We start from the raw sequence: 55,207 nt of genomic DNA on the forward strand, positions 1-55,207 counted from the left end.
ATGTTCGAGCTCAACCCCAACACACCCTCCCCTAACCCCTCCCGCAGGCGGGAGGGGAACTGTGCAAGGTAGCCCCCATGAAAGCCGCCATCCTCGAAGCCGCCGGCCAGCCGCTCGTCATCGACCAGCTCACCGTATCGAAGCCCGGCCCGCATGAAGTGCTGATCCGCACCGCCGCTTGCGGCCTGTGCCATTCGGACTTGCACTTCATCGAAGGCACCTATCCGCACCCGATGCCCTGCGTCGGCGGACACGAGGCGGCCGGCATCGTTGAGGAAGTCGGCAGCGAAGTGCGCACGGTGAAGAAGGGCGATGCCGTCGTCACCTGCCTCTCCGCCTTCTGCGGCCACTGCGAGTTCTGCGTCACCGGCCGCATGGCGCTCTGCCTCGGCGGGGATACGCGCCGCCGCCCAGGCGAGGCCCCGCGCCTTACCCGCTCAAGCGACGGCAGCGTGGTGAACCAGATGCTCAATCTCTCGGCCTTCGCCGAAATGATGCTGATCCACGAGCATGCCTGCGTCGCCATCAATCCCGAGATGCCGCTGGACCGCGCCGCCGTCATCGGCTGCGCCGTCACCACAGGCGCGGGCACGATCTTCAACGCCTGCAAGGTCACGCCGGGTGAAACCGTCGCAGTGATCGGCTGCGGCGGCGTCGGCCTCGCGACGATCAACGCGGCCAAGATCGCCGGCGCCGGCCGGATCATCGCCGCCGATCCGATGCCGGAGAAGCGCGAACTCGCGATCAAGCTCGGCGCCACCGACGTGGTAGATGCGCTCGATCCCGATGCCGCCAAGCAGATCGTCGAGTTGACCAAGGGCGGCGTCGATCACGCGGTCGAAGCCGTCGGCCGCCCCGCCTCGGGCGATCTCGCGGTCGCCTCGCTCCGCCGCGGCGGTACCGCCACGATCCTCGGCATGATGCCGCTCCAGCACAAGGTCGGCCTCTCCGCCTTCGATCTGCTCTCGGGCAAGAAGCTGCAGGGCGCGATCATGGGCATGAACCACTTCCCGGTTGATCTCCCCCGCCTCGTCGATTTCTACATGCGCGGCCTGCTCGATCTCGACACCATCATCGCCGAGCGCATCCCGCTCGAAGGCATCAACGAAGGCTTCGAGAAGATGAAGGCCGGCCACTCTGCCCGCTCGGTGATCGTGTTCGACTAGTCCAATCAACAGGAAACCCCGGGACACAACCGGGGTAAAGGGGAGCAGGCTGCGGCAGGACGCGGCCTCACCAACGGGAAAGACCAATGACCGAAGCTATCGACGCCCAGGCCGCCTTCACCGGCACCGTAACCCCCGAAGGCGCGGACAAGCTCGACGAAGCGAAGCTCACCGCTTGGTTCGAAGCCAATGTCGCGGGCTTCACAGGCCCGCTCACCGTTTCCAAGTTCAAGGGCGGCCAGTCGAATCCCACATACCGGATCGATGCGCCGTCTGGCCCCTATGTCCTGCGCCGCAAGCCCTTCGGCAAGCTGCTCCCCAGCGCGCACGCGGTGGACCGCGAATACAAGGTGCAGGCCGCGCTCGCCCCCACCGGCTTCCCCGTCGCCCCGCAATATGGCCTCTGCACCGATGACGATGTCGTCGGCAGCTGGTTTTACGTGATGGGCTGCGTCGATGGCCGCACGATCTGGGACGGCGCCATGCCAGGCGCTTCGCCCGAAGAGCGCCGCGCGACCTATTTCGCGATGGTCGACACCCTCGCCGCGCTCCACAGCGTGGACGTCGATGCCGTCGGCCTTTCCGATTTCGGCAAGCCCGGCAACTACTTCGGTCGCCAGGTCGATCGCTGGACCAAGCAGTACCGCCTCTCCGAAACCGAACGCATGGAGCCGATGGAGCGCCTGATCGAGTGGCTCCCGCGCACTCTGCCCGAACAGACCCGCACCAGCGTCGTCCACGGCGACTACCGCATCGACAACATGATCTTCGCCCATGGCGAGCCCAAGCCGCTCGCCGTGCTCGACTGGGAACTCTCGACCCTGGGGGATCCCCTCGCCGATTTCACCTATTTCTGCATGGCCTGGTCCACCGACAACGGCGGCCGCTCGGGCGTCGCCGACCTCGACCGCGCCGCGCTCGGCATTCCGGAGCTCGACGAAGTCGTCGCGCGCTACTGCGAGAAGACGGGGCGCGACGGTCTCCCGGGCATGGACTGGTACCTAGCCTACAACTACTTCCGCCTCGCCGGCATCATCCAGGGCATCAAGAAGCGCTACCTCGACGGCACCGCCAGCAGCGCCCACGCCAAGGCCATGTCCGACCGCGTCGGCCCGCTGGCGGATACAGCGTGGGAGTATGCGCTGAAGGCAGGGGCCTGAAGGTCAACCCCATTTTCGCAAAGTGCAAATGGGGAGGTGGCAGCCCGAATGGGTTGACGGAAGGGTAATGGCGGAAGGGATCAGACCCATGAAGGGAAGCGGATGAACGAACCAGCAGCGCAAGCATCAAGATCCCAATCGCTGCACCTCGTCCTCGCGGTCCTGCTCGTCGTCTACATCTTCAACTTCCTCGATCGCCAGATCGTCAACATACTCGCCGAACCGATCCGCCGCGATCTCGGTCTGTCCGATACCCAGATCGGCCTGATGACGGGGATCGCGTTCGCGGCGTTCTACACTTTCCTTGGCATTCCTATCGCTCGCTTCGCCGACAAGCCTTCAACCAACCGCGTAGGGCTGATTGCCGGCGCGCTCGTCATCTGGTCAGCCATGACGGCGCTGTGCGGCCAGGCGCAGAGCTTCCTGCAATTGCTCCTCGCCCGCATCGGCGTCGGCGTGGGCGAAGCCGGCTGCTCGCCCGCTGCCCATTCGCTGATCGCCGATCTCGCCCCACCCGAAAAGCGCGCCTCGGCTATGGCGAACTATGCGCTGGGCATCCCGGTCGGCACCCTGCTCGGGATGCTGATCGGCGGACTGCTCGCCGATTCTTGGGGCTGGCGCATGGCTTTCGTCGTGGTGGGCCTTCCCGGCATCCTGCTTGCAGCTGTAGTCCTGCTGCTGCTGCGCGATCCGCGCTGCGCCAAGGCCTTGCGCAGTGCGCCGAGCCCGCATCTGCCCCGCACCCTGTCCAACCGCGAAGCGCTGGCCGAAATCCTCGGTTCGCGGGCCTATGTGCTCGTTGTCGCGGCAGGTTCCGCAGCCGCTTTCCTCAGCTATGGCAAAGCGACCTGGACGACGATCTTCTTCCAGCGCACCCACGGCCTCAGCGCGGGCGAAACCGGCTTCTGGTTCGGCATCTGGGGCGGGATTGCGGCCATCGTCGGTACTTTTTCCGGCGGCTGGCTGGCCGACCGTTTCGGCAAGGTCAATCGGCAGCACGTCCTCACCGCCCCCGCCATCGGATTTGCCGTCGCTGTCCCGCTCGCCATCGCTTCCTATGTCATGACTGACTGGCGCTGGGCGCTCGCGCTGCTGATGATCCCCACCCTGCTCAATTCGCTCTACTACGGCCCCTGCTTTTCGAGCGCACAAGGCCTCGTGAAACCCGAAGCCCGCGCCATGGCCAGCGCGGTCCTGCTTTTCAGCCAGAACCTCATCGGGCTCGGCCTCGGTCCGCTCTTCTTCGGCATGCTGTCGGACTGGATCAAGCCGGTTGCCGGTGACGAAAGCGTGCGCTGGGTGCTATATGGCGCAGCGGTGATCGGCTTCGTCCCCGCCTTCTTCTTCTGGCGCGCCTCGCTGCGACTCAACGAGGAACTGGACCGCAAGGGCCCCTAGGCATGCCCCCTTTGCCCGGCGCGGCTCATCGGTTACCGCGCCGCAATGCCTGCCCCGCTCACCGTCGCCGCCCTCTACCGCTTCGCTCGCTTCGAGGACCCGGCTGCCCTGCGCGCGCCGCTCCTCGAACTTGCCGAAGCGCAAGGCATCAGGGGCACGCTGATTCTCGCCCGCGAAGGCATCAACGGCACCATCGCCGGCACCACCGAGGGGATCGCGGCCATCATCGCCCACATCCGCGCCCTGCCCGGCTGCGCGGGCCTTGACGTGAAGTATTCCGCCGCCAGCGAAATGCCCTTCGGCCGCCTCAAGGTCCGCCTGAAGCGGGAGATCGTCACGATGGGGCAGCCCGACATCGACCCGCTGGCGAGCGTCGGCACCTACGTCGCCCCGCACGACTGGAACGCGCTTATCAGCGATCCCGAGACCATCGTGATCGATACGCGCAACGACTACGAAGTCGCCGTCGGCACCTTTGCGGGCGCGATCAATCCCGAGACCCGCTCCTTCCGCGAGTTCCCCGCCTGGTTCCGCGCCGAACGCGAACGACTCCTAGGCAAGGGCAAGCAGCCCAAAGTGGCAATGTTCTGCACCGGCGGCATCCGCTGCGAAAAATCCACCGCCTTCCTCAAGGCCGAGGGGGTCGAGCAGGTCTACCACCTCAAGGGCGGCATCCTGCGCTACCTCGAAGAAGTGCCCGCCGAAGAGAGCCTCTGGCAGGGCGAATGCTTCGTGTTCGACGAACGCGTCGCCCTCGGCCATGGGCTGGCCGAGGGCGAGCATGTGCTATGCAAAAGCTGCGGCCGGGCTGTGCCGGCGGGCGAGAGCTGCGCCTGCACCGCAAGCTGACCTGCCCCTCCCCCGCTCGGGGGAGGCCGGGTGGGGGTAACAAGCGCTCGAACCGCAAGCGCCGTACCCCCTCCCCCAACCCCTCCCCACCGGGGAGGGGGCATCCCGGCTCAGGCGACCGAAAACGTCAGCGCCCCATCCCCCTCGTCGATCCGCACCGTGCTTCCATCGGGGACCTCGCCCCCCAGCAGCCGCTCGGCCAGCGGGTCCTGCACATAGCGCTGCACCGCGCGCTTCAGCGGCCTTGCGCCATAGACCGGATCGTAGCCCACCCGGCCCAGCCAGCGCTTCGCCGCTTCGGTGAGGTCGATCACGATCTTGCGATCCTTCAGCAGCGCCTGCACCCGCGCCACCTGCAGGTCGACGATCGGCGCCATGTGCTCGTGGCCCAGCCGGTGGAACAGGATGATCTCGTCCAGCCGGTTGAGGAACTCCGGCCGGAAGTGCGCCCGCACCACATCCATCACCTGCGGCTCGACGCTCGAGACATCCTGCCCTTCCTCGAGGTTCGCCAGATACTGGCTACCCAGATTCGAGGTCAGCACGATCAGCGTGTTGGTGAAGTCCACCACGCGGCCCTGCCCGTCGGTCAGGCGGCCGTCGTCGAGCACCTGCAGCAGCACGTTGAACACGTCCTGATGCGCCTTCTCCACCTCGTCGAACAGCACGACCTGATAGGGCCGCCGCCGCACCGCCTCGGTCAGCACACCGCCTTCGTCATACCCGACATAGCCCGGAGGCGCGCCGATCAGCCGGCTCACGGAGTGCTTCTCCATGAACTCGGACATATCGATGCGCACCATGGCGTTGTCGTCATCGAACAGGAATCCAGCGAGCGCCTTGGTCAGCTCGGTCTTGCCAACGCCCGTGGGGCCGAGGAACAGGAACGAGCCCAGCGGCCGGTTCGGGTCCTGCAGCCCCGCCCGCGCGCGCCGCACGGCCTTGGAAACCGCCACCACCGCATCGCGCTGGCCGATCACCCGCTTGCCGATGATCTCTTCCATCTTGAGCAGCTTCTCGCGCTCGCCCTGCAGCATCCGCTCGACCGGCACCCCGGTCCAGCGGCTGACCACCCCGGCGATGTCGTCCGCGGTCACTTCCTCGCGCAGCAAGGCGTTCTCGGCCATGCCCTGCGCTTCGGCGAGCTGCTTCTCCAGCTCGGGAATCCGGCCATAGGCGAGCTCGCCCGCCTTGCCGAGATCGCCCTGCCGCTGCGCCTGCTCCAGCTCGATCCGCGCCGCATCGAGCGCTTCCTTGATCTTGCCTTCCGCCGCGATCTTGTCGCGCTCGTTCTGCCAGCGCGTCGTCAGTTCCGCCGACTGCTGCTCCAGGTTCGCAAGCTCCTCGCGCAGCGCCGCCAGCCGGTCCTTCGAGGCACTGTCGCTTTCCTTGGCGAGCGCCATTTCCTCGATCTTCAGCTGGATGATCCGCCGGTCGAGGTTCTCGATCTCCTCGGGCTTGCTCTCCACTTCCATGCGCAACCGGCTGGCGGCCTCGTCCATGAGGTCGATCGCCTTGTCCGGCAGGAAGCGGTCCGCGATGTAGCGGTTGGACAGCGTCGCCGCCGCGACAATCGCGCCGTCGGTGATCCGCACGCCGTGGTGCAGCTCGTACTTTTCCTTGAGGCCGCGCAGGATCGAGATGGTGTCCTCCACCGTCGGCTCGCCCACGAACACCGGCTGGAACCGCCGCTGCAGCGCGGGGTCCTTCTCGACGTACTTCTGGTACTCGTCGAGCGTCGTCGCGCCGATGCAGTGCAGCTCGCCGCGCGCCAGCGCCGGCTTCAGCAGGTTGCCCGCATCCATTGCGCCTTCCGATTTGCCCGCGCCGATCAGCGTGTGCATCTCGTCGATAAACAGGATGATCTCGCCTTCCGCGCCTTTCACCTCGTCGAGCACGGCCTTGAGGCGCTCCTCGAACTCGCCGCGATACTTCGCGCCCGCGATCAGGCTGCCCATGTCGAGCGCCATCAGGCGGCGGTGCTTGAGGCTGTCGGGCACGTCGCCATTGGCGATGCGCAGCGCGAGGCCTTCCGCAATCGCGGTCTTGCCCACGCCGGGTTCGCCGATCAGCGCCGGGTTGTTCTTGGTCCGCCGCGCGAGGATCTGGATCGTCCGGCGGATTTCCTCGTCGCGCCCGATGACGGGGTCGAGCTTGCCCTCGCGCGCCGCTTCGGTGAGGTCGCGGGCATACTTCTTCATCGCCTCATAGGCGTTCTCCGCCCCCGCGCTGTCCGCCGTGCGCCCACCGCGCAGCGCAGTGATCGCCGCTTCGAGCGCCTGCGCCGTCACATTCGCGGCCTTCAAGGCCTGCCCGGCCGCAGTGGTAGTCGCCAAGGTCAGCGCCACGAGCATGCGCTCCACGGTGACATAGGCATCGCCGCTCTTGGCCGCGATCTGCTCCGCCGCGTCGAGCACGCGCACGGCATCGTTGTCGAGGCCGGGCGTCTGCTGCGCCCCGCCGCCCGATACCGCCGGGATCTTGGCCAGCGCCTTGTCCACTTCGGCCAGCGCGACGGATGCCGTACCGCCGGCACGCTGGATCAGCCCCGATGCCATGCCCTCGCTGTCCTCCAGCAAGGCCTTCAGCAAGTGCTCGGGGCCAATCCGCTGGTGGCTGTTGCGGATGGCAACGGTCTGCGCCGCCTGCAGAAAGCCCTTGGCGCGGTCGGTGAATTTCTCGAGGTTCATGGTGCGAACGTCCTCCTATGGCATCAGAGGTAGTGTGTCATTTCGGCCACACAAGGAGCTGGATCAAAATTCCATGGTCGTTCGTCGAAGGTTTCATGCATCCATCCTGCATTTTGGGAAAGCGTATCGCTGCCCAAGATCTGGACCGCATTGGCTCCCCGTCGGTACCGGACCGACGTTCGTCGGGCGCTCACTGTCCTACAGCCGGCGAACTCGCTATGGTTCTCACGATGACCTTTGGCCGCGACACCCTGCCAAACCTGATGATCGCCTCAGTCGATCAAAACGCCCGCACTAATCGAACCGAGTTATTCCTCAGGACTGTGTCAACCGTGTCAACCCCCACCCCGAGTAGGCCAAGCGTCTCTCGAATCGATTTTGCTTCTGTTCAGCCGCGCCATGCTCTGGAACAGAGCACGCATCCCTTCCCGCGCGACCGCCAACCGGTGGTCCGCCCCAGCTGCAGGATCACCATGCCCCGTTCGTTGATGGCCTCCCTCCTCGCGCTTCCAGTCCTCCTTGCCGCCGTCCCTGCGCTGGCTGCCGATCCGGCTGCTCCCGCAATCAAGGCAGCGCCGGTCGCCGATCTCGTCAAGGCGGTCGACATCCCCTACGAGCGCTTCACTCTGCCCAACGGCCTCACCGTCCTCGTCCACACCGATCGCAAGGCGCCGGTCGTCGGGGTTTCCGTCTGGTACAAGGTCGGCTCGAAGAACGAACCGCGCGGCAAGACCGGGTTCGCCCACCTCTTCGAGCACCTGATGTTCAACGGTTCGGAAAACGCGCCGGAAGACTTCTTCACCCCGCTCAAGGAAGTGGGCGCGACCGACGCAAACGGGACGACCTGGTTCGACCGCACCAACTATTACGAGACAGTACCGACCGCCGCGCTCGACCGTGCGCTGATGCTCGAGAGCGACCGCATGGGCCACCTGCTCGGCGCGGTCACGCAGGAGAAGCTCGATAACCAGCGCGGCGTCGTCCAGAACGAGAAGCGGCAGGGTGACAACGCGCCCTTCGGCCTGATCGAGTACGAAGAGTACGAGACGCTCTACCCCGCCGGGAATCCCTATCACCACACCACGATCGGCTCGATGGCGGACCTCGACAGCGCCAGCCTTGCCGACGTGAAGGGCTGGTTCCGCGATCACTACGGCCCTAACAACGCGATCCTCGTGCTGGCTGGCGATATCGATGCCGCCACCGCCAAGGCCAAGGTCACCAAGTGGTTCGGCGCGATCCCCGCCGGCCCCGCCGTCCAGCCGGTCAGCGTACCGGTGCCGACGCTCCCCGCCCCCATCGCCCGCACCGTGCAGGACCGCGTCGCCACCACCCGCGTCTACCGCATGTGGGCGATCCCCGGTCTCGACAACCCCGACTACCTGCCGCTGCAGGTCGGCGGCCTGATCCTCGGCGGCCTCGCCAGCTCGCGGCTCGACGATGCGCTGGTGCGCGGCGCGCAGACCGCCGTGTCCGCCTCCGCCCACGCAGATGTCTTCGCGCAGGGCGGCCAATTCATCATGGAAGCCGATGTGAAGCCAGGCGCGGCCCCCGCCAAGGTCGGCGCAGCGCTCGATGCCGAGCTCACCCGCCTGATGACCGAAGGTCCAACGGCAGACGAGCTCGCCCGCGCCGCCACGTCGTTCGCCGCCAGCGAGATCCGCTCGCTCGAATCGGTCGGTGGCGGCGGCGGCAAGGCCGCTACCCTGGCCGAGGGACTGCTCTATTCGGGCGATCCGGCCAACTACCGCAAGGAACTCGAAGCCGCGGCCAAGCTCACCCCAGCTGCGGTGCGCGATGCGCTGGCCAAGTGGCTCAAGCGCCCGGTCTTCGCGCTGACGGTCGTGCCGGGCAATCGCACCGGCGGCGGCGAAGCGCGCGGCGGTGATGCGGCGCTGCCTCCGGCCGCCCCGGCGTCGGCCGTGACCGCAGCAGCGGTGACCACCGCGGATGCCGACCGCAGCAAGATCCCGTCCGGCGGCGAAGTCCCCACGCTCGATTTCCCCGCCATCGAGCGCACCAGCCTCAAGAACGGTATCAAGGTCGTCTTCGCCCGCCGCAGCGCGGTGCCGGTCGTCTCGGTGCGCGTCTCGTTCGATGCGGGCTACGCCGCCGATCCCAAGGACGCGCGCGGGACCACATCGCTGCTGCTGCGGCTGATGAACGAGGGCACCACCAGCCTCGATTCCTCCGCCCTCGCCCGCGCCAAGGAAACGCTGGGCGCCTCGATCAACGGCGTCGGCCTGCCCGATTCGACCGCATTCGAACTCAACGCGCTGGTGCCCAACCTCGCGCCCTCGCTTGATCTCCTCGCCGATTACGTGCGCCACCCCGCTCTCGATCCGGCGGAGCTTGAACGCGTGCGCGCCCAGCAGCTGAGCACGATCCAGTCCGAGCGCACCGACCCTTATTCGCTCGCCAGCCGCACGCTCTACCCGGCGATCTACGGCCCGGCCCATCCCTATGGTTATGCTCCGACGGGCACAGGCGAAGCGGATGTGGTGAAGAAGCTGACCCGCGCCGATCTCGCCGCCTTCCACGCCCGCTGGCTGCGTCCCGACCGCGCGACGATCTATGTCGTGGGCGATACCAGGCTCGCCGATGTGGTTCCACTACTCGAAAAGAGCTTCGGTGATTGGCCGTCGAACCGCATGGCCCCGCCGGTCAAGGACTTCTCCTCGCCGATCCCCACACCTGCCCCGCGCATCGTGCTCATCGACCGGCCCGGCTCGCCGCAGTCGATGATCGTCGGCGGCGAAGTCATCGCGGTCAAGGGCACCGACGACACGGTCACCCTGCGCACCGCCAACGACGTGCTCGGCGGCGATTTCCTCAGCCGCATGAACACCAACCTGCGCGAGACCAAGGGCTGGTCCTACGGTGTCGACAGCGCGATCAGCGACCGTGCGGACCGGTTGATCTTCCGGATCATCGCCCCCGTCCAGACCGATCAGACCGGCCCCTCGATCCGCGAACTGCAGGGCGAAATGACGCGCTATCTCGGTGCCAAGGGCACCACACCGGAAGAGACCGCGCTCGCCACCCAGGGCAGCGCGCGCGAACTGCCCGGCGCGTTCGAAACCTCGGGCGCGGTCCTCGAAGGCGTGGCCAAGATCGAGACCTACAAGCGTCCGGACAACTACTACGCCACGCTTCCGGCCCGCTACCGCGCAATGACGCCCGCCGACCTCGACGCGGCGGCGCGCAAGATCATCGATCCCAGCCGCATTGTCTGGGTCGTCGTCGGCGACGCGGCCAAGGTCAGACCGCAGCTCGACGGGCTGGGCCTGCCAGTGGAAGTGCTGAAAGCGGAGTAAGGCGCGCTGGGCGAAGCCGGCCTCAGGCCAGCTTCGCCTTCAGCACTTCGTTGACGAGCTGCGGATTGCCCTTGCCCTGCATGGCCTTCATCGTCTGACCGACGAAGAAGCCGAACAGGGCTTCCTTGCCGCCCTTGTACTGCGCGACCTTGTCACCATTCGCAGCCAGCACGGCATCGACCGCCGCCTCGATCGCGCCGGTGTCGGAAGTCTGCGTCAGGCCCTCGCGCTCGACGATCACGCCCGGGGCGTCACCCGTCTCGAGCATCTTCTCGAGCACCTGCTTGGCCGCGCTGCCCGAGATCGTGCCCTTGCCGACGAGCGCCAGCAGTTCGCCGCCCGCTTCCGGGCTGACCGGGCTTTCGGCAAGGCCCTTGCCCAGCTTGTTGAGCGCGCCGAACAGTTCGGACGTCAGCCAGTTGGCCGCCTGCTTGGCGACCTCGCCTTCCGGCTTGCCGTGCTTTGCCGCGCTTGCCGCGAGCAGCGCCTCGAACCAGCGCGAGGTCTCGACCTCGGCGGTCAGCACGCCCGCGTTGTAGGCGGAGAGCCCCAGCGCGGTTTCATAGCGGTGGCGCTTGGCATCCGGCAGTTCGGGCAGGCTGGCGCGGCATTCCTCGACGAAGGCATCGTCGAGTTCCACCGGCAGCAGGTCCGGATCGGGGAAGTAGCGGTAGTCGTGCGCGTCTTCCTTGCTGCGCATGGAGCGGGTCTCGTTGCGGTCCGGATCGTAGAGACGGGTTTCCTGCACGACCTTGCCGCCGTCCTCCAGCAGCGCGACCTGGCGTTTGGCTTCCTGCTCGACCACGGCCATCACGAAGCGCACCGAGTTGACGTTCTTCGTCTCGGTCCGCGTGCCGAAGGGCTCGCCCGGGCGGCGCACCGAGACGTTGACGTCCGCGCGCATCGAGCCCTGATCCATATTGCCGTCGCACGAGCCGACATAGCGCAGGATCGTGCGCAGCTTGGAGAGGTAGGCCCCCGCTTCCGCCGGCGAGCGCATGTCCGGCCGGCTGACGATTTCCATCAGCGCCACGCCAGAACGGTTGAGGTCGACGTAGGACATCGTCGGGTGCTGATCGTGCATCAGCTTGCCCGCGTCCTGCTCGACATGGATGCGCTCGATCCCGATGGTCTTGGTGCTCTCGGGGTTCTTGTCGTCGAGCTGCACCTCGATCGCGCCTTCGCCCACGATGGGGTGGTAGAGCTGGCTGATCTGGTAGCCCTGCGGCAGATCCGCGTAGAAGTAGTTCTTGCGGTCGAAACGCGACCACTTGTTGATCTGCGCATTGATCGCGAGGCCGGTGCGCACGGCCTGGCGGATGCATTCCATGTTGGGCACGGGCAGCATGCCCGGCATCGCCGCATCGACGAGGCTGACCTGCGTGTTGGGCTCCGCACCGAACGCGGTCGCCGCGCCCGAGAAGAGCTTCGCCTGCGTGCTGATCTGCGCATGGACTTCAAGGCCGATCACGACCTCCCATTCACCCGTTGCGCCCTGGATACGATAGTCGCTCATGCTTACCACCACTTCGCCGGACGGGCGGTGAACCCCGCGCGGCTTTCGATTGCCAGACCCGCATCGAGCACGCCCTGTTCATCGAACGGGCGGCCGATCAGCTGGAGCCCCAGCGGCAGACCCAGCCGGTCGAGACCCGCAGGCACCGACATGGCGGGAAGGCCTGCCAGCGAGGCGGGCACGGCGAACACGTCGTTGAGGTACATCGCCAGCGGATCGCTCACCATCTCGCCAAGGCCGAAGGCGGCGGTCGGCGCCGTGGGGGCGAGGATCACGTTGACGGTCTGGAACGCGTTCATGAAGTCGCGGCTGATCAGCGTGCGGACCTTCTGCGCCTGCGTGTAATAGGCATCGTAGAAGCCCGCAGAGAGCACGTAGGTGCCGATCAGGATGCGGCGCTTAACTTCAGCCCCGAACCCGGCGGCGCGGGTAGCCGCGTACATGTCCTGCAGGCCCGCACCCTGCGGCAGATCGCGCAGGCCATAGCGCACGCCGTCGTACCGAGCGAGGTTCGAGGAGGCTTCAGCGGGGGCGATGATGTAGTATGCGGGCAGCGCATACTTGGTATGCGCGAGGTTGATGTCGACGATCTCGGCGCCCGCATCCTTGAGCCACGCGATGCCTTCGTCCCACACGCGGGCGACGTCGGCGTCCATGCCGTCCATGCGGTATTCGCGCGGGATGCCGACCTTCTTGCCGCGCAAGTCGGCGTTCAGATTGGCTTCCCACTCCGGCACGGGCAGATCGAGGCTGGTCGAATCCTTGGGATCGAAACCGGCCATCGCTTCCAGCATGATCGCGCAATCGCGCACGTCGCGCGCCATCGGGCCTGCCTGATCGAGGCTGGACGCAAAGGCGACGATGCCCCAGCGCGAGCAGCGTCCGTAGGTCGGCTTGATCCCCGAAATGCCGGTGAAGGCGGCGGGCTGCCGGATCGAGCCGCCGGTGTCGGTGCCGGTCGCGGCAGGCGCAATGCGAGCCGAAACCGCCGCTGAGGAGCCGCCCGAGGAGCCACCGGGCGCGAGCTGCGCATCGCTGCCTTCACGCCGCCACGGCGAGATCACGTTGCCAAACGCGCTCGTCTCGTTCGAGGAGCCCATCGCGAACTGGTCGAGGTTGAGCTTGCCGAGCATGCCCGCGCCCGCATCCCACAGCTTCTGCGAAACGGTAGATTCGTATGGCGGGACAAAGTTGCCGAGGATGTTCGAGGCGGCGGTGGTCTTGGTGCCCGTCGTCGCGAACAAGTCCTTCATGCCGATCGGCACACCGGCCATCTTGCCGAGCGGCTTGCCCGCCGCGCGGTCTGCATCGACGGCAGCAGCGGCTTCAAGCGCCTTCTCGGGTGTCAGCGTGATGAAGGCGTTGAGCGCGTCCTGCGCTTCGGCGACGGCAGCGTTGAACGCGCCAGCCACTTCGACTGCAGTAAAGTCGCCCTTCGCCACGCCCTCGCGGATCGCGGCGACGCCAAGGTCTGTAAGCTCCGTCATGCCAATTCTATCCCGACGACCGCGCCAACATGCTTCGACAAGCTCAGCATGAGCGGGAACTGGACTGAAACAAGAATACCGCTCGTGCTGAGCTTGTCGAAGCACATGGGCGCAACGCTTGCATCAACCATCATTCGATCACCTTGGGCACGCCGAAGAAGCCATGTTCACCGGCGGGCGCGTTGGAGAGCACCTTGTCCCGCACATCGCCGCCGGTCAGCGGATCGGCATTGACGACATCGTCGCGCAGGCGCTGCTTGTTGGGGATCACCGCCGTCATCGGCGCGATCCCTTCCACATTCACTTCACCGAGCTGCTCGACCCACGCGAGGATGCCGTTGAGTTCGGGCACCATCGCCGCGATCTCGTCATCGGCCACCTTGATGCGGGCCAGCGAGGCGATCCTGGCCACCGTGGCGGTGTCTACGGACATGGCTGTCTTTCGCTAGAACTGGGGCCGGCGGATCATTCCACCGGCCGGGAATTGGATCAGGGCTGCGGCGCCGATTCAGCGCCGCCCTTCGGCGCGCTGCCCATCTGCTGCTGCAGCTGTTGCAGCATCTGGCGGCGCTGCTCGATCTCGGCCGCGCTCTTGAAATCGAGCAGTTCGACGTCGAACGTCAGGTCGCTGTTGGCGGGGATCACCACTTCACCCGTCGAGGGGTTCTTCTGATCCTGCGCGCCATAGGCCATCGCAGCCGGGATCACGAGCTTGTACTTGCCGCCGCGCTGCATCTTCTGCAGACCCTTGCTGAAGCCGGGGATCACGCCCTCGACCGGCATGGCGACCTTCTCGCCCTTGTCGAATTCCTTGCCGTTGGCGAGGTGGCCGGCATAGTTCACCAGCACGACATCGCCGAGCGTCGGCGATGGGCCCGAGCCCGCCTTGAGCGTTTCGACGACGAGACCCTGATAGCGCGTCGACCAGGCAGCCGTCGCGCCGATCAGCAGCGCGAGAATCACGCCGATCCAGATGCGGGTGAGCGATCCCTTGCCGACCGGCTGGAGCGGAACGCGGGTGATTTCCGACATGTCTTCCCCTTTTGCGGAGCCTGCGGGCGGCTCCAATCTGAGGCCCGAACGCGAGACGGCGAGAAGCCGGACAAGCGAAAGGGCGCCGCGAATACGGCGCCCTCTTGGCCCAGCCGGACCCTTATCGCAAGAGGCTTAGGGGCAGAACGCGCTGCCCCGACAGCAGCTTACTTGCCGCCGTCGCGCTCAAGCCGCTTGCGCTCCATCTTGCGGGCGCGGCGCACAGCGGCGGCCTTTTCGCGGGCGCGCTTTTCCGAGGGCTTCTCAAAGTGACGGCGCAGCTTCATCTCGCGGTACACGCCTTCACGCTGCAGCTTCTTCTTGAGCGCGCGGAGGGCCTGGTCGACATTGTTGTCGCGAACGAGAATCTGCATAAATCGCTACACCTCAATGCTGATGGCGAGAGCCCGCCCACGCGGGAGTCACCTTGAATTTATGAAATAGATAACGGGCCGAATCCGACGGGATCGGCTCCAACGGGGCGCCCGCTACCAAAAGAGGCCCGCCAAGGCAAGCAATCTCGTGCATTTGGCGCCTGCCTGCGTTAGGGGCATGGCGAATGACGCCTACCACACCTTTGCTTTCCAGTGTCCCACCCGGCCTTGCGGTCGCTGCCGGCGGCGCGCTCGGCGCGTGGCTGCGCTACCAGACTGGTCGCCTTTATCTTGCCGCCATCGGGCCAGTCGCCGCGAGCGCTTTCCCCTGGGCAACGCTCACCGTCAACGTATTGGGCAGCGCCGCGATGGGGCTTCTTGCAGGCTGGCTTGCTCGGCATGGCAGCGGAGGCGAGCAGTGGCGGCTGCTGCTCGGCGTCGGCGTGCTGGGCGGCTACACCACGTTTTCCTCCTTCGCGCTGGAGTTCGCGCTATTTGTTGAACGCGGGCAGCTGGGGCTGGCGGCGGCCTATGTGGCTGCATCGCTGGTGGCAGGTTTTGCCGCGCTGTTTGCCGGGCTCTGGCTGATGCGGGTGGCGGCATGAGCGGCCCCGACGCATCGGACGACGTCCGCCAGTTCACCGTCACCAAAGATGACGACGGCGTGCGGCTCGACCGCTGGTTCAAACGCAATTTGCCTGCGGTCGGCTTCGCCACAGTCTCGCGCTGGGCGCGCACCGGACAGCTGCGCGTCGATGGCAAACGCGCCGATGTCGATACGCGGCTGGAGAAGGGCCAGGTCCTGCGCGTTCCGCCGGGTGGCTCCGCGCCTGCCGGGATCAAGGGCACGCGGCCGAAGAAACCGTTGACAGAGGAGCAGCTTGCGCTGGCCGAGAGCATGGTGCTGACCAAGGACCGCGCCGCGATCGTGCTGAACAAACCGCCCGGCCTCGCCACGCAAGGCGGCAGCGGCACGCATGAGCATGTCGACGGCCTGCTCGATGCCTATGCCGAGGAGAAGGGTCCGCGCCCGCGTCTCGTCCACCGGCTCGACAAGGACACCTCGGGCGTCCTCCTCATCGCCCGCACCCCGGGCAGCGCTGCGTTCTTTTCGAAGCGCTTTTCCGGTCGCAGCGCACGCAAGATCTACTGGGCACTGGTAACCGGCGTGCCGGATGTGAAGGACGGCCTGATCGAACTGCCGCTCGCCAAGCAGCCGGGCACCGGCGGCGAGAAGATGATGGTCGATGAGACCGAGCACGGCCAATCCGCCCGCACCCGCTACCGCGTGATCGGCCGCGCGGGAAATGCCGCGTGCTGGGTGGAACTTCAGCCGCTGACGGGGCGCACACACCAGCTGCGCGTCCATATGGCGGCGATCGGGCATCCCATCGTCGGCGACGGCAAGTATGGCGGGCAGGCCGCGTTTCTGACCGGTTCGATCAGCCGCAAGATGCACCTCCATGCGCGCCGCCTCAGGATCGAGCATCCCGAAGGCGACCTTCTCGATGTGACCGCGCCGCTGCCCGAGCACTTTGCTGCGAGCATGGCGCAACTGGGCTTCGAGGAAGCAGATGGCGACCTGCCGCTCGAACCGGTCAAGCTGGTGCCGGACAAGGTGATCGAGAAACGCGCCGCCAAGGCCCACGCCAAGGAATACCGCAAGGAACGCCGGGGCGAGCGCCGCAAGCGCGCCGATGCGCCGCCGTCCGGTCGCAGCGCGCCGAAGCCGCGCGGGGGTGTCAAGAAGGGCGTTGGCAGCAAGCCGACCGCGCCCAAGGCAGCGCCGAAGCGCGGTGCACCGCCGCGCCGGGGGCCCAAGGCCTGATGCATCCCAATCCCGCCTTCCGCAGCGATGACCGCGCGCTTTACGCCGCGCTGATCGAGGAGACCGGCTTCGGCATGGTCTTCCTGACCACACCGGACGGCCCACGCGTGGCGCACGTGCCGCTGCTGCTGACGGATGCGGGAACGCTGCGGTTCCACCTCGCGCTCGGCAATGCGCTGACACGCCATCTCGATGGAGCGCGGGCGCTGGCGGTGGTCAACGGGCCGGACGGCTATATTTCGGCACGCTGGTACAGCGATCCCGATCAGGTGCCGACGTGGAACTACCTCGCGCTCGAAATGGAAGGCCCGGTCCGGCGCATGGACCGCGATGGGCTGCATGCATTGCTGGAAGACGTTTCGGTGCATCACGAGGCGCGGGTGAGCGAAGGCACGCCGTGGACCATGGACAAGATGGCCCGGATCAAGCGCGACCGCATGATGGACATGATCGTCGGCTTCGAGTTGACGGTCGAGGCTTGGCGGCCCACCCTGAAGCTTTCGCAGAACAAGCCGGCCGAGGAGCGCAATCGCGTGATCGAAGGTCTCAAGGGCGAAGGCAAGCTCGCGCTCGCAGCGCTGATGGAGCAGTTCGGGAAATGAGCTTGCGGCTGGCCATCTTCGATTGCGACGGCACCCTGGTCGATAGCCAGGCCGATATCTGCGCGGCGATGGATGCGGCGTTCGAGGCCGCTGGGCTCGTCCCGCCGGACCGCAATGCCACGCGCCGCGTGGTCGGCCTTTCGCTGCCCGAGGCAATGCGCCGCCTGCGGCCCGATGGAACGGCGGACGACCATTCGATGCTTGCGCAGCTCTACCGCGACGCGTTCCGTGAGCGGCGCATGGCGGGGCAAGTGGCCGAACCGCTCTACGAAGGCATTGCCGCCCTGATCGAGGAACTGGCAGGCGCGGGCTGGCTGCTCGGCGTCGCCACCGGCAAGAGCGACCGAGGCCTTGCCCACTGCCTCGAAACGCATGGTCTGGCCGGGCACTTCATCACCTTGCAGACGGCGGACCGGCACCCCTCCAAGCCGCACCCCAGCATGATCGAGGCTTGCCTTGCAGAAAGCGGTGCGAGCCCGAGCGAGACCGCGATGATCGGCGATACCGCATTCGACATGTCCATGGCGGTCAACGCCGGGGTCCGCGCCATCGGCGTCGACTGGGGCTATCACCACCCGCGCGAATTGGTGGAAGCGGGGGCAGAGGCGGTGGCCGGGTCGATCGCCGAACTGCGCCTGCTCCTGAAGGGCATGGAATGAACACCTCTCCGGAGCGCGATCCCGCCGCGGCGCGCTTTGCCGTCCTTCAGATGGTGCGTCTGTCCGGCGCGCTGCTGGCGCTTGGCGGGGTGCTGATCATCACCGGCAAAGTCGCGTGGCTGCCAAGGCTGCCCGAAGCGGCAGGTTATGTGCTGATCGCGGCAGGACTAGTCGACTTTTTCGTCGTCCCGCTCTTGCTCGCGAGGCGCTGGAAAAGTCGTCCATGAAGCGTTTCTACAAGGCTGTTACCGTTGCTGTCGAAGGCAGCGGCTTCAGGGTCATGCTCGATGGCCGGGGCCTGCGTACGGTCGGCGGTGCGCCGCAGATCGTGCCGACGGCGCCGCTGGCCGAAGCGATGGCGGCAGAGTGGTCCGGACAAGGCGAGGAGATCGATCCCGCCCGCTTCGTGTTCCGCGACTTGGCGGATTACGCCATCGACGTGGTGACGCCCGGCAAGGCGGCGGTGGTGGACGAACTGATCCCCTACGCCGAGACCGACACCCTGTGCTACCGCGCCGAACCGGACGAAGCGCTCGGCATCCGCCAGCGCGCGGTGTGGGATCCGCTGCTGACCGCCGCGGAGGCGCGATGGGATATACGCTTCGTGCGCGTGGCCGGGATCATGCACCGCCCGCAGCCCGAGGAAACGGTGGCCCGCCTGCGCGAAGACCTCGCCACGCGCGACGGCTTCACGCTGGCGGCAGTGAAGAACACCGCATCGCTCGCTGCCTCGCTGGTGCTCGGGCTGATGGCGGTGGAACCCGGGGCCGATGTAGACGCGCTATGGGATGCGGCCAATCTTGAGGAAGACTGGCAGGTCGAGCTCTGGGGCAAGGACGCCGAAGCGCAGGACCGCCGCGCGCGCCGGCATGCAGCCTTTGCCGCGGCGGCGAAGTTTGCAGTGCTGGCGCGGGTTTAGCCCACCCAGTCTGCGATCTCGCCCGCCACTTTGTTGGCCGCTTTGTTGAGAGCCGGGCCAATCTCGTTCGGCGAGGGATCGACACCGCGCACGGTGCTTTCAAAGCGCCGCGTCTCGATCTTGCCGCCTGCCAGCCACTTCATCGCATCGAAGCGCACAACGGCTGAACGCGTCTGCGCATCGAACCCCATCGCCAGCAGTTGCCCGCCGATGCGCGTGCCGGTGGTGGCGCGGTCGGTCTCGACCACCAGCCCCTTGCCGCGTGCACGCAGCGTGTCGGCGAGCAGGTGCTGGAAGGCGCGGCTGGGGCGCTCCACCCACTGCGTGCCGCGGATATAGGCGACGTTGGAAGCATCGATCTGCACCGGAATACGCAGCACCGAGATCGATGCCGCGGCCGAAGGTTCGAGCACCACCGTCGCTTCGCTCAAGGTGCCGCTGCTGGTCGCGCCTGCAGTCGGCGCCGCGTCCGGCGTCAGCGTGAGGAAAGTGCCGGGCGGCTTCGCCCCGATCCGCACACAACCGGAGAGCGCCGCCAGCAGCGCGAGCGACAGGGCAAAAGTTCGGGTCATGCGGGCGCTCATGGCTTGTAGTCCGGCAGTTTGGGGCTTCCCACGACGCTGCCGATGCCGCGATCGTTGATCGTGTCGGTCATCTGGCGGATCGAGCGCGAAGTGGCCTCGATATCGCGCAGCGCCGCTTCGAAGGCGGGCAGTGTGCGGTCGTTGAACTGCTTCGCGGCGGGCTTGGTCTCGTTCATCGTCGCCTGCAGCGAATCCGCCGCCGCCTGCGCCGACTTGAGCGTGGCGCGCAACTGCTTCGTCAGCCCGTTCGAGGGATCATTGATCGAGGAATCGGTCGAGGCCGCCAGCTTGTCGACGGTCGCGAGCGTGGTGGTCGCCTGCTTCAAGGTCAGTTGCAGCTCGGTCAGCGACTTCTTCACCTCGGGCGAGGCATTGGCGAGGTTGCCGGTCAGCTGGTCGGTATGCGCTAGGATATTGGCGAAGGCCTTCTGGTTCTGGTCTGAGAGCACCAGCGTCAGCCGCTCGGTCAGGGTGGCGAGGCGTTCGAGCAGGAGCGGGGTGGTCGAGAGGATCTCGCCCAGACCGCTGCGCTTGGTCGGGATCACCGGCGCACCTGCAGGACCGGGCTCGTCGATCTCGGGCGCATCCTTGATCGCGCCGGTCAGCTGGATGGTCGACACGCCGGTGAAGCTGCCCTGCAGGCTGGCGGTGGTGCCCTGCAGCAGCTTCACCTTGCGATCGACCTTGATCCGCACGCGCACGAAGCTGGGGTCTTTCTCCCACAGCGCGATGTCCTTCACCTGCCCCACCGGCACGCCGGAATAGGAGACTTCCGAGCCCTTCGCGACGCCGTCGACCGACTGCTTGAAGAAGATGTCATAGTCCTTCTGCTCGTGCTGGCTCAGCCGCGCGATCCAGATCAGCAGCGCCGCGAGTCCCGCCAGCAGCAGCAGGGTGACGATCCCCACCCAGATATGATTGGCGCGCGTTTCCATCGGCTATCCCTATGCCTCCTGCCCAGCGGTGCCAAGGGCAGCGTTGCGCTCGTTTGCCGCCATGGCGGCGCGGCCGCGCGGGCCGTTGAAGTACGAAGTGATCCACGGGTGATCGGTGGCGATCAGTTCGGGGATCGTGCCCACCGCGATCACGCGCTTGTCCGCGATCACCGCCACCCGGTCGCAGATCTCGTAGAGCGTATCGAGATCGTGGGTAATCAGGAACACGGTGAGGCCAAGCGTCTGCTGCAGGCTGCGGATCAGCTGGTCGAACCCCGCCGCCCCGATGGGATCGAGGCCGGCGGTCGGCTCGTCGAGGAACAGCAGTTCCGGATCGAGCGCGAGGGCGCGGGCGAGACCGGCGCGCTTTTTCATGCCGCCCGAAAGCTCGCTGGGATACTTGCTGGTCGCTTCCGCCGGGAGGCCCGACAGGAGCACCTTGTAACGCGCGATTTCGTGGCGCAGGTCGTCGGTGATCTCCGGGTAGAACTCGCGCAGCGGCACCTCGACGTTCTCCGCCACGGTCAGCGTCGAGAACAATGCACCGCCCTGGAACAGGATGCCCCAGCGGCAGCGGATATCGATATCGTCGTCATCGCGCGCATCGGTGATCGGGCTGCCGAGCACTTCGATCGTGCCTTCCTCGGGGATCTGCAGCCCGATGATCGAGCGCATCAGCACCGACTTGCCTGTGCCCGAGCCGCCGACCACGCCAAGGATCTCGCCGCGCCGCACGTCGAGATCGAGGTTCTCGTGGATCACATGCTCGCCGAACGCGTTCTTGAGGCCGCGCACGCGGATCGGGAACAGGTCGGCTTCGCTCCCCGGCGGAGGCGGCACGGCGCAGGCGGTGAGCAATCCTTCGTCGCTCATCCCCAACCGACCTCCGAGAAGAACACCGCGAAGAACGCATCGAGCACGATCACCATGAAGATCGCCATGACCACCGCCGCTGTCGTGCGCGTGCCGACTTCCTCGGCGTCGCTCTTCACCTGCAGGCCCTGATAGCAGCCCGATGTGGCGACAATCAGGCCGAACACCGGGCCCTTGATGAGGCCGACCCAGACGTCGTGCAGCGGCACGACTTCCTGAATGCGCGCGAGGAAAGTGAAGAAGGGAATGCCGAGCGTGAGCGCAGACAGCGCCGCGCCGCCGACGATGCCGATGGCCGCAGAATAGATGCCCAGCAGCGGCATCATCAGCATGGTAGCGAGCAGGCGCGGGATCACCAGCGCTTCGATGGGCGAAACGCCGATGGTGCGCATCGCATCGATTTCCTCGGTCAGCTTCATCGTGCCGAGCTGCGCGGCGAAGGCCGAGCCCGAGCGGCCTGCGACCATGATCGCCGTCATCAGGATGCCAAGTTCGCGCAAGCTCAGGCGGCCGACGAGGTTCACCGTGTAGATCTCGGCCCCGAACTGGCGGAGCTGCACCGCGCCCTGCTGCGCGATGACGATGCCGACAAGGAAGCTCATCAGGCCGATGATGGCGAGCGCGTTGACGCCCATCAGCTCCATCTGATGCACCAGCGCGCGCAAGCGGAACTTGCCCGGATGGCGGATGAGAACGCCGCTCGCCAGCACGATCTGGCCGAGGAAGCCGAGCACCAGCAGCATGCCGTGGCCGAGTCCGATCATCACACCGCCCACTTGCTGGGGCACGTGCAAATAGAGAGGCAGGCGCGGTGCCTCGACCGGAGCGGTGTTGTCATCGACCGCGCTGATCGCCCCGATCAGCCGCTCCGCTTCAGGCGAGGCGCCGGTGACCGGCGCGCCAAAGCGCTGCGAAAGGCTCCATGCCGTCCACGCGCCAACGGTATCGATGCGGCTGGCGCGGCTGATGTCGATGGCTTTGAACGGACCTTCCAGCGCACGCAGCCGCGAATCCAACGATCCCATTGCCGAAACGGTCAGCGGGCCGGTAAGAACCAGCGCAGCGCCCCCATCGGCATCCGTTTCGGTGACAAAATCGGCCCTTGCCCGCATGATAGGCGTTACATGCGGGAAATCGCCCATGGCCGCAAGCGCAGTCCGGCCCGTTGACGCACTTGCAGCGGTGGGCGCGGGATGGCAAGGCCCGCAGCATCATGACCGAAGCGACGATTGCAGAGCAGGAGGGGGCGGCCGCCCTCGCCAAGACGTTCGAGCCTGCCGGGCTCGAGTCCAAGTGGTATGCCCACTGGGAAGCGAACGGCCTGTTCCGGCCCGAGCGGCCGGATGCCGCGCCCTTCACCATCGTGAACCCGCCGCCGAACGTGACCGGCTCGCTCCATATCGGCCACGCGCTCGACAACACGCTGCAGGACGTGGTGATCCGCTACGAACGCCTGCGCGGCAAGGATGCGCTGTGGGTGGTCGGCACCGACCACGCCGGCATCGCCACACAGATGGTGGTCGAGCGACAGCTGGAAGCACGGCAGGACAAGCGCACCAATTATACGCGCGAGCAGTTCGTGGACAAGGTGTGGGAGTGGAAGGCGGAAAGCGGCGGCACGATCACCAGCCAGTTGCGCCGCCTCGGCTGCTCGATGGACTGGAGCCGCGAGCAGTTCACGATGGACCCGCACTTTACCAAAGCGGTCGTGAAGGTCTTCGTCGATCTCTACAACCGCGGCCTGATCTACCGCGACAAGCGGCTGGTGAACTGGGACCCCAAGCTCAAGACCGCGATTTCGGACCTTGAAGTCGAGTCGCGCGAGGTGAAGGGCCATATGTGGCACTTCAAGTACCCGCTCGCGGGCGGCGAGACCTATACCTACGTCGAGCGTGATGCCGAGGGGAACGTCGTGCTCGAGGAAGAGCGCGACTATATCGCCATTGCAACGACCAGGCCCGAGACCATGCTCGGCGACGGCGCGGTTGCGGTCCATCCCGACGACGCGCGTTATGCCCCCATCGTCGGCAAGCTCTGTGAGATCCCGGTCGGGCCCAAGGAACACCGCCGCCTGATCCCGATCATCACCGACGAATATCCCGATCCGACATTCGGTTCGGGCGCGGTGAAGATCACCGGCGCGCATGACGAGAACGACTTCGGCGTCGCCCAGCGCAACGGCATCCCGATGTACCGCCTGATGGACGAGACCGCGACGATGCGCACCGACGGCGCGCCTTATGCAGAAGCGGCCGCGCGCGCGAAGGCGATTGCGGGCGGTGAGAAGGCGAGCGCCAGCGAGATCGACGCGCTCAACCTCGTCCCCGAGGCCTATCGCGGACTGGACCGCTACGAAGCGCGCAAGAAGGTCGTGGCGGACATCGACGCCGACGGACTGATGATCAAGGTCGAGGACAAGATCATCATGCAGCCCTTCGGCGACCGCGGCGGCGTGGTGATCGAGCCGATGCTGACCGATCAGTGGTATGTGAATGCGGCGGAATTGGCCAAGGCGCCAATCGCAGCGGTGCGTTCGGGCGCGATCGAGATCGTGCCGAAGACCTGGGAGAAGACCTTCTTCAACTGGATGGAGAACATCCAGCCTTGGTGCGTTTCCCGCCAGCTGTGGTGGGGACACCGCATTCCGGCGTGGTATGGCTCGGACGGCAAATGCTACGTGGCCGAGAGCGAGGCAGAAGCGCAGGCCAAGGCCGGTGCGGACGTCACACTGAGCCGCGACGAGGATGTGCTCGATACGTGGTTCTCGTCCGCACTCTGGCCCTTCGCCACGCTCGGCTGGCCGGAGGCAGATGCGCCGCTGGTCGCGAAGCATTACCCCAACGACCTGCTCATTTCGGGCTTCGACATCCTGTTCTTCTGGGATGCGCGGATGATGATGATGGGTCAGGCGATGACAGGGCAGAACCCGTGGAAGCGGCTCTATCTGCACGGGCTGGTGCGCGCGGCGGACGGGCAGAAGATGTCCAAGTCCAAGGGTAACGTGGTCGATCCGCTGGGCCTGATCGACAAGTATGGCGCTGATGCGCTGCGCTTCTTCATGTGCGCCATGGAAAGCCAGGGCCGCGACGTGAAGATGGATGAGCGCCGCGTCGAGGGCTACCGGAACTTCGCCACCAAGCTTTGGAACGCCGCGCGTTTCTGCATGGCGAACGGCATCACCGGAAGCACGTCGGTCAGCGCGCCCGCCGCCAACAGCGCCGTCAACCGCTGGATCATCGGCGAAGTGGTCGAAACCGTCGCCGCACTCGATCAGGCGATGGCGGACCTGCGCTTCGACGCCGCCGCCAACGCGATCTATCACTTCGTGTGGGACCAGTTCTGCGATTGGTATATCGAGCTGATCAAGGGTTCGTTCGACGACGAGACGCGCGCTGTCGCGGGCTGGGTGCTCGACCAGATCCTCGTCATGCTCCACCCCTTCATGCCCTTCGTGACCGAGGAACTGTGGCATGCGCTGGGCGCGCGTTCAGCGGAGCTGATCGTTGCGGAATGGCCTGCCCCGCAGGCGGGCGTTGACGCGGCGGCCAAGGCGGAGGTGGAATGGCTGATCGCTCTGGTTTCCAACTTGCGCGGAGCCAAGAACGAACTCGGCATCGCCCCGGGTGCGCGGCTTGAAGCCTATCTGCCCGAACCGAGCGCTGCGACGCGCGCGATCATCGAGGCCAATCCCGCCGCGATCGAGCGGCTTGCCCGCCTCAGCGCGATTCACTTCGCACCGGCCCCAGCGGGCGCCGCCATGCAGATCGGTGCGGGCGATGCGAGCCTGATCGTCCCGCTCGAAGGCGTGATCGACATCGCCGCCGAAAAGGCCCGCCTCGAAAAGGCGCTCGCCGCTTCCGAGAAGGAAGCCAAGTCGCTCGAAGGCCGCCTGTCCAACCCGGCATTCGCCGAGAAGGCCAAGCCCGAAGCGGTCGAGAAGGCCCGCGCCGACCATGCCCACCACCGCGCCGAGGCAACCCGCCTTGCCGCCGCGCTGGCGCGTCTGGGATGAGCCTCACGCTCGCCACGACCACGCCCGGCGAGCCGGAGATCTTCCCCTCGCTGCAAGGGGAAGGCCCCTCGATCGGTCGGCCGTGCGTGTTCGTGCGCCTCTCGCGCTGCAACCTCGCCTGCAAATGGTGCGACACGGCCTATACTTGGCGCTTTACCGGCGATATCCGCCCGCACCGCGACGATGTGACCTTCGAGCGCATGGAGAACCAGATCACGCTCGAAGTGCGCGAAGTCGCCATGCGCATTCTGGCACTGCGGCCCACACGGCTGGTGATCACCGGGGGCGAGCCGCTGCTGCAGGCGCCCTCGCTGGCAAAGCTGATCCCGATGCTGAAGGAAGCGGTCCCCGCGCTCGAAGTCGAGATCGAGACCAATGGCAGCGTCCCGCCGCCGCATGCGATCACGCAGCTGGTCGATCAGTTCAACGTCAGCCCCAAGCTCTCGCATTCGGGCAATGCCGAAGACCTGGCGCTCGTCCCCGAGCTGCTGCGCGATTGGGCAGCGAACCCCAAGGCGTGGTTCAAGTTCGTCGTGGCCGACATCGACGACCTCAATGAAGTCGCCGAACTGCAGGCGCTCTACCGCATCCCGGCGGAGCGCCTGTTCGTGATGCCGGAGGGGACCGCAAGCGAAACCCTGCGCGAGCGGTCAAAGTGGCTGGCAGGCGCCGCGCTCACGCATGGCTGGCGTTTCACGGACCGGCTGCACATCCACCTCTACGGCGATACGCGCGGGACCTGATCACCCTGCGCCCGCTCATGCTGAGCTTGGCGAAGCATCCCGCGCGACGGGGGTGTCAGCACCCTTCGACAAGCTCAGGGTGAGCGGGGTTGTGATGTGACCGGATCAAGCAGTTGGGTTCCAGCTCAGAACGGGATATCGTCGTCGAGATCGTCGCCGAAGCCGCCGGCGGGCGAGCCGCCACCGCCCTGATTCCAGCCGCCAATTGACGAGCCGCCGCCCGAACGGCCGCCGCCGCTGGAGCCGCCCCCGGAGCCACCTTCATTCCAGCCGCCGCCCGAGCGCTGGCCGCCGCCACCGCCCATGCCGCCGCCGCCTTGTGCGCCGTCGAGCATGGTGAGGTTGCCGTTCGGGCCGACCGAGATTTCGGTGGTGTAGCGATCGTTGCCGGACTGGTCCTGCCACTTGCGGGTGCGCAGCTGGCCTTCGATGTAGACCTTGCTGCCCTTCTTCAGATAGCGCTCAGCCACGCCGACAAGACCGTCCGACTGGAGAACGACGCTGTGCCACTCGGTGCGCTCCTTGCGCTCGCCGGTCGCGCGGTCCTTCCAGCTTTCCGACGTGGCGATGCGCAAGTTGGCAATGCGCCCGCCGTTCTGGAAGCTCTTCACCTCGGGATCCTGCCCCAGATTGCCGACCAGAATGACCTTGTTGACGCTGCCTGCCATTGATTCGCGCTTTCTGTACCGTTTGAGGCCCTGACCTAGACCTTGGTGCAGATCAGAGCGAGTCTGACCGCATCCGTTTCCACAGCATCAGCCCAAGACTCAGCCGAGCCCGAAGGCGACCGCGGTCCAGTAGGTCACCCCCGCCGCCACGTAGGCAAGGCCGAACAGGTAGGCGAGCATGAAGGCGGGCCAGGTCCAGCCATTGGTCTCGCGCCGGGTCACCGCAATGGTCGACATGCACTGCGGTGCGAAGACAAACCACGCGAGGAAAGCGAGGGCAGTAGCGAGGCTCCAGTGCGTCTTGACCTGCTCGCCCAATGCCTGCCCCTGCGCGGCATCGTCGCTCTGGCCCACGGCATAGGTCGTTGCCAACGCGCTGACGGCCACTTCGCGCGCTGCCATCGCCGGGATCAGCGCCAGCGCGATATCGCGGTTGAAGCCGATCGGCTCGATCACCACGGCAAGGCCATTGGCGATGTGCCCCGCGATCGAGGCGTTGACCTGATCCTGCGGGTTTTCCGCGCGCGGCAGGTTTAGCAGCAGCCAGAGCACCACCGTCACGCTCAGGATCATTGTGCCGGCGCGGCGCAGGAACACATAAGCGCGCTGCCACAAGCCGAGCGCGAGGTCCTTCACCGTGGGCAACTGGTACTTGGGCATTTCCATGATGAAGCCCGATGCGGCGCCTTTGGTGACGGTCCGCCGCAGCAGCAACGCCGCGCCCATCGCCCCGAGCACGCCGAAGACATAGAGCCCGAACAGCACGAGGCCCTGCTGCCCGACACCAGGGAAGACCCGTGTGTCAGGCACGAAAGCCGCAATGATCACGGTGTAGACCGGCAGGCGCGCCGAGCAGGTCATCAGCGGGGCGATCAGGATCGTCGTCAGCCGGTCCTTGGGATCGGTGATGCTGCGCGTCGCCATGATCCCCGGCACCGCGCAGGCGAAGCTGGATAGCAGCGGGATGAAGCTGCGACCGGAGAGGCCGACACCCGCCATAGCGCGGTCCATCAGGAAGGCCGCGCGGGCCATGTAGCCGGTCGCTTCCATCGTCAGGATGAAGAAGAACAGGATCAGGATCTGCGGCAGGAACACCACCACGGCGCCGACGCCCGCGATCACACCGTCGGTGAGGAAGTCGCGCAGCAGCGAGGCCGGGAGGGAGCCCCGCACGCCGTCGCCCAGCAGGTCAATGCCCGCCTGAAGCACATCCTTGACCGGTTCAGCCCAGCTGAACACCGCCTGGAACACCACGAAGAGCAGCGCGAGCAGCACCGGCGGGCCGAGCCAAGGGTGGAGGAACACACGGTCAAGCTGCGCATGGATGCGGTGCTGCGCGGTTTCGGAAAGGATGGCGCCATGCGCCATTTGCCGGGCCAGCATCCGCCGCTCGGGCGCGGTGACATGTGGGCGATGCGCGGGGGTTTCATTCGCCGGTGCATCGCGCAGCGCAGCAACGGCGGCAGTCAGTTCGGCAAGGCCGCGCCGCCGCACCGCGACGGTGGGGAAAACCGGGACACCCAGCGCCGAAGACAGCGCGGTCGGATCGATCACCAGCCCGTCGCGTTCGGCCAGATCGACCATGTTGAGCGCGACGACCACGGGCCGGCCAAGCTCGATGATCTCCTGCGCAAAGACAAGGTGCTGCTCGAGGTTCGAAGCATCGAGCACGATCACCAGCACATCGGGCTGCGCCTGCCCTGCCATGCGGCCGAGGATCACGTCGCGGGTGACTTCCTCGTCCGGGCTTGAGGGATTGAGGCTGTAGGAGCCGGGCAGATCGACCAGTTCGACCGGCTCGCCGCTAGGCAGCAGCATGCGGCCCGATTTGCGCTCGACCGTAACGCCGGGATAGTTCGCGATCTTCTGCCGCGCTCCGGTCAGCGCATTGAACAGCGCGCTCTTGCCCGCATTGGGATTGCCGACCAGCGCGGCGATCATTGTCTGGCGGGTCATGCTGCGGCGACTGCCAGCGGTTCGACCTGCATCGCGCGGGCGTGGACGCGGCGCAGCGCGACAGTCATGCGCCCGATTTCGACGGCTATCGGATCACGCGCAAGGAACACGCCGCGATAGGCGAGTCGCACTTCGGCCCCTTCCTCGATCCCCAGCGCGCGCAGGCGCTGCGCCTCCTCCGGCACAAGCGCCCCCCAATCGGCACTCAAGATGCGCGCCGGGGTGCCAAGGGGGAGTTCGTCGAGGGTCACCCCGAGAGCGCTGCCACAGCGCCGGGGTCATTGCAAGTCATTCGCAATAACTGTTTCGACTCAGCGCGCCGGGTAGCGCAACCGGCCGAGCAGGCGCGTCACGCTGAAGGTCTCGTCGCTCGGCTTGGTGAAGCGCGCCTTGGCCTTCTCGAAGCGCATGATGCCGTCGATCCGGCGGGCAAGGAAAGCGCGGGTCTCCTCGCGGTCCTCGCTCTTGTCCTCGGCCATCACGGCCAAGGTCGCAGCATAGATCGATCCGAGAATCGCACGCTTGGTGTAGTGGTTGTAGTCCGTCGCGGTGTCGCCCGCGAGCCGCCACATCGCATCGGCGCTGCGCCAGGCGAGCCTGGTCGCGGCGGGGACATTCCACGGCTTGGCCATCTCGATCAGCGCGCTGCGCAGCGCTTCCTCGCGGCCCGCGATCTGGTCGAGCCGGAAGGTGACCAGCGCGGTGATCCGTTCGCGCACTTTCATGGTCGCGAGATGATCCGCCGGCAGAGCTTGTACCATCGCGCGATCAATGCTGCCCGCCCAGGCGGTGATCATAGCCATCGCCGCCGATTGCCCGCCCTCAGCCTGAAAGGCAAAACGCGCGGCAGCGGGATCGATCCCGGCAATTTCCGCCGCCTCGTTCACAGCCGCTTCGCTCCAGCCCTCGAACGCCGCCGCTTCGGCGATATGCGGAGCGAGCAGCCAGCGCAGGTCCTCGAGCGAGATGTCGGCGGTTGCAGTATCGATCATCTTGGGGTCCGTTCAGAACGAGGGGCCGTAGGTCTTCTTCTGGGGAGCGGAACCGCCCTTGGCGGTGTTGGCGAGTTCGCCCGCGACCGGGCTGTCCTTGCCTTCAAGGGTTGCGTAATCGCGGGCCGAGCGGCCCGAATTGTCAGGACGATCCGGATTGGCCCCGGCCTTCAACAGCGCACGCACCATTGCCAGATCGCGGCGATGCACGGCGGTGATCAGCGGGGTTTCGCCGGTGTTGTTCGGCTCATCCACCTTAGCGCCCGAAGTGAGCAGGAATTCGACCCCTTCGATGAAGCCGAGATTGCAGGCAAGCACCAGCGGCGTCGTCCCCCGTGCGTCGCGCGCGTTGACGTTGGCACCACGCGCGACGAGGAACTGCATCCACGTGAGATCGCGGCGCGCGGTCACGATGTGCAGGCCGCTCTCGCCGGTGGTGACATCGCGGGTGTTGACGATCTGGCTTCCCGGCTCGTTGAGTGCATCAGTGACTTTCTGGCCGTCCTTCTTGCGCACGGCTTCGAGGAACTTGTAGCTCTCGGAGAACTGCGCATGCGCGGGCAGCGCTGCGCCAAGCGTGCCGAGCAGTGCTGCTGCGGCAAACCCGACGCGAATGGTGCGTGCGATCACCGACTTGTCCCTCATCACCAAAGCCCCGTCCCTCTCGATAAAGCGCGCATTCTGCCCGACTTGTGACAGAGTCGCCCCTTGCAAGCCGCTGGTTAGCAGAGCATGAACCGCCGCGCCATGGACCCCATTAGACCTATTCGTACCCGTCTGCGCAGCGCCGTCGCCGCCGGCGCCCTGCTCCTTCTCGCGGCCTGCAGCGGTGCCGCGAGCGAACCACCGCCGCTCGAAGGCGCGGCCATCGGCGGCGATTTCACGCTGGTCGACAAGACGGGCAAGACCGTGCGCGCGGCTGATTTCAAGGGCCGCTACACCACGCTCTATTTCGGCTATTCCTTCTGCCCGGACGTCTGCCCGCTCGACGTGCAGATGCTGATGCAGGGCTACCACAAGTTCGCCAAGGCGCACCCGGATCTCGCGGCGAAAGTCCAGCCGCTGTTCATCACCATCGATCCCGCGCGCGATAAGCCCGAGGTGGTCGGCCAGTTCGCCGCGCACTTCGGCAAGGAACTGATCGGGCTTACCGGCACGGACGCGCAGATCGCGCAAGTCGCCAAGTCCTATGCGGTCTATTACAAGAAGGGTCCGGGCACCGGCCCCAATGACTATCTGATGGACCACAGCCGCGCCGCCTACCTGATGGGTCCGCAGGGCCAGCCCATCGCGTTGCTGCCGGTCGACAAGGACGCGAACGCGGTGGCTGACGAATTCGCGAAATGGGTGCATTGATCCGCTGATGCCTTCGTCTTCCACCCGCTTCTGGGACAAGCCGGTCGAGGCGCTGACCCGCGACGAGTGGGAAGCGCTGTGCGACGGCTGCGGCAAGTGCTGCCTGCACAAGCTGGAAGACGAGGATACTGGCGAGGTCCACCACACCAATGTCGCTTGCCGCCTGCTCGATCTCTCGACCGGGCGCTGCTCCGATTACCGCCACCGCAAGGCGATGGTGCCCGATTGCCTGCGCCTGACGCCGCGGCTGGTGCGCGAAGTGCCGTGGCTGCCATCGACGTGCGCTTACCGGTTGCGCGCCGATGGCAAGCCGCTTCCTTCCTGGCACTATCTTGAGTGCGGAGACCGCGAGGCAGTGCGCCGCGCTGGTCACTCGGTGATCGGCAAGGCGGTGAGCGAAGTGCTCGCCGGACCGCTGGAGGACCATATCGTGCCGGGCGGCATCGGCTTCGGGGCAGAGCGCGCATGATCTCGCTGCCACGCCTGCTGCCACGCGGCCGCACTCCGCGCCCGGCACCACTGCCGCGTACGCTTTCGGTGGCGGGCCGCGAACTGCCCGTCGTGATCCGCCGCCTGCGCACCGCGCGCCGCATCACCTTGCGCCTTGCCCCCGATGGCAGCGAGGCGCGCATTTCGATGCCCGAATGGGGCCGCACCGCCGACGCGCTCCAGTTTGCCCAGCAGCGCCGTGACTGGCTCGCGGCGCAACTGGAACGCATCCCGGCGCCCGTGCAGATCGAGCCGGGCTTCACGCTGACCTTTCGCGGTGAGCCGCTGCGCGTCGAATGGCAGCAGCGCGCCCCGCGCCGTCCGGTCGTGGTGGATGGACAACTTGTCCTCGGCGGCCCGGCAGACGGCATGGAAGGCCGGTTGCGCCGCTGGCTCGAAGCCGAAGCCCTGCGGCTGGCGGAAGCCGACCTTGCCTACTATTGCGACCGTGCGGGCAAGGCGATGCCCAAGCTTGCCCTGTCCCGCGCGCGGCGGCGCTGGGGCAGCTGCAGCAGCCGGGGTGTGATCCGGATCAACTGGCGGCTGGTGATGGCGCCCGATTTCGTGCGCCGCTCGGTCGTGGCGCATGAAGTGGCGCACATGACGCATTTCGACCACAGCCCGGCCTTCCATGTGCATCTGGCCAAGCTTTATGAGGGCCGCATCGAGCAGGCCAACCGCTGGCTGAAGGCGGAAGGCCGCCTGCTCTATCAGCCGTTCGGTTGACTGCCCTTCTTCCGCGTTGGTGCGCCGCCACTGGCGCAGCGCCCCGCCACGTTCTATCTAGGCCCGCATGAAAGAGTTTTTCCGCAACGTCTCCCCGGTGCGCGCCGTCAAGGATCTCTGGCAGATCCTCGGCGCGCCGAGCGAATTCCGCTTCCGCTCGCTTGCGCTGGCGCTCGCTGTCACGTTCGGGATCTTTTCGGTGATGTGGCAGCAAGGCGGTCGCGGTCTGCCCCGTCCGCCCGAAGTGATCTACTTCGAAAGCTGGCGCGCGGATCGCAGCGATGCGGAAATCATCGCCGGCAATATCGAAGCGACCAAGAAGGCCCGCGCGGAAGCCGCCGAGGAAGAAGCCCGCGCCGAGGACGTACGCAAGATGTACAAGGCGGTCGGTGCCGCCACCGGGCTTGATACCGAAGCGATGGACCGGCAGGGCCGCGCCGAGCGTGAAGCGGCCAAGCGCGCTGCCGATGCCCGCAACAAGGCGATTCTCGAGCAGTCACTGGTCAAGCCGGTGGCAACGCCCTCCGCAAAGACGCCCTGAGCACAGTGGCGTTCAGTGATACCGACTGGCTGGACGCCGCTGCTGCACTCGCGGCGCGCGGAAGGCCGCTGAGCCGGCCAAACCCCGCCGTCGGCGCACTGATCGTCAAGCAGGGCCGTGTCATCGGGCGAGGATGGACCCAGCCTGGCGGCCGCCCCCACGCCGAAGCCGAAGCGCTGGTGCAAGCGGGCGCGGCAGCGCGCGGCGCGACAGCCTACGTTACGCTCGAACCTTGCGCGCATGACAGCCAGCGCGGCCCGGCCTGCGCACACCTCCTCCGCGAAGCCGGTTTGGCCCGCGTGGTGATCGGCTGCGAAGACCCTGACCCGCGCACGGCCGGCGCCGGCATCGCCTTGCTGCGGGCTGCGGGGATCGCGGCGAAACTGCTCCCCTCCCCCGCCTCGCTGCGCTCGCTGGAAGGCTACCTCACCCGCGCGCGCCATGGCCGCCCACACACCACGCTCAAGCTCGCCACCTCGCTCGATGGCTGCATCGCGATGGCAGACGGCACCAGCCGGTGGATTACCGGAGCCGAAGCCCGCGCCCACGGCCATGCCATGCGCGCCCGATCCGACGCCATCCTCGTCGGCGGCGAGACGCTGCGCACCGATTCGCCACGGCTCGACGTTCGCCTGCCCGGCCTCGAGACGCGCAGCCCCGCCCGCTGGGTGCTGACGCGCGGAACTGCCCCTGACGGCTGGCAGGCCATCGCCGATCCTGCCGCCAGCTTCAGCGAAACGCAGTACCTCCTGATCGAAGGCGGTGCCGGTGCTGCCGCCGCGTTCCTCGCCGCCGACCGCGTCGACCGCCTGCTGCTGTACCGCGCGCCCATCCTGATCGGTGCGGGCAGGCCCGGCCTCGGCGATATCGGCCTTACCTCCTTGGGCAATGCCCATGGCCGCTGGGCTCTGACGGACCGGCGGCGGCTTGGCAGTGACACGCTCGACGTCTACGACCGCATCCGCTGAAGGAGACCCCCATGTTCACAGGTATCGTGACCGAAGTCGGCCGCATCCGCGCCATTGCCACCAAGGGCGATACGCGCGTGACAATCGCCTGCGCGATGGACCCGGCCAAGATCGCCATCGGCGCCTCGATCGCCTGCTCGGGCGTGTGCCTCACCGTGGTCGACAAGGGCGGCGCGGCGGGAGACAGCTGGTTCGCGGTCGACGTCTCGGGCGAAACGATCCGCCGCACTGCCCCCGCGCAGTGGCACGAGCACGCCGCGCTCAATCTCGAACCCGCACTCAAGCTGGGTGACGAACTCGGCGGCCATATCGTCACCGGCCATGTCGATGCCGTTGGCCATGTCGTCTCGGTCGACCGCATTGGCGGCTCGTGGCACGTCGTCGTCTCGGCGCCGAAAGAACTCGCGCCTTACATCGCCGCCAAGGGCTCGATCACCGTCGATGGCGTCTCGCTGACGGTCAACGACCTGGCCGACCAGCCGGACGGCAGCTGCCACTTCATGCTCAACATCATCCCGCACACGGCGGAAGTGACGACGCTGGGCAGCCTCGCGCCGGGGCGCGAAGTGAACCTCGAGATTGATGTCCTCGCCCGCTACCTCAAGCGGATGCAGAGCCTCGCGGCGGCAGGGTAGGCCGGCAGGCTGATCAGCCTGCCACGTCCTTCAGCGCCGCGACGAACGCCTCGATATTCCCCGTCGTCAGGCCCGCGATGTTCACGCGGCCCGACCCGGCCATGTAAACGCCGTGCTTCTCGCGCAGCGCCATGATTTGCTCGCTCGAAAGCGGCAGCATCGAGAAGAGGCCCTTCTGCGTGCCAAGCGGCGCCATGTTGATCGGCCCGATCTGCTGCGCGGCGGCGAGCCGTTCGCGCACTTCGGCCATGCGCGCGCGCATCGCGGTCAGTTCGTCGATCCACTGCGCGGTGAGCGTGGCATCGCCAAGGATCAGGCGCACTGCCGCAGCGCCGTGGTCGGGCGGCATCGACCAGCTTGCGCGGGCAATCGTCGCGCCATTGGCCATGGTCTTGGCGAGGGCATCGGCATCACCCGTCACCGCGTAGAACGCACCCACACGATCACGGTAGAGCCCGAAGTTCTTGTCGCAGCTGTAGGCCACCAGAGCTTCCGGCACAGCCGCGAGCACCTTGCGCAGGCCAAAGGCATCGGCTTCCATGCCGTCGCCAAGGCCCTGATAGGCAAGGTCGATCAGCGGCAGCACACCCGAAGCGGCCACCAGCTCAGCGATTTCGTCCCACTGCGCATTGGTGTAATCGACGCCCGTCGGGTTGTGGCAGCAGCCGTGAAGCAGCACGACATCGCCCGGCGCGGCATCGGCCAGCGCCGTGCGCAGCGCTTCGAGATCAGCCGTGCCTTCGGCGGTCATGTGCTTGAAGGTCTTGAGTTCGAGGCCGACCGCTGAAACGATCTGCGCGTGGTTGGGCCACGAGGGCGTACCCATGAGGATGCGCTTGGCACCCGCGCGCGCCGCCACTTCCACCGCCAGACGTACTGCGCCAGTGCCGCCAGGGGCCTGCATGCCTTCGACCCGGCTGCGGTCAAAATCGGCACCGAACACATAAGGGATCAGCGCATGGACAAAGCCCATGTCGCCTTCCGGCCCGAGATAGGCCTTGGAATCCTGCGTCTCGAGCAGGATCTTCTCCGCCGCCTTGATCGCGCCGAACACCGGGGTATCGCCTTCGCCAGTGCGATAGACACCCACGCCGAGGTCGATCTTGGTCGGCCGCGGATCGGCATTATGGAGCTTGATCAGCGCAAGCAGCGCGTCGGCGGGCTGGGCGTTCAGGGTCTCGAGCATGGCCGCGCCTTTGCCCCCAAACGGCCCTGCGCACAAGGGGGTGCGGTTCTGCTTAGAAGGGGACCCAGTTCTGCGTCTTGCGGAACTTCATGTAACCGCCGTTGACGCCAAGCCGCAGCCCCGCGCCAAACCGCACCGGGATCAGCACGATGTCGCCGCGCCGCAGATAGCTCACGTTGAACCCACCGACGAAGTAGGCCTGCCCCTCGCCCGCGCCATAGCGGCGGAAGAGGTCCTCGCTGTCATGCAGGTTGTAGACGAGCACGAAGGTGTTCGCCGCATTGGCGCCGAGATCGAAACCCAGGGAGGGTCCCGTCCAGTAGACCGGGCGTTCACCTTCGATCTTGTGATGCAACGTGCCCGAACCATACCGCAGCCCGACAACGACCGCACCGCCCGCCTCGCGCCCGGTGATGTAGGCGTTGGGCCGGCCCTGCTTCTTGAGAATGTCCTGGATCAGCAGCGCAAGACCCTTCGCACCCCGGCCAAACACGCCTTCCGCCGCGCCGATGAGATCGTCCTCACGGTAGGTGGTGCCATCGGCCGCCGTGCCCTGGGATGGCCCGGCTGCAGGCGGAATCGAAGCCGTACCCGGTTTGGCAGGGTCGCTACCGGCCGCCGGCGAGGTAAATGTAGGATCGCCTCCGGTCGTCGTGGCGGCTGGAGCGGGCGGGAGGGGGCCCGGAGCGCTGGCGGGCGGCGTGGATCCCGCAGCCGGCTTCGCGGGCAGATCCCCGTCGATCGCAGAGTTGGGATCGATCTGCTGCACCTGCGCGCTTGCGCCCGACCCCAGCATCAAGCCCAAGGCGGCAAGCCCGATCGCGATGTTCCGGCTCAGCTTCATCACCCGATTTCCCATCCTGCGGCCCGTTGGCGGTTTATGGCCCGGTTTGATGGCCGGACCCATTGTCATGCTATCAGGCCCTCATCTCTCGGCCCGGTACAATGAACCGGCGATGAGCCGAGTCGATTTCGCGCCGAGGCGAATCCGCACCGGCTGCATGATCCCCGCAGGAAGCCCCTTGCCGCACCCCCACTCCCTCGCTATAGCGCGCCCTCGCCGCTGCGATCCGGAGACGTGGGTGAGTGGCTGAAACCAACGGTTTGCTAAACCGTCGTACTGGGATTACCGGTACCGAGGGTTCGAATCCCTCCGTCTCCGCCAGGCTTGCTTCCACAGAGCACCGCAAATATCCAAAAAGCCGCAGAAATGCGGCTTTTTTCGTATTTTCTGCATCCGCGATGTTCTATATATGTTCCCCACTATCCGACACATAGTGTGGGACTGAGTGTGGGTCTGGAAAGGCATGCTGATGGGAAAACTTAGCGCCATTGCAGTCAAAAATCTGAAGGAGCCGGGCCGCTACTCGGACGGGGAGGGCCTTATCCTGAAGCTGGCCGCGCAGGGGCGAGGCAGCTGGGTGCTTAGGGTACAGGCAGATGGCAAACGCAAAGACATCGGGCTTGGCTCCCTTGCAGAATTGGGACTAGCCGATGCTCGCGATTCGGCGCGCGCAATCCGTAAGCAATTGAAGGCCGGTATCGATGTTGTCGCTGAACGTAAGAAGGCGGAGCTGACCATCCCGACATTTCGTGAGGCTGCAAAAATGGTTCACGCCGAGCACAAGGCGGCCTGGAAAAATGGCAAGCACAAGGATCAATGGATCAACACTCTTGAGACCTATGCGTTCCCGGTGATTGGAGACAGCCCAGTTTCAGAGGTGGAAGGACCTGCCATCCGAGATGTACTTGCCAAGATATGGCTAACCAAGCCTGAAACCGCGAGGCGCGTGCGCCAACGGATTGCGGCAGTGCTTGATTGGGCCTGTGCCAAAGGATTTCGGGAAACAGAGGCACCGCTTCGCTCGATCGCCAGAGGTCTTCCGCGTCAGCCGCGCAAGCAGATGCACTTCAGCGCCATGCCATTCCGCGATGTACCTGCGTTCCTTAGCTCACTTCGCGAGCGTCAGTCTGTGGGTCGCCTAGCGCTCGAGATGCTTATCCTCACTGCCGCACGCTCGGGTGAGATCAGAGGCTGTGAATGGAAGGAGATCGATCTTCGCAAACGCCTCTGGAACGTGCCGGCTGATCGAATGAAAGCAGGTGTTTTGCACACGGTGCCGCTTTCTGAAGCGGCGCTGGATGTCTTGAAGCGGGCTAAAGCCATAAAGGCGCCTGCTAGCGATCTTGTCTTCCCAGGCTCCAGCCCCCTGCGGCCCTTGTCCGACATGACTCTATTGAAGGTGCTCAGGGACAAGGATCTCGATGTCACAGTTCATGGATTTCGTTCGTCATTCCGCGATTGGGCTGCCGAAGAGACAAGCTATCCAGGAGAGGTCGCAGAAGCTGCACTCGCACACACAATCCCAAACAAGGTCGAGGCTGCATATCGACGCACTGACTTTTTGGAAAAGCGCAAATTGCTTATGGCGGATTGGGGCGAGTTCTGCTCCTCTCTCTTAATCAGCGGGTCCTAGGTTCGAGCCCTAGTGCGTCCACCATTTTACCCATTTAGATCAATAGCTTACCGGATATCCGCGACAGCCGGATTCTTTGGCGCCCATCGCTAGGTAGCTCTTTAGGTAGCACCCGGGACCAGCTTGGTTCCCAACCTGCTGCTCGCATTGCACCCGCTTGGCAGGACCTAACCTATTGGCCAGCCGCAGCTCATAGATCGATCCGTTAGGCGAAGACTCCACCTCAAGCTGAGAGGAACACCTTCGCTGTGAACGCAAATTGGCATGCCGTGATTGCTGAAGCCGCATTTCCGGATGAAGGGCGCCTGGCGGTGACGATGGCCGGGTGGCCCGTGCTGGTCGTGCGCGACGAGGTCGGCTGCTTCCACGCGCTGAATGATCGCTGCACGCATCAGGCAGCGCGCCTTTCAAGCGGCCGGGTACGCCGTGGCGCGGTGATGTGCCCGCTCCATGGCGCGCGCTTCGAGATCGCGAGCGGCAAGTGCCTCGGCGGGGCATATCCGGACCTGCGCGTCTTTCCTGCGCGCGTGGAGGCGGGCACCATCGAGGTCTGCCTGCCGGATGCCCTGCCCGACCGCGACGAGCTCCCGGCGAACCAAGGACAACCAGAGTAATGGAACGCAACGAGCGGATCGGCCTCGCGGCGCAGCGCATGCGCACCTATGTCGAGCAAGGGCAGACCTTTCGCACCGGCGCGGTGAAGCGCGTACCTGCGCGCAGCTATACGGATCCGGATCAGTGGAAAGCCGAGCTGGAACTGGTGTTCCGCCGCCTGCCGCTGATGCTCGCGTTCACCGCCGAACTGCCGCGGCCGGGCGATTACAAGGCGATGGAGGTCATCGGCCTGCCCGTGCTGATCAACCGCGACAAGGCCGGAGCCGTGCGCGCCTTCCTCAATGTCTGCCCGCACCGCGGCGCGCCGGTGGCAGACGAAGGCCATGGCAATTGCCCGCGCTTCTCCTGCAAGTATCACGGCTGGACTTTCGGCCGGGACGGACGGCTGATCGGCATATCCGATGCCAGCACGTTCGGCATGGTCGACAAGGCCGAACTCGCCCTGCGCGAGCTTCCTGCCGCCGAGCGGGCGGGATTGATCTTCGTCTCGCTCACCCCGGGCGCACCGATGGATCTCGACCGCTTCACCGGCGGTTATCTGGAAGATTTCGAGGCCCTGGGCCTTGCCGAGTGGACCTGGATCGGCAGCCGGCAAATCGAGGGCGCGAACTGGAAAGTCGCCTTTGACGGCTATCTTGAGGGGTACCACTTTGCCGCGTTGCATCCTGATACGATCCTGCCGCGCACACCTTCGAACCGCGCGCATTACGAGAGCTTCGGCCCGCACCTGCGCATCGGCTTTCCGCAGCATCGCATCTCCGAAACGCTGAGCGCCGTGCCGCGCGAGGCCTGGGGCGAGCAGGAGAACAACGGCTTCGACTTTGCGCGGGTGCTGTTTCCCAACGTCTCGATGTTCATCGCGCCCGAGATCACGCAAGTCGCCCAGATCTTTCCGGGGCCGACGCCGGACCGCAACCGCACGGTGCTGACCTACCTGCGCCGCGAACCGATCCGCGACGAAGCGGACCGCGCTGCGACCGAAGCAGCGATGAATTTCTTCCGCGACGTGACCTATACCGAGGACTACCTCATCGGGATGGCGGTGCAGAAAGGCCTGCAGTCCGGCGCGCACGACGAGATGCTGTTCGGCCGCAACGAACCCGGCAACCAGTACTTCCACGAATGGCTCGACTGGTATCTGCAGGATGATCCGGACCTGCCGGAACCGGTGCTGCAGAGAGTGGACTGATGTTGGCGACTAGTGTGCGAAAACAATGCGATAGGCGCGGCGGGTAAACTTCCACGCCCCGTCGATCCGCTTCAGTTCGTCGTCGTAGCGGCCCGTCGTGCGGACCCGCGCGCCGCTTGCGGGATCATCGTAGAGCTCGATCGTATAGGCCACCGCCTTGGCGCTGTCCCCCTCCACCTCGATGGAACCGGGCTGCATGAAGTAGAGCATCGGCTTTGCGCATCCGTCGAGGCCGTAGTGCTTCATCGATTCTGACCAGGCTGTCACGATCGCCGCCTTCCCGTCAAACCCGCCGAGATCGGGATATTCGGGCAGTTCCCAATAGGCATCTTCCGCCCAGATCGATCCCCACAGCTGCGCGTCCCGCGTCATGACGCCGTGCGCGTGGGTATCCATGAGTTCGCGGATGGCAAGACGGTCCTCGACCGGGCCGGTGAAGGGCATGGGGTTTCCTCGCTTGGGCTGAAGGCCTCGGGAAGCATCATGGCGGCAGGCAGGTACGCCCCACCACTCGCACAAAGACGAGTATTTCCGGCGAACCTGCCGGTTATTCAGGCATCCACCTTGTCTGCGTAGATCTGGCGCAGCACGCCATCGGCCAGTGTCTGCACCCGCTGGATCCGGGCGTCACCGAAGACAGGCTGCTGCAGCAACAGGCCCATGTGCAGGACGTTCACGAAATCGCTGGCAAGTTTCATCCTCTCCCAGCGGTCGCGCCACTGTGGGAAGGATTCGATCATCTCGCCTGTCCACACTTCGTCATAGCGGCGCACCGCCGGAGCGAAGAAGGCATCGAGCTCGCGGTCCGTACGCGCCGCGACGGCCAGTTCGAGATAGGCCGCATATTGGCGCGTCTGCACGCTGCGCCAGTGTGCGGCGGCCGCGACCGTGACGACATCGGCTTCGGAGCCACCGGCAATGGCCGCGAGATAATCATCGAGAAACAAGCGCATGCGTTCGTAGAACACGTGTTCGACGACAGCAGCGACAAGATCGACCCGAGTGGGAAAGTGATGGTGAATCGAACCGCGCGATGCCTTGGTCCGCTCCGCGACCGCCTGTGTCGTGAGCCGCGAATATCCCCCCTCGACCAGGCAGTCGATCGCCGCCTCGATCAGCCGCAACCGCGTTCGCGCGCTCTTCTGCTGCTGCCAGCGCGCAGGCTCCTTGCCTTGTCCGCTCGGCAACATCGCATCGAGCATGCGATTCTTCATCGTCGATCCGGTCACGTGTTCTCCGCCACCTCTCCATTGCGCAGCCGATTGGCACAATCGCGTGGATTATGGCCTCCATCAAGCACCAATCCCCCTGTCCAAAGTTTCAGGTTCGGCCAGGCAGAACATAGGTCATAAAACAGGCAACAGCGCCGGTTAATAACGGATACGCCCAGAGCGACCGGTTTCCAGCCTGTCATGTGAGCAGCCAGGCACACTGGCGTGAGGGGAGAAGGATCCATGAAAGCACAATCAACCGCGCGCCTGCTCGCCGGCCTGTCGCTGCTGGCGCTGGGCAGCGCGCCCGCACTGGCGCAGGAAGCGGCAGCCGGTGGCGAAGGCGACAGCGGCATCGCCGAGATCGTCGTGACCGCGCAGAAGAAGGCTGAAAAGATCCAGTCCGTGCCGATCTCCATCGCGGCCGTCGGCGGGGAGACTCTGGCAGCCTACAACGTGACCACGCTGCAGGCGCTGCAGGGCACCGTGCCCAACGTCCAGATCGACAACTTCGCCAACACCCCGAACAACGCGGTCTTCACGATCCGCGGCATCGGCGTGATCGAGCCCGACCCCTATGCCGGCAATACCGTCTCGATCGTGGTCGACGGCGTGCCGCAATTCTTCTCGATGGGCGCGCTGCTCGATACCTATGACACCGGCCGCGTCGAGATCCTGCGCGGACCGCAGGGCACGCTGTTCGGCGCGAACACCACCGGCGGCGTCGTCAACGTCGTCACCAACCAGCCCACCGGCGAGTTCGGCGGCAACATCCGCGCGACCTACGGCAACTGGCACCGCTTCGACGTGAACGGCTCGATCGAGGCGCCGCTGGTCAAGGACAAGCTCAGCCTCAAGGTCTCGGGCATCCACACCGAGCGCAAGGGCTGGGTGACGAACGTCTGGAACGGCGAGGACATGGGCCGCAAGAACGTCAATGCGGTGCGCGGTCAGCTGCTGTTCACGCCCAATCCGGATCTCAGGATAACGCTGCAGGGCGAATATGTCGCCGCCCGCAACGGCGCGCCTGTCGTCGTCAATGGCGGGTTGCCGGGCGAGGCGAACTATGTGCCCGAGGGAACTTTCTGGAACGGCGCCGTGCTGCCGATGTACCGGAGCCCCTGCGCAGTGGCCGGGCAGCCCTGCGTCGCCCCCGACAAGTACTTCTCCGGCAACAACGAAGTGCCGGACAAGTCCGACATGACGACGCGCTTCGGCATCGCCACGATCCAGTATGACAACACCCCGCTGGGGAACCTCACCGCGATAACCGGCTACAAGAACTTCACCTTGTTCGAGTACACCGATCAGGACGGCACCGCGAAGACCAACAACGCCACCCGGCGCCGCACGAATGGCTGGCAATTCAGCCAGGAACTGCGCAGCGCCTTCAACGTGGGGGACAGCTTCAACGCTGTTGCGGGCATGTTCTACCTCAAGACCAACTACAACCACTACCAGATGTACCATCTGGATTTCGCGCTGCCGGGGCTCGTCCAGTTCAACACCCAGGCGCAGACGACCGAATCCTTCTCGGCCTTCCTGCAAACCTACACGAAGCTGGCGGAAGGGCTGAAGTTCTCGGCGGGCCTGCGCTATACGCATGACCGGATCAACGCGCGCTCCACGCTCGATTATGGCGTCAATGCACCTGCGCTGACCTCGGACGACTTTGCCGTCATCCCCGAAATCGCGGTCGGCGGCGTCGTGGTCCAGAAAGGCCGGGACCTGCGGAGCAACCCGCATGACATCGACGTGGGCGGCCGGAAGAGCTGGAACAACGTCGGCTGGAAGGTGGGGCTCGACTACGAGCTTGGCCGCAACCAGCTGATCTATGCCAACTGGGCGCGCGGCTTCAAATCCGGCGGCTTCACCGGCCGCATCGGGGTACCCTCGGACGGCGACACACCCTACAATCCCGAGAAGGTCGATACGTTCGAAGTGGGGCTCAAGGCGGACTTCCTCGACCGTCACCTGCGCATCAACCTGGCCGCCTTCACCACCAGCTATCGCGACATGCAGGTTGCCCAGATCTATTACGATCCGCAGACCAAGGTGCAGGGCAACCGCATCCTCAATGCCGCCGCATCGCGCATTCGCGGCTTTGAACTCGAAGCCCAGGCCGTTCCGGTGGAGGGGCTGACCTTGCGCGGCTCGCTTGCCTTCCTTGACGCAAAGTACAAGGATTTCCTCTATTTCGATCCGGTGAGCGCGACCTATACGCAGCTCAAGGGCTATGATCTGCAGAACGCGCCGCGCTGGGCTTCGACCCTTGGCGCCAACTACACCTACAAGCTTTCCGGCGGATCACGGATCGTGGCCGATGTGAGCTGGCTCTACACCGCGAAGAAGTTCTACACCGCCATCACCGATACGCCGCGCTCGACGGTGCAGCCGACGTACTACCTCGACGCGCTGCTCACCTTCTATGGACCGGACGAGCGCTACTCGATCGGGCTGTGGGGCAAGAACCTCCTCGACAAGCGCTACATCTCCACGGTCTACGATTCCCCCGGTTACACGGGAATCGTCGGCTACGCGCCGCCGCGCCAGTTCGGTGTAAGCGCCGGCTACAAGTTCTAGCAAGCCCTCCTCCCTGCTCCGGTTGGCCGGCCGCGAAGCCGCAGGCCAGCCGGGGCCCTTTTCCGAGGGAACAGTCATGCTCTCCCCGCATGATCTTGCCGCGCGTCACGGCATCCTGAACGCTTTGGCGCGCCACAGCCGCGGCGTGGATCGGGGCGATGCTGCCCTGCTCGGCACAGCCTATCATCCGGATGCCACGGTCGATTACGGCTCCTTCGCGGGCCCCGCCGAGGCCCTTGTCGCCATCCTCGGCGAGGCACAGAAGGCCGCGCCCCCGAGCACCCACCGCACCTCCAACAGCTGGATCAGGGCTTCCGGCGATGCCGCCATCGCCGAATCCTATGTGATCGCCCATGTCGAGGATGCCGGGATCCAGCGGATGGTGCTGGGCCGCTATCTAGACACGCTGGCGCTGCGCGATGGCGGATGGCGCCTCACCCACCGCCGCTATGTGATCGAGGGCAATACCAATCGGCCGAATACCGCGATGCGCGGCGATGGAAGCCTCGATCTGGCGCACTACGTCCCGCAGGGCGGCAAGCAGGCGGCCGACCCGGGCCGCGCGCTGCTGGCCTATCACGCTGCCGAAATCGCCGCCTCGTCCAAGGGAGCCCCTGCCATGACCGAACCGACCGACGCGGCGCTCGCCGATGCTCTTGCACGCGCCGAACTCCACGATCTGTGCATGGCCTATGCGCGCGGCGTCGACCGTGCGGACCGCGCATTGCTCGCGTCGATCTTTAGCGAGGATTCGGTCGTCGTCAGCGGCGCCGTCAATGCCAGCGGAGCCGAATTCGCGCGCAACATCTGCGACTTCGTCGAGGGGGCGCTCACCATGTGCTTCCACTCGGTCGCCAACGAATGGATCGAAGTGCACGGCAATGAGGCACTCGGCGAGCACTATGCTATTGCCCACATGGTCATGGACGGGCGCGACGTGACCACCGGTGGCAGGTACGTCGACCGCTATGTGAAGCGCGGCTGCAAGTGGCTGATCCGCAGCCGCACGTTTGTCTGCGACTGGAACACATCGCATCCCACAACGCTCGAGCGCGGCGGCTTCTATGCCGCGCTCGAAAACTGGGGATGCTTCGGCAAGGCCGACCCCGTCTACGCCCACTGGGCATCGCTGGACGGCAACCACTCTTGAAAGGATCGACATGGGCGAGATAGCCAGGGGAAAGATGGCAGGGCGCGTCGCGCTGATCACGGGCGGTGCTTCGGGCCTCGGCGCGGAAGACGCACGCGTGCTGGCACGTGAAGGTGCCAAAGTGGTTATAACTGACATGAATGCAGAGCTGGGTGAGGCCGTGGCGGCCGAGATCCCGGGCGCCATCTTCCTGCGGCAGGATGTCCGGGACCAGGCGCGCTGGACCGAAATCGTGGCGGAGACCGTCTCGCGGTTCGGCCGGCTCGATACGCTGGTCAACAACGCCGGCCTCGTCCGCTTCGCCGATGTCGAGACGATGTCCTACGAGGAATTCCGCCTGCAGATCGACGTCATGCTTGGCGGCACGTTCCTCGGTTGCCGCGCGGCGATCCCGGTGATGAGCCGCGATGGCAAGGGTTCGATCATCAACATGGCCTCGGTCGCCGGGCTCAAGGGGATCAGCGCGATCCCCGGCTATACCGCCGCCAAGGCCGGGATCATCGGCATGACCCGTTCGATCGCGGTGCATTGCCAGGAACAGAAGTCGCGCATCCGCGTGAATGCCATCGCCCCCGGCGGGATCGTCACGCCGATGACCGCGCAGGCCCTGGCGGAACTGCCCGAGGATCATGCCGGGCTCGATCAGGCCCATAATCATGGCATGGGCCAGCCAATCGACATCGCCAATATGGTTCTCTATCTCGCCTGCGACGATGGCCGTCACATCACCGGCACGACGATCACGATAGACAACGGCGAGACCATGAGCTGACACCGGGAGCTGACACCGGGAGCTGACACCGGGAGCTGACACCGGCCTGCCCCTATCACTTCCACTAGGTTGAGGCGACTCAGGCGATGGAACATAAAACAGGCAGAATTGCCGGTTTTTAAAAAGACGGCCCAGCGGGAGACTTCACCAATGCTCGAGATGATCCGCGAGCACGGCCTGCCGGACGCCTCCGGCGCGCCGCGCTGTCCCGATGCGCCCAGCGTGCAGCAGATCGTTGCCGCAGACCTGATCCCGCCGCCGCCGGTCCTCACGTTCGAACAGCCGGTCGATCTCGGCACTGCCCCCATCGCCGTCGACCGCTACTTCGACGCCGACATCTTCAAGGCCGAGATCGAGAAGATCTGGAAACGCACCTGGCAATGGGTCTGCCGCGAGGATCACATCCCCGAGCCGGGCGACTTCTACACCTACGAAGTCGCGCATCTCTCCTACGTCGTCGTCCGGCAGCAAGACGGCAGCGTGAAGGGCTTCGTCAATTCGTGCCTCCACCGCTCGACCAAGTTCAAGCGCGGCGAGGGTATCGGTTCGGGCAACGACCTGCGCTGCCCCTACCACGGCTGGACCTGGAGCAACGACGGCGCGCTGAAGGCGGTGCCGTGCGCGTGGGATTTCGCGCACATCGACCCTGAAAAGACGCGCCTTCCCGAAGTGCGCGTGGGCCACTGGGGCGGGTTCGTGTTCATCAATCCGTCGCCGGAAGGGCCGAGCCTCGAGGAATTCCTCGCCCCCCTGCCCGAGCATTTCAAGGACTGGGACATCGCGAACCGCCACGTCGCGGTCCATGTCGCCAAGGAACTGCCCTGCAACTGGAAGACGGCGCAGGAAGCCTTCCTCGAATCCTACCACGTGCTCGAGACGCACCCGCAGCTGCTCAAGGGCGTGGGCGACGCCAACGTGCAGTATGATTGCCATTCGGACCACGTGACGCGCTTCTATGCGGCAAGCGGGGTCAACTCCCCGCACCTCGCCCATCCGCTCAGCGAGGAGGAACTGCTCGCCACGATGATTCTCGGCGATAGAGACTCACGCGGCGATACCCTGACAGTCCCGCCCGGCGAGACCGCACGCACCGTGATGGCAAGGCACCTGCGCGGCGTGTTCGGCGCGCAATATGGCGCTGATCTCTCCGCCGTTTCCGACAGCGAGATGATCGACACCATCGAGTACCATGTGTTCCCCAACATGGTGCTGTTCCCCGGCCTGTCGCTGCCCATGGCCTATCGCTTCCGCCCGATCGGCAGCGATCCTGAACGCACGCTGTTCGAGATCCTGTTCCTGCGCCCCAACCCGGCCGATGGCCGCGCGCCCGAACCGCCTGAGCCCTATCACGTGGCCGAACGCGAGAGCTACGCCTCGGCGCCCGGCTTCGATGCGGCGATGGGCCACGTCTACGATCAGGACACCGACAACCTGCGCGCCCAGCAGCAGGGTTTCCGCGCCAGTGCGACCGGCGTGCAGCAGCTCGGCAACTATCAGGAAGTGCGCATCCGCCACTTCCAGATGGTGATCGACAAGTACCTTGCGGCGGAGTGACGGCCATGGCGTTCGATCTCGAAGCGGAAGTGCGCGACCTCGCTGCGCGGCGCGACATCAACGATTGCCTGTGCCGCTACATGCGCGGGCAGGACCGGCTCGATCCAGTGCTTCACCGCAGCGCGTTCCACGATGACGCCTGGGTCGACTGCGGGCTGATGATCGGCGGACCGGACGAATTCGTCGCCTTCGCGCAAGGCTTCCTCGGCGATATCGAGGGCAGCCAGCACATCATCGGGCAGGTCCAGCTTTCGGTGAACGGCGAAGTGGCCTCGGGCGAAGTCTACTTCTTCGCCTGGCACCGCCTGCAGGAGGAGGGCGTCCCAACCGACCTCCTCGTGGCAGGCCGCTACATCGACGAATATTCCTGCCGGGATGGCGACTGGCGCATCACCCGCCGCCGCGAACTGATCGACTGGGCCAAGAGCACGCCGGCGGCCGACCAGTTCCTCAAGGACAACGCCCTCCCGCTGGGCGCCCGCGGCGGCGCCGATTTCAGCCAGACCCGCAACTGGCCCGTTTGAGGATCCCGCCGATGCTCCCCATGTCCGTCACGCCCGGCCAGGTTGGCCCCCACCTGATGCAGGCCGCCTTCATCGTCGAGGATGTCGAGAAGGCCGCCCTCGCATGGGTTGCGGCGACCGGGATCGGCCCGTTCTTCCTTGTTCCGCACATCCAGCTCAATGAGGCCCGCTATCGCGGCGCGCTGGTCGACGGGCTCGATTTCAGCGTGGCGATTGCCCAGTCGGGCGGCGTGCAGGTCGAGCTGATCCAGCAGCACTGCGACAACCCCAGCGCCTACCGCGACACCGTGCCCAAGGGCCAGGAAGGTTTCCACCACTTCTGCATCTACACCGACGACTACGACGCGGTGTGCCAGCGCTACAAGGATCAGGGCTTCGCGGTCGCGGTCGAGGGCCAGTTCGGCGAGATGCGCTTCTGCTACATCGACACGTCCCCGGCGCTCGGCTGCATGATGGAGATCGTCGAGCAGGACGAGAACCAGACCGCCGCCTTCACCCGCATCGCCGAGGGCGCGCGGGACTGGGACGGCGTGACCGATCCGATCCGCCCCCTCTTCCCCGCCTGACACCGCTCTCACACCGGAAAGAACGCCCATGTCCGTGACCTGCCCCGTCGAAGACCGCCTCGCCATTCAGGATGTGCTGGTCGCCTATGCCAACGCCGTCGATCACATCGGCAATATCGAAGGCGTGCTGGACGTTTTCGTGGAAGATGCGGTGTTCGACCTTTCCGGCATTGGCCTTGCCCCGATGAACGGGCACGAGGGTATCCGCGCCTTCTTCACCAATGTCTTCGCCAACATGGCGCACCACGCCCACTACCTGACGAACTTCGCGATCACCGCCTATGCCGGGGATACCGCCTCGATCCGCGCCTACGTGATCGGCATGGGCGTGGGCAAGGACGGGCGCGGGGTGACCGTCAACGGGCGCTATTACTTTGACGTTGTGCGCACGGCAGGCGGCTGGAAGGCGAAGCGCTACACGATGGATTTCCTCATGCCGCTCAGCGGCACGCTCGAAAACGCCCAGTAAGCCGGAGAGCCCCGATGGCCGACTACATCACCATTCCCGATCCTGCCGCGAACTATCCGACCAGCCCGGATGCGGAATTTCCGCGCGCACGCGGCGATGCGATCACCGGCGAGCGCTATACTTCGAAGGCGTTTGCCCAGGCCGAGTGGGAGAAGATGTGGACCCGCGTCTGGCACCTTGGCGGGCGCGTTTCGCAGCTGGAGGAAGCCGGCGACTTCATCACGCACAACTTCCTGCGCCAGTCGGTGATCATGGTCCGCCAGAACGACGGCTCGATCCGCGCTTTCCACAATGTCTGCCGCCACCGTGGCAACCGGCTCGTCGGCACCGCGGAAGGCGGCGTGAATGCGCACTTCACCTGCCCTTACCACGGCTGGAAGTGGGCCATCGACGGCGCGCTCGACTGGGTGCAGGACGAGGAGGACTTTGCCGAAGGGTCGCCCTGCGGCAAGCTGCGGCTGAAGGAAGTGCCCTGCGAGACCTGGGGCGGCTTCATCTTCTACAGCTTCGATCCCAATGCAGTGCCGCTGCTCGAATACCTGCATCCGATCCCGACGCTGCTGGCTAACCGCGATCTGGCCGAGTGGAAGCGGGTCGTGTGGCGCACCTTGCGCGTCAACACCAACTGGAAGTTCGCCTCGGACAACTTCAACGAGGCCTACCACATCCCGGCGGTGCACCCGCAGTTCGAAGGCATGATCGACGATCACTACTCGACCACCGTGTTCGAGATGTACCCCAGCGGGCACAACCGCATGATCGAGAAGCTGCAGCCTTCCAGCCGCTATCCCGATGCGCAAGCGGTCAAGCCGCTGTGGGCCGACGTGCTGAAGGAATGGGGCCTTGATCCCGCTGCGTTCGAAGGCCGCGCGCAGGAGGGCCGCATTGCGCTCCAGCAGGCGCGGCGCAAGCTGGGGCCGGCGCGGGGCTACGCGCACTTCGACAAGCTGAGCGATGCGGAGCTTACCGACCAGTTCCACCACACCTGCTTCCCGAACCTGACGCTGACGGGAACGCCGGAAGGCCTCCACGTGTTCCGCACCGAGCCCGATTTGGAAGACCCCAACTGGTCGACCTTCGACTACTGGTATCTCTCGCCTGAGGTGAAGGGTCAGAAGATCCCGACGCTATACGGCATGCGGCCCTGGGCCGATGCCGAGCACCAGACCGGCGAGTTCGCGGCCTATCAGGCCGAGATCAAGCAGGGCGATTTCCTGATCCAGGACCTCGAAGTGGCGGTCAGCCAGCAGCAGGGCCTGCATTCGCTGGGCTTCGACAAGGCCTATCTCGCAGGGCAGGAAACCCGCGTCCACCGCTTCCATGAAGTGCTCAACGACTACCTCGAAGGCCGGCGCTGACAGGGATCCGACCCGGCAAACGGGCGTGACGAAGGAGGAGGATGACATGATCTCGCTGAAGGGCACCACCACCCTGCCCGCCCGTTCGGCCAGCGCGCCGCGCGGCGGCGATCCGCTTGCGCGAGGCTCGGCCCGGCAGGGCGAGCCGACCGGGCTGGACGCGCGCCGCGGCAAGGTCCCGGCCATCCCGCTCGACAGCGTCCGCATCGGTTGCGCGCAGGATGTGCGGCGCGCCGCGGAAGCCCTCAACGCGCTTGCCCTGGCGCTGGACCTGCGCGCCGCGCCTGCCCACAACATCGCGGACAAGCGCACGCCGATCGACGCGGACGGCAATATCCTGGCCCGCGACGTGTTCGGCTGGACGCAGCGCGATGCATGGTGGCGCAATTGCCGTATCGCGCTGGACTCGCCGCTGACGGCAGCCTGCCGCTATGAAAGCGAGCCGTTCTGGGTCAATGCCGGGGGTTTCCGCACCCGCCAGCCCAATCACTATCTCGCCGCGATCGATCTTGCCAATTTCGAGGCGCGCGCGATGACCCCGGCCGCGATCGTCGTGCCGGTCCACCTCCCCTTTGGCCAGATCGGCGCTGTCAGTTTCAACTCGCTCGATCCCGCGCGGACCGACCTGCAGGATACTTTCGTCGAGCATGGCGATGCGCTCGGTCTCTATGCCCGGACATTCATCAGCAGCTATGTCCACGTGATGGGCTCGGTCCAGGCCTTGCCCCCCGGGACCCGCCTGTCGAAGCGCGAAGTCGAATGCCTGCGCTGGGCCGCCATCGGCAAGACGGATATCGAGATCGGCATGATCATGAACAGGAGCCGGGCGACAGTGCGGTTCCATATCTACAACGCCTCGACCAAGCTCGACGCGGTCAACCGGAGCCAGTGCGTGTTCAAGGCTGCCCAGCTCGGGTATATCTCTCTTTAGAGTTGCCGGGATTGCCGGACCGCGCAGAGGCAGTCTATTCCAGCGGCATGTGCCCGCCTGCTCTCTTGCGTGATATTCGATGCCGCGGGTAGTCGACCACGACGAGCGGCGGATCCTCATTGCCCGCGTGGTCGATGATCTGGTCTACGAACGGGGCGTTCAGGCCGTCACCATCCGCGAGATAGCGTCCCGGGTGGGATACAGCACCACGGTCGTCTCGCACTATTTCAGCAGCAAGCTGGACATGCTGGTGTTCACCCACCAGCAGGCCCGCCTCAAGGTCGAAGCGCTGATCGAGGCGGCCATCATCGACAAGCGTCCCCTTGTCGAGACACTGGAGCAGTTGCTCCCGCTCACCGAGGAGCGCTGGCGGGACTGGCACACCTGGTTCGCGTTCTGGGGCATGACCCCGGCCGAACCCGATGTGACGCGCGAGTGGCGCGAAGGCACGAGCAATGCCCACAGCCTGTTCGTGCGGCTGATCGAACAGGCGCAGGCGGCAGGGCAGCTCGCCAATGCCATCGACAGCGCGTCCGCCGCAACACAAATCCAGATCTTCGTGAACGGGATCGCCAGCCTTGTCTCCCAGCATCGGGCCGAATGGCCGCCCGAGCGGCAAAAGGCGCTGCTGCGCAGCCTTCTGCAAAGCACTTTTGCCCTCAGCTGAGGGCATCTGCGGCGTCTGATCGGACCGACCTGATCAAAAGGCGAGGTAGCCGGCCTGCGCTTTTTATGTACGGTTGTTGTATAACAAGCCTGCATGATCGCCACCCATGGCAGGGTACGCCGGACGCGGGAAGGCTCCCGGCCTGCGCGTCGCCGCCGATCTGCATGCACAGAACCTGCGGATTTCACCGTGCGATTGGGATGAGCGAGATGACTGACGGCATAGGATACCTGCTCGAGAAGAACGCGCTGGAAGAGGCGGTGGTCAAGTACTGCGTCGCCATCGACAAGCTTGATGACCTGGACTTCATGATGTCCAACTTCACACCCGACGCCGTGCTGGATCTGACCGGCCTCGACCTGCCGCGCTTCGAAGGACATGAGCAGATCCGCGGCTTCTATGCGCAGGTCTTCGCGGACATGTCGCATCATATGCATATCCTCACCAACTTCCGCGTGGCGGAGCTGGATGGCGATGAGGCGCGGATCTTTGCCTACGTGACCGGAATGGGCCGCTCGAAGGCCGGGATCGAAATCCAGGTCTACGTCTACTACGACCTTGATCTGCGCAAATCGGACGCGGGCTGGCAGATCAGCCGGTTCTACGAAGCGCCGCAGCTGCCGATGCCGGAATCGGTCACGCAAGTTCACAAGAAGCACTGATCAGGACAACGGACACGTGCGGCGGGTGCCTCGTGGCTGCCGCACTTGTCCGGACAATCCTGCGAGACTGGAGAATTCACATGGCGGATGTTGCGGAAGTCCGGACGAACCTCGGCGAAAGGTCCGGATTTGCAGAGCGGTTCTTTCGCGACGGGGTCCTGATCGTCGAGAACGCGTTCTCGGACAAGGACATGGCCTTGATCGAGGCGGCATGGCAGGGGAATTTCGACAACCCGAGCCCGCTTGCGCAGCACCTTTACGCCGAAAGCGGCGGCACATTCATCCAGTCCGTGGAAGACTCCAGCAACAAGCCGGCCTTTCAGGCGATGTTCGGCAATACGCCGGTCACAACGATCGCGCGCGATGTGTTCGGCAGCGGCGGCGTCTGGTACTTCCACGATCAGCTATTCTTCAAGCAGGCCGAGGCAGACAAGCCGGTGCGCCGCACGCCCTGGCATCAGGATACGCCCTATCATCCGATCGACGGCAGCAAATTCGTGGTGTTCTGGATACCGCTGCAGGACATCCCGGAAGATTTCGCGCTCGAAGTGGTGCGCGGTTCGCACCGCGAGACGCTCTACAACGGCTCGTTCTTCGACCCGAACGACGATACGCTTCCGGTCTATGACGAGGCCGCCATGCCCCGCCTGCCCGATGTCGAAGCCGACCGGGCGCGCTGGGATATCGTGACGTGCGCGATGAAACGCGGCGATGTGCTGATCTTTCACCCCAGCTGCCTGCATGGCGGTGGCGCCACGCCCGCCGGGTCGACCCGGCGCAGCCTGTCGCTGCGCATGATCGGCGACGATGTTGTCCGCGTTGCCCGCCCCGCCCCCAAGGCGGATTCCCCGACGGCGAACAACATCGGCGATGACGAGGAAGCACTGGTGGCGCGGATCAAGAAACTGCCGCTGGGAACCGCAGCATCCCTGTTCGGGCTCACGCAGCTCGCCTGACCGGTGTGACCCGGCAGGCCCTATGGGCTGCGTTGCAGTGCAATTGCCGCGTCGACGGCTTCGGTCTGGCGAGAGGGCGGCCAGCTGTCGGGGTCGAAGATCGCCTGGGTGACGATCCCGACGAGTGCCGCAAAGAGCGCGCCCGCGATGGCCGGACGATCGGCAGCGGTGCGATGCGCGAAGGCCGGGTCGGCGGCAATGACGGCCTCGATCTGCAGCACGAAACCGCGCATGCGCTCGCGCTGTTCGGCGGCGAATTCGGGATCGGCGATGGCAAGGCCCCAGAACGAGAACCACACCCGCCAGTCGCGCTCAACCTTGCGGTCAGTCGGCAGCAGGGCGTGGAAGAGCGCGGCAAGGTCGCCGCGATCCTCAGGCTGGGAGGCATCGGTGCGCGCCTGCGACGTCAGGGCGGCGTGGCGATAGGTCAGCAGCATCAGGGCGCGCTTGTCGGGGAAGTAATGCGTCACGGCCTTGGTGCTGAACCCGGCCGCCGCCGCCACCGCGCGCACGGTCGCTGCTTCCGCGCCCCCGGTCGCGACAAGGTCGGCAGCGATTTCGGCGAGGGCGGTGCGGCGGGCATCATGGTCGATCACGGCGGGCATAACAGGTCCATCAATGCGGCATCTTCGACCGCGATGACCCGGTCTAGCCAGGTGTGGAAGTGCTGCAAGCCGTGTTCGTTGCGACCGAAGCGCACTTCGCCGAGGAGACCCGTCCCCATCACCTTCTGCTGGAAGGTAGAGGTCGGCAGGTCCTCGTCACCCACGACATGGGCGAGAAAAGCCGCCAGTTCGCGCATCGCGGTCCGCGCGGCCTCATCGGGGGCGCGTTCCGCAAGAAAAGTCTGCGTGGTGGTCGACGTGCCGACTTCGGCGCCCGGCGCGACGATCGACAGCAGCACGCAGCGGATGCCCGCCACGTAGAAGGTGTTGATCGAGGTGCCGGGGAAGAGGATCCACTCGCCCATCAGCAGCGGATCGAGCGGTTCATCGCCCGCGGGCAGACGGCCGAGAGCATAGAGATTGTCGGGCACAGAAGCGCCGGGACGGCCTTGCGGCGCGATCACGCGCTGGTGCGGCCCTTGCGCAAAATAGAAGGCGCGGTTCGAGCGGTCCGGCCCGAAGGTCTCGCGGTGCAGCACCGGCACGTGGTAGAACTCGAGGTGCGCGTCGAAGGCGAGCTTCCAGTTCTGGCCGGGCAGGATGCGGCGTTCGACCAGCGTCCAGTCGGCAAAGCCGAAGTCGGCGATCAGATCGTCGATCCCGAAGAGCATCGCCGCCGGATCGTGGGGGCTTTCCGGATCGAGGATCGCCCAGATCAGCCCGGCGCGCTCGGCGAGAGGAAAGCGCTTCATGGCCAGCGTGGCCTTGTCGATGCGGCCGAAATCGTCGGCGCTGGCAATGCCGAGCAGCGCGCCGTCCTGCGCGAAGGACCAGCCGTGATAGGGACAGGTGAAGCGCGCCGCCGTGCCGCATCCGCTCGCGACCGCCGCGCCGCGATGGGTGCAGGCATTGAGCAGCGCATGGGCCTTGCCGTGGCGGTCGCGCACCAGAAGCAACGGAATGCCCGCGACTTCCAGCGTCTTGTAGTCGCCCGCCTCGGGGATCTCGCAGGAGGCGGCGAGCACCAGCGGCACACGCTGGAAGATGCGCCGCTTCTCGGCAGCGAAGCGCTCGGGGCTGGTGTATTGCGCCGCGCCGAGTGTCATCACTTCAGGGGCGAGCGGGAAGCTGCCTTCCGCCGTGTGCCGCAGCAGCGCTTCGGCGTGCCGTTCAAGCGTGGCCCGCGCCGCCGCGCCGACGCGGTCGCCCCCGGTGATATCCCGTGCCGTGTCGGTCAACTGCATCGTACCGCTCCTT

Annotated in this window: 55 protein-coding genes and 1 tRNA gene; 35 read left to right on the plus strand and 21 right to left on the minus strand. The window is 65.8% G+C overall.

All coding sequences use genetic code 11. The features are described 5' to 3' along the window. The first annotated feature begins 77 nt into the window (after positions 1-77). From IP83_RS07575 to IP83_RS07590, 4 genes are all read left to right on the plus strand, one after another. Entirely contained in the window at positions 78-1,166 is a 1,089-nt protein-coding gene (locus tag IP83_RS07575; RefSeq protein WP_054121610.1) for a Zn-dependent alcohol dehydrogenase, read from the plus strand. An 86-nt stretch (positions 1,167-1,252) separates the two neighbouring features. Then, a complete protein-coding gene (locus IP83_RS07580) occupies positions 1,253-2,326 on the plus strand; it encodes a phosphotransferase family protein (RefSeq protein WP_054121611.1) in 1,074 nt (357 codons plus the stop codon). Between the two features lie 102 nt (positions 2,327-2,428). Beyond that, entirely contained in the window at positions 2,429-3,724 is a 1,296-nt protein-coding gene (locus IP83_RS07585) for an MFS transporter (RefSeq protein WP_054121612.1), read from the plus strand. Between the two features lie 45 nt (positions 3,725-3,769). Continuing rightward, positions 3,770-4,573: a rhodanese-related sulfurtransferase gene (locus tag IP83_RS07590; RefSeq protein WP_082364578.1), complete on the plus strand. Its 804-nt coding sequence runs from the start codon at positions 3,770-3,772 to the stop codon at positions 4,571-4,573. A gap of 110 nt (positions 4,574-4,683) precedes the next feature. On the opposite strand, the gene clpB is transcribed toward IP83_RS07590, so the two are convergent. Further along, positions 4,684-7,263, minus strand: a complete 2,580-nt coding sequence (gene clpB / locus IP83_RS07595) for an ATP-dependent chaperone ClpB (RefSeq protein WP_054121613.1) — start codon at positions 7,261-7,263, stop codon at positions 4,684-4,686. Between the two features lie 488 nt (positions 7,264-7,751). Between clpB and IP83_RS07600 the strand changes: the two genes are divergently transcribed. Then, the gene (locus IP83_RS07600) at positions 7,752-10,580 is read left to right on the plus strand and encodes a pitrilysin family protein (RefSeq protein ID WP_231624957.1); all 2,829 of its coding nucleotides are present in this window, start codon (positions 7,752-7,754) and stop codon (positions 10,578-10,580) included. Between the two features lie 22 nt (positions 10,581-10,602). On the opposite strand, the gene gatB is transcribed toward IP83_RS07600, so the two are convergent. From gatB to rpsU, 5 genes are all read right to left on the minus strand, one after another. Next, positions 10,603-12,096, minus strand: coding sequence for an Asp-tRNA(Asn)/Glu-tRNA(Gln) amidotransferase subunit GatB (gene gatB, locus IP83_RS07605; protein ID WP_054121614.1), 1,494 nt, complete (start codon positions 12,094-12,096; stop codon positions 10,603-10,605). 2 nt (positions 12,097-12,098) lie between these two features. Beyond that, positions 12,099-13,583, minus strand: a complete 1,485-nt coding sequence (gene gatA / locus IP83_RS07610; protein ID WP_054121615.1) for an Asp-tRNA(Asn)/Glu-tRNA(Gln) amidotransferase subunit GatA — start codon at positions 13,581-13,583, stop codon at positions 12,099-12,101. A gap of 130 nt (positions 13,584-13,713) precedes the next feature. After that, entirely contained in the window at positions 13,714-14,016 is a 303-nt protein-coding gene (gatC, locus tag IP83_RS07615; protein ID WP_054121616.1) for an Asp-tRNA(Asn)/Glu-tRNA(Gln) amidotransferase subunit GatC, read from the minus strand. Between the two features lie 56 nt (positions 14,017-14,072). Then, the gene (locus tag IP83_RS07620; RefSeq protein ID WP_054121617.1) at positions 14,073-14,615 is read right to left on the minus strand and encodes an FKBP-type peptidyl-prolyl cis-trans isomerase; all 543 of its coding nucleotides are present in this window, start codon (positions 14,613-14,615) and stop codon (positions 14,073-14,075) included. A 167-nt stretch (positions 14,616-14,782) separates the two neighbouring features. Next, positions 14,783-14,989 carry a 30S ribosomal protein S21 gene (gene rpsU / locus IP83_RS07625; RefSeq protein ID WP_054121618.1) on the minus strand — a complete coding sequence of 69 codons (207 nt, stop codon included), beginning with the start codon at positions 14,987-14,989 and terminating at the stop codon, positions 14,783-14,785. A gap of 185 nt (positions 14,990-15,174) precedes the next feature. Between rpsU and crcB the strand changes: the two genes are divergently transcribed. The 6 genes from crcB to IP83_RS07655 are packed head-to-tail and all read left to right on the plus strand — an operon-like array spanning position 15,175 to position 18,997. After that, positions 15,175-15,594 carry a fluoride efflux transporter CrcB gene (gene crcB / locus IP83_RS07630; RefSeq protein ID WP_054121619.1) on the plus strand — a complete coding sequence of 140 codons (420 nt, stop codon included), beginning with the start codon at positions 15,175-15,177 and terminating at the stop codon, positions 15,592-15,594. Beyond that, entirely contained in the window at positions 15,591-16,817 is a 1,227-nt protein-coding gene (locus tag IP83_RS07635) for an RluA family pseudouridine synthase (RefSeq protein ID WP_054121620.1), read from the plus strand. Before crcB ends, IP83_RS07635 begins: the two co-directional genes overlap by 4 nt. Then, positions 16,817-17,419 carry an FMN-binding negative transcriptional regulator gene (locus IP83_RS07640; protein ID WP_054121621.1) on the plus strand — a complete coding sequence of 201 codons (603 nt, stop codon included), beginning with the start codon at positions 16,817-16,819 and terminating at the stop codon, positions 17,417-17,419. Before IP83_RS07635 ends, IP83_RS07640 begins: the two co-directional genes overlap by 1 nt. Next, a complete protein-coding gene (locus tag IP83_RS07645) occupies positions 17,416-18,078 on the plus strand; it encodes an HAD-IA family hydrolase (protein ID WP_054121622.1) in 663 nt (220 codons plus the stop codon). Before IP83_RS07640 ends, IP83_RS07645 begins: the two co-directional genes overlap by 4 nt. After that, positions 18,075-18,305, plus strand: coding sequence for a hypothetical protein (locus tag IP83_RS07650; RefSeq protein WP_054121623.1), 231 nt, complete (start codon positions 18,075-18,077; stop codon positions 18,303-18,305). The genes IP83_RS07645 and IP83_RS07650 overlap by 4 nt, the downstream gene beginning before the upstream one ends. Further along, positions 18,302-18,997: an ATP12 family chaperone protein gene (locus tag IP83_RS07655; RefSeq protein WP_054121624.1), complete on the plus strand. Its 696-nt coding sequence runs from the start codon at positions 18,302-18,304 to the stop codon at positions 18,995-18,997. The genes IP83_RS07650 and IP83_RS07655 overlap by 4 nt, the downstream gene beginning before the upstream one ends. On the opposite strand, the gene IP83_RS07660 is transcribed toward IP83_RS07655, so the two are convergent. Genes IP83_RS07660 through IP83_RS07675 form a run of 4 tightly spaced genes read right to left on the minus strand, consistent with a single transcriptional unit; the run spans position 18,994 to position 22,501 of the window. After that, a complete protein-coding gene (locus tag IP83_RS07660; protein WP_082364581.1) occupies positions 18,994-19,569 on the minus strand; it encodes an ABC-type transport auxiliary lipoprotein family protein in 576 nt (191 codons plus the stop codon). The genes IP83_RS07655 and IP83_RS07660 overlap by 4 nt on opposite strands. 8 nt (positions 19,570-19,577) lie before the next feature. Next, on the minus strand, positions 19,578-20,516 hold the full coding sequence (locus IP83_RS07665) for an MlaD family protein (protein ID WP_054121626.1): 939 nt from the start codon (positions 20,514-20,516) through the stop codon (positions 19,578-19,580). Positions 20,517-20,525: 9 nt separating this feature from the next. Next, positions 20,526-21,389 carry an ABC transporter ATP-binding protein gene (locus IP83_RS07670; RefSeq protein ID WP_082364579.1) on the minus strand — a complete coding sequence of 288 codons (864 nt, stop codon included), beginning with the start codon at positions 21,387-21,389 and terminating at the stop codon, positions 20,526-20,528. After that, positions 21,386-22,501: an ABC transporter permease gene (locus tag IP83_RS07675; protein ID WP_054121627.1), complete on the minus strand. Its 1,116-nt coding sequence runs from the start codon at positions 22,499-22,501 to the stop codon at positions 21,386-21,388. Before IP83_RS07675 ends, IP83_RS07670 begins: the two co-directional genes overlap by 4 nt. A 101-nt stretch (positions 22,502-22,602) precedes the next feature. Between IP83_RS07675 and IP83_RS07680 the strand changes: the two genes are divergently transcribed. Together IP83_RS07680 and IP83_RS07685 are read left to right on the plus strand one after the other, a co-directional pair. Continuing rightward, positions 22,603-25,401: a valine--tRNA ligase gene (locus tag IP83_RS07680; protein ID WP_082364582.1), complete on the plus strand. Its 2,799-nt coding sequence runs from the start codon at positions 22,603-22,605 to the stop codon at positions 25,399-25,401. Next, on the plus strand, positions 25,398-26,144 hold the full coding sequence (locus IP83_RS07685; RefSeq protein WP_054121628.1) for a 7-carboxy-7-deazaguanine synthase QueE: 747 nt from the start codon (positions 25,398-25,400) through the stop codon (positions 26,142-26,144). The genes IP83_RS07680 and IP83_RS07685 overlap by 4 nt, the downstream gene beginning before the upstream one ends. A gap of 125 nt (positions 26,145-26,269) precedes the next feature. Here IP83_RS07685 and ssb read toward each other — a convergent pair whose 3' ends face one another. From ssb to IP83_RS07710, 5 genes are all read right to left on the minus strand, one after another. Next, complete coding sequence (gene ssb / locus IP83_RS07690) at positions 26,270-26,812, minus strand: single-stranded DNA-binding protein (protein WP_054121629.1); 543 nt, start codon at positions 26,810-26,812, stop codon at positions 26,270-26,272. 99 nt (positions 26,813-26,911) lie between these two features. Beyond that, positions 26,912-28,768 carry a ferrous iron transporter B gene (locus IP83_RS07695; protein WP_054121630.1) on the minus strand — a complete coding sequence of 619 codons (1,857 nt, stop codon included), beginning with the start codon at positions 28,766-28,768 and terminating at the stop codon, positions 26,912-26,914. Next, a complete protein-coding gene (locus tag IP83_RS07700; protein ID WP_054121631.1) occupies positions 28,765-29,019 on the minus strand; it encodes a FeoA family protein in 255 nt (84 codons plus the stop codon). The genes IP83_RS07695 and IP83_RS07700 overlap by 4 nt, the downstream gene beginning before the upstream one ends. Before the next feature lie 60 nt (positions 29,020-29,079). Next, positions 29,080-29,760: a COQ9 family protein gene (locus IP83_RS07705; RefSeq protein ID WP_054121632.1), complete on the minus strand. Its 681-nt coding sequence runs from the start codon at positions 29,758-29,760 to the stop codon at positions 29,080-29,082. 12 nt (positions 29,761-29,772) lie between these two features. Further along, positions 29,773-30,405: an ankyrin repeat domain-containing protein gene (locus tag IP83_RS07710; RefSeq protein ID WP_054121633.1), complete on the minus strand. Its 633-nt coding sequence runs from the start codon at positions 30,403-30,405 to the stop codon at positions 29,773-29,775. A gap of 87 nt (positions 30,406-30,492) precedes the next feature. On the opposite strand from IP83_RS07710, the gene IP83_RS07715 reads away from it, so the two are divergent. The 6 genes from IP83_RS07715 to IP83_RS07740 all read left to right on the plus strand — a co-directional run bounded on the left by IP83_RS07715 (position 30,493) and on the right by IP83_RS07740 (position 34,475). Continuing rightward, the gene (locus tag IP83_RS07715; RefSeq protein WP_156309623.1) at positions 30,493-31,116 is read left to right on the plus strand and encodes an SCO family protein; all 624 of its coding nucleotides are present in this window, start codon (positions 30,493-30,495) and stop codon (positions 31,114-31,116) included. A 7-nt stretch (positions 31,117-31,123) separates the two neighbouring features. Beyond that, positions 31,124-31,585: a YcgN family cysteine cluster protein gene (locus tag IP83_RS07720; RefSeq protein WP_054121634.1), complete on the plus strand. Its 462-nt coding sequence runs from the start codon at positions 31,124-31,126 to the stop codon at positions 31,583-31,585. Further along, positions 31,582-32,331, plus strand: coding sequence for a M48 family metallopeptidase (locus tag IP83_RS07725; RefSeq protein ID WP_054121635.1), 750 nt, complete (start codon positions 31,582-31,584; stop codon positions 32,329-32,331). Before IP83_RS07720 ends, IP83_RS07725 begins: the two co-directional genes overlap by 4 nt. A gap of 67 nt (positions 32,332-32,398) precedes the next feature. After that, a complete protein-coding gene (locus IP83_RS07730; RefSeq protein WP_054121636.1) occupies positions 32,399-32,872 on the plus strand; it encodes a hypothetical protein in 474 nt (157 codons plus the stop codon). Then, positions 32,869-33,840, plus strand: coding sequence for a bifunctional diaminohydroxyphosphoribosylaminopyrimidine deaminase/5-amino-6-(5-phosphoribosylamino)uracil reductase RibD (ribD, locus tag IP83_RS07735; protein ID WP_054121637.1), 972 nt, complete (start codon positions 32,869-32,871; stop codon positions 33,838-33,840). Before IP83_RS07730 ends, ribD begins: the two co-directional genes overlap by 4 nt. A gap of 11 nt (positions 33,841-33,851) precedes the next feature. Continuing rightward, positions 33,852-34,475: a riboflavin synthase gene (locus IP83_RS07740; RefSeq protein ID WP_054121638.1), complete on the plus strand. Its 624-nt coding sequence runs from the start codon at positions 33,852-33,854 to the stop codon at positions 34,473-34,475. A 13-nt stretch (positions 34,476-34,488) separates the two neighbouring features. Here IP83_RS07740 and IP83_RS07745 read toward each other — a convergent pair whose 3' ends face one another. After that, complete coding sequence (locus IP83_RS07745) at positions 34,489-35,661, minus strand: amino acid aminotransferase (RefSeq protein WP_054121639.1); 1,173 nt, start codon at positions 35,659-35,661, stop codon at positions 34,489-34,491. A gap of 52 nt (positions 35,662-35,713) precedes the next feature. After that, entirely contained in the window at positions 35,714-36,505 is a 792-nt protein-coding gene (locus IP83_RS07750) for a DUF1134 domain-containing protein (protein WP_197274316.1), read from the minus strand. Positions 36,506-36,733: 228 nt separating this feature from the next. Here IP83_RS07750 and IP83_RS07755 point away from each other — a divergent pair. From IP83_RS07755 to IP83_RS07770, 4 genes are all read left to right on the plus strand, one after another. Further along, positions 36,734-36,826 (plus strand) — tRNA-Ser (locus tag IP83_RS07755). 142 nt (positions 36,827-36,968) lie between these two features. Continuing rightward, on the plus strand, positions 36,969-38,138 hold the full coding sequence (locus IP83_RS07760) for a tyrosine-type recombinase/integrase (RefSeq protein WP_369817005.1): 1,170 nt from the start codon (positions 36,969-36,971) through the stop codon (positions 38,136-38,138). Between the two features lie 248 nt (positions 38,139-38,386). Continuing rightward, positions 38,387-38,752 (plus strand): Rieske (2Fe-2S) protein, encoded by a 366-nt coding sequence (locus tag IP83_RS07765; RefSeq protein ID WP_054121641.1) that lies wholly within the window; start codon positions 38,387-38,389, stop codon positions 38,750-38,752. Next, a complete protein-coding gene (locus IP83_RS07770) occupies positions 38,752-39,942 on the plus strand; it encodes an aromatic ring-hydroxylating dioxygenase subunit alpha (RefSeq protein WP_054121642.1) in 1,191 nt (396 codons plus the stop codon). Before IP83_RS07765 ends, IP83_RS07770 begins: the two co-directional genes overlap by 1 nt. A gap of 9 nt (positions 39,943-39,951) precedes the next feature. Here the strand turns inward: IP83_RS07770 and IP83_RS07775 are convergent, their stop codons facing one another. Beyond that, positions 39,952-40,386, minus strand: a complete 435-nt coding sequence (locus IP83_RS07775) for a nuclear transport factor 2 family protein (protein WP_054121643.1) — start codon at positions 40,384-40,386, stop codon at positions 39,952-39,954. A gap of 107 nt (positions 40,387-40,493) precedes the next feature. Further along, positions 40,494-41,156: a TetR/AcrR family transcriptional regulator gene (locus IP83_RS07780; protein WP_231624958.1), complete on the minus strand. Its 663-nt coding sequence runs from the start codon at positions 41,154-41,156 to the stop codon at positions 40,494-40,496. A 240-nt stretch (positions 41,157-41,396) separates the two neighbouring features. On the opposite strand from IP83_RS07780, the gene IP83_RS07785 reads away from it, so the two are divergent. The 12 genes from IP83_RS07785 to IP83_RS07840 all read left to right on the plus strand — a co-directional run bounded on the left by IP83_RS07785 (position 41,397) and on the right by IP83_RS07840 (position 53,345). After that, entirely contained in the window at positions 41,397-43,736 is a 2,340-nt protein-coding gene (locus IP83_RS07785; RefSeq protein ID WP_054121645.1) for a TonB-dependent receptor, read from the plus strand. A gap of 76 nt (positions 43,737-43,812) precedes the next feature. After that, positions 43,813-44,886 carry a nuclear transport factor 2 family protein gene (locus IP83_RS07790; protein WP_054121646.1) on the plus strand — a complete coding sequence of 358 codons (1,074 nt, stop codon included), beginning with the start codon at positions 43,813-43,815 and terminating at the stop codon, positions 44,884-44,886. A gap of 34 nt (positions 44,887-44,920) precedes the next feature. Beyond that, positions 44,921-45,658 carry an SDR family oxidoreductase gene (locus IP83_RS07795; protein WP_231624959.1) on the plus strand — a complete coding sequence of 246 codons (738 nt, stop codon included), beginning with the start codon at positions 44,921-44,923 and terminating at the stop codon, positions 45,656-45,658. A gap of 150 nt (positions 45,659-45,808) precedes the next feature. Continuing rightward, the gene (locus IP83_RS07800; protein WP_054121648.1) at positions 45,809-47,212 is read left to right on the plus strand and encodes an SRPBCC family protein; all 1,404 of its coding nucleotides are present in this window, start codon (positions 45,809-45,811) and stop codon (positions 47,210-47,212) included. A 5-nt stretch (positions 47,213-47,217) separates the two neighbouring features. Continuing rightward, positions 47,218-47,736, plus strand: coding sequence for a nuclear transport factor 2 family protein (locus IP83_RS07805; protein ID WP_054121649.1), 519 nt, complete (start codon positions 47,218-47,220; stop codon positions 47,734-47,736). 11 nt (positions 47,737-47,747) lie between these two features. Further along, positions 47,748-48,302, plus strand: a complete 555-nt coding sequence (locus tag IP83_RS07810) for a VOC family protein (RefSeq protein WP_054121650.1) — start codon at positions 47,748-47,750, stop codon at positions 48,300-48,302. 28 nt (positions 48,303-48,330) lie between these two features. Then, positions 48,331-48,771, plus strand: coding sequence for a nuclear transport factor 2 family protein (locus tag IP83_RS07815; protein ID WP_054121651.1), 441 nt, complete (start codon positions 48,331-48,333; stop codon positions 48,769-48,771). Between the two features lie 14 nt (positions 48,772-48,785). Continuing rightward, the gene (locus IP83_RS07820) at positions 48,786-50,129 is read left to right on the plus strand and encodes an SRPBCC family protein (RefSeq protein ID WP_054121652.1); all 1,344 of its coding nucleotides are present in this window, start codon (positions 48,786-48,788) and stop codon (positions 50,127-50,129) included. Positions 50,130-50,175: 46 nt separating this feature from the next. Beyond that, entirely contained in the window at positions 50,176-51,060 is an 885-nt protein-coding gene (locus tag IP83_RS07825; protein WP_082364583.1) for a helix-turn-helix transcriptional regulator, read from the plus strand. Between the two features lie 79 nt (positions 51,061-51,139). Beyond that, positions 51,140-51,727 (plus strand): TetR/AcrR family transcriptional regulator, encoded by a 588-nt coding sequence (locus IP83_RS07830; RefSeq protein WP_054121653.1) that lies wholly within the window; start codon positions 51,140-51,142, stop codon positions 51,725-51,727. A 200-nt stretch (positions 51,728-51,927) separates the two neighbouring features. Further along, a complete protein-coding gene (locus IP83_RS20600; protein ID WP_054121654.1) occupies positions 51,928-52,389 on the plus strand; it encodes a nuclear transport factor 2 family protein in 462 nt (153 codons plus the stop codon). 80 nt (positions 52,390-52,469) lie between these two features. Then, on the plus strand, positions 52,470-53,345 hold the full coding sequence (locus IP83_RS07840) for a phytanoyl-CoA dioxygenase family protein (RefSeq protein WP_054121655.1): 876 nt from the start codon (positions 52,470-52,472) through the stop codon (positions 53,343-53,345). Between the two features lie 20 nt (positions 53,346-53,365). On the opposite strand, the gene IP83_RS07845 is transcribed toward IP83_RS07840, so the two are convergent. Both IP83_RS07845 and IP83_RS07850 read right to left on the minus strand, forming a co-directional pair. Then, complete coding sequence (locus tag IP83_RS07845; RefSeq protein WP_054121656.1) at positions 53,366-53,950, minus strand: TetR family transcriptional regulator C-terminal domain-containing protein; 585 nt, start codon at positions 53,948-53,950, stop codon at positions 53,366-53,368. Beyond that, positions 53,938-55,194, minus strand: coding sequence for an SRPBCC family protein (locus IP83_RS07850; protein ID WP_054121657.1), 1,257 nt, complete (start codon positions 55,192-55,194; stop codon positions 53,938-53,940). The genes IP83_RS07845 and IP83_RS07850 overlap by 13 nt, the downstream gene beginning before the upstream one ends. Between the last annotated feature and the right edge of the window lie 13 nt (positions 55,195-55,207).

The sequence above is a fragment of the Novosphingobium sp. AAP93 genome (assembly GCF_001296055.1).
Taxonomy (GTDB): Bacteria; Pseudomonadota; Alphaproteobacteria; order Sphingomonadales; family Sphingomonadaceae; genus Novosphingobium.

Excerpts from the sequence above, each read along its gene's own strand:
- IP83_RS07770 (WP_054121642.1), top strand. The coding sequence starts at position 38,752 with ATGGAACGCAACGAGCGGATCGGCCTCGCGGCGCAGCGCATGCGCACC.
- IP83_RS07685 (WP_054121628.1), top strand. The coding sequence starts at position 25,398 with ATGAGCCTCACGCTCGCCACGACCACGCCCGGCGAGCCGGAGATCTTC.
- IP83_RS07805 (WP_054121649.1), top strand. The coding sequence starts at position 47,218 with ATGGCGTTCGATCTCGAAGCGGAAGTGCGCGACCTCGCTGCGCGGCGC.
- IP83_RS07840 (WP_054121655.1), top strand. The coding sequence starts at position 52,470 with ATGGCGGATGTTGCGGAAGTCCGGACGAACCTCGGCGAAAGGTCCGGA.
- IP83_RS07585 (WP_054121612.1), top strand. The coding sequence starts at position 2,429 with ATGAACGAACCAGCAGCGCAAGCATCAAGATCCCAATCGCTGCACCTC.
- IP83_RS07645 (WP_054121622.1), top strand. The coding sequence starts at position 17,416 with ATGAGCTTGCGGCTGGCCATCTTCGATTGCGACGGCACCCTGGTCGAT.
- IP83_RS07680 (WP_082364582.1), top strand. The coding sequence starts at position 22,603 with ATGACCGAAGCGACGATTGCAGAGCAGGAGGGGGCGGCCGCCCTCGCC.
- IP83_RS07750 (WP_197274316.1), bottom strand. The coding sequence starts at position 36,505 with ATGAAGCTGAGCCGGAACATCGCGATCGGGCTTGCCGCCTTGGGCTTG.
- IP83_RS07820 (WP_054121652.1), top strand. The coding sequence starts at position 48,786 with ATGGCCGACTACATCACCATTCCCGATCCTGCCGCGAACTATCCGACC.
- IP83_RS07745 (WP_054121639.1), bottom strand. The coding sequence starts at position 35,661 with ATGCTCGAGACCCTGAACGCCCAGCCCGCCGACGCGCTGCTTGCGCTG.
- IP83_RS20600 (WP_054121654.1), top strand. The coding sequence starts at position 51,928 with ATGAGCGAGATGACTGACGGCATAGGATACCTGCTCGAGAAGAACGCG.
- ssb (WP_054121629.1), bottom strand. The coding sequence starts at position 26,812 with ATGGCAGGCAGCGTCAACAAGGTCATTCTGGTCGGCAATCTGGGGCAG.
- IP83_RS07660 (WP_082364581.1), bottom strand. The coding sequence starts at position 19,569 with ATGACCCGAACTTTTGCCCTGTCGCTCGCGCTGCTGGCGGCGCTCTCC.
- IP83_RS07635 (WP_054121620.1), top strand. The coding sequence starts at position 15,591 with ATGAGCGGCCCCGACGCATCGGACGACGTCCGCCAGTTCACCGTCACC.
- IP83_RS07655 (WP_054121624.1), top strand. The coding sequence starts at position 18,302 with ATGAAGCGTTTCTACAAGGCTGTTACCGTTGCTGTCGAAGGCAGCGGC.
- IP83_RS07590 (WP_082364578.1), top strand. The coding sequence starts at position 3,770 with ATGCCTGCCCCGCTCACCGTCGCCGCCCTCTACCGCTTCGCTCGCTTC.
- IP83_RS07575 (WP_054121610.1), top strand. The coding sequence starts at position 78 with ATGAAAGCCGCCATCCTCGAAGCCGCCGGCCAGCCGCTCGTCATCGAC.
- IP83_RS07720 (WP_054121634.1), top strand. The coding sequence starts at position 31,124 with ATGCCTTCGTCTTCCACCCGCTTCTGGGACAAGCCGGTCGAGGCGCTG.
- IP83_RS07695 (WP_054121630.1), bottom strand. The coding sequence starts at position 28,768 with ATGACCCGCCAGACAATGATCGCCGCGCTGGTCGGCAATCCCAATGCG.
- IP83_RS07815 (WP_054121651.1), top strand. The coding sequence starts at position 48,331 with ATGTCCGTGACCTGCCCCGTCGAAGACCGCCTCGCCATTCAGGATGTG.
- IP83_RS07795 (WP_231624959.1), top strand. The coding sequence starts at position 44,921 with ATGGCAGGGCGCGTCGCGCTGATCACGGGCGGTGCTTCGGGCCTCGGC.
- IP83_RS07715 (WP_156309623.1), top strand. The coding sequence starts at position 30,493 with ATGAACCGCCGCGCCATGGACCCCATTAGACCTATTCGTACCCGTCTG.
- clpB (WP_054121613.1), bottom strand. The coding sequence starts at position 7,263 with ATGAACCTCGAGAAATTCACCGACCGCGCCAAGGGCTTTCTGCAGGCG.
- IP83_RS07600 (WP_231624957.1), top strand. The coding sequence starts at position 7,752 with ATGGCCTCCCTCCTCGCGCTTCCAGTCCTCCTTGCCGCCGTCCCTGCG.
- IP83_RS07760 (WP_369817005.1), top strand. The coding sequence starts at position 36,969 with ATGCTGATGGGAAAACTTAGCGCCATTGCAGTCAAAAATCTGAAGGAG.
- gatC (WP_054121616.1), bottom strand. The coding sequence starts at position 14,016 with ATGTCCGTAGACACCGCCACGGTGGCCAGGATCGCCTCGCTGGCCCGC.
- IP83_RS07825 (WP_082364583.1), top strand. The coding sequence starts at position 50,176 with ATGATCTCGCTGAAGGGCACCACCACCCTGCCCGCCCGTTCGGCCAGC.
- IP83_RS07730 (WP_054121636.1), top strand. The coding sequence starts at position 32,399 with ATGAAAGAGTTTTTCCGCAACGTCTCCCCGGTGCGCGCCGTCAAGGAT.
- IP83_RS07780 (WP_231624958.1), bottom strand. The coding sequence starts at position 41,156 with ATGAAGAATCGCATGCTCGATGCGATGTTGCCGAGCGGACAAGGCAAG.
- IP83_RS07800 (WP_054121648.1), top strand. The coding sequence starts at position 45,809 with ATGCTCGAGATGATCCGCGAGCACGGCCTGCCGGACGCCTCCGGCGCG.
- IP83_RS07845 (WP_054121656.1), bottom strand. The coding sequence starts at position 53,950 with ATGCCCGCCGTGATCGACCATGATGCCCGCCGCACCGCCCTCGCCGAA.
- IP83_RS07675 (WP_054121627.1), bottom strand. The coding sequence starts at position 22,501 with ATGCGGGCAAGGGCCGATTTTGTCACCGAAACGGATGCCGATGGGGGC.
- IP83_RS07790 (WP_054121646.1), top strand. The coding sequence starts at position 43,813 with ATGCTCTCCCCGCATGATCTTGCCGCGCGTCACGGCATCCTGAACGCT.
- IP83_RS07740 (WP_054121638.1), top strand. The coding sequence starts at position 33,852 with ATGTTCACAGGTATCGTGACCGAAGTCGGCCGCATCCGCGCCATTGCC.
- gatA (WP_054121615.1), bottom strand. The coding sequence starts at position 13,583 with ATGACGGAGCTTACAGACCTTGGCGTCGCCGCGATCCGCGAGGGCGTG.
- IP83_RS07705 (WP_054121632.1), bottom strand. The coding sequence starts at position 29,760 with ATGATCGATACTGCAACCGCCGACATCTCGCTCGAGGACCTGCGCTGG.
- IP83_RS07775 (WP_054121643.1), bottom strand. The coding sequence starts at position 40,386 with ATGCCCTTCACCGGCCCGGTCGAGGACCGTCTTGCCATCCGCGAACTC.
- rpsU (WP_054121618.1), bottom strand. The coding sequence starts at position 14,989 with ATGCAGATTCTCGTTCGCGACAACAATGTCGACCAGGCCCTCCGCGCG.
- IP83_RS07665 (WP_054121626.1), bottom strand. The coding sequence starts at position 20,516 with ATGGAAACGCGCGCCAATCATATCTGGGTGGGGATCGTCACCCTGCTG.
- crcB (WP_054121619.1), top strand. The coding sequence starts at position 15,175 with ATGACGCCTACCACACCTTTGCTTTCCAGTGTCCCACCCGGCCTTGCG.
- IP83_RS07580 (WP_054121611.1), top strand. The coding sequence starts at position 1,253 with ATGACCGAAGCTATCGACGCCCAGGCCGCCTTCACCGGCACCGTAACC.
- IP83_RS07810 (WP_054121650.1), top strand. The coding sequence starts at position 47,748 with ATGCTCCCCATGTCCGTCACGCCCGGCCAGGTTGGCCCCCACCTGATG.
- IP83_RS07670 (WP_082364579.1), bottom strand. The coding sequence starts at position 21,389 with ATGAGCGACGAAGGATTGCTCACCGCCTGCGCCGTGCCGCCTCCGCCG.
- IP83_RS07785 (WP_054121645.1), top strand. The coding sequence starts at position 41,397 with ATGAAAGCACAATCAACCGCGCGCCTGCTCGCCGGCCTGTCGCTGCTG.
- IP83_RS07620 (WP_054121617.1), bottom strand. The coding sequence starts at position 14,615 with ATGTCGGAAATCACCCGCGTTCCGCTCCAGCCGGTCGGCAAGGGATCG.
- IP83_RS07650 (WP_054121623.1), top strand. The coding sequence starts at position 18,075 with ATGAACACCTCTCCGGAGCGCGATCCCGCCGCGGCGCGCTTTGCCGTC.
- IP83_RS07640 (WP_054121621.1), top strand. The coding sequence starts at position 16,817 with ATGCATCCCAATCCCGCCTTCCGCAGCGATGACCGCGCGCTTTACGCC.
- IP83_RS07710 (WP_054121633.1), bottom strand. The coding sequence starts at position 30,405 with ATGAGGGACAAGTCGGTGATCGCACGCACCATTCGCGTCGGGTTTGCC.
- gatB (WP_054121614.1), bottom strand. The coding sequence starts at position 12,096 with ATGAGCGACTATCGTATCCAGGGCGCAACGGGTGAATGGGAGGTCGTG.
- IP83_RS07830 (WP_054121653.1), top strand. The coding sequence starts at position 51,140 with ATGCCGCGGGTAGTCGACCACGACGAGCGGCGGATCCTCATTGCCCGC.
- IP83_RS07725 (WP_054121635.1), top strand. The coding sequence starts at position 31,582 with ATGATCTCGCTGCCACGCCTGCTGCCACGCGGCCGCACTCCGCGCCCG.
- IP83_RS07850 (WP_054121657.1), bottom strand. The coding sequence starts at position 55,194 with ATGCAGTTGACCGACACGGCACGGGATATCACCGGGGGCGACCGCGTC.